Annotated in this window: 41 protein-coding genes, 1 tRNA gene and 4 pseudogenes; 20 read left to right on the top strand and 26 right to left on the bottom strand. The window is 67.2% G+C overall.

Features of this window, described 5'->3' with window-relative positions:
- Nucleotides 1-117: 117 nt before the first annotated feature.
- The 3 genes from FFS25_RS11250 to FFS25_RS11240 form a co-directional block, all read right to left on the bottom strand.
- Nucleotides 118-206 (bottom strand) — tRNA-Ser (locus tag FFS25_RS11250).
- Nucleotides 207-372: 166 nt separating this feature from the next.
- Complete coding sequence (locus tag FFS25_RS11245; protein WP_137802979.1) at nucleotides 373-2,541, bottom strand: RecQ family ATP-dependent DNA helicase; 2,169 nt, start codon at nucleotides 2,539-2,541, stop codon at nucleotides 373-375.
- A gap of 438 nt (nucleotides 2,542-2,979) precedes the next feature.
- Nucleotides 2,980-5,106 carry an acyltransferase family protein gene (locus tag FFS25_RS11240; RefSeq protein WP_259904424.1) on the bottom strand — a complete coding sequence of 709 codons (2,127 nt, stop codon included), beginning with the start codon at nucleotides 5,104-5,106 and terminating at the stop codon, nucleotides 2,980-2,982.
- A 92-nt stretch (nucleotides 5,107-5,198) separates the two neighbouring features.
- Here FFS25_RS11240 and FFS25_RS11235 point away from each other — a divergent pair, with 92 nt between their 5' ends.
- Nucleotides 5,199-6,683 (top strand): peptide MFS transporter, encoded by a 1,485-nt coding sequence (locus tag FFS25_RS11235; protein WP_137802977.1) that lies wholly within the window; start codon nucleotides 5,199-5,201, stop codon nucleotides 6,681-6,683.
- Between the two features lie 68 nt (nucleotides 6,684-6,751).
- Here the strand turns inward: FFS25_RS11235 and FFS25_RS11230 are convergent, their stop codons facing one another.
- Both FFS25_RS11230 and FFS25_RS11225 read right to left on the bottom strand, forming a co-directional pair.
- Nucleotides 6,752-7,177: a VOC family protein gene (locus tag FFS25_RS11230; protein WP_137802976.1), complete on the bottom strand. Its 426-nt coding sequence runs from the start codon at nucleotides 7,175-7,177 to the stop codon at nucleotides 6,752-6,754.
- A 98-nt stretch (nucleotides 7,178-7,275) separates the two neighbouring features.
- Nucleotides 7,276-7,638 (bottom strand): winged helix-turn-helix transcriptional regulator, encoded by a 363-nt coding sequence (locus FFS25_RS11225; protein WP_137802975.1) that lies wholly within the window; start codon nucleotides 7,636-7,638, stop codon nucleotides 7,276-7,278.
- 163 nt (nucleotides 7,639-7,801) lie between these two features.
- Here FFS25_RS11225 and FFS25_RS11220 point away from each other — a divergent pair.
- A pseudogene (locus FFS25_RS11220) lies at nucleotides 7,802-8,101 on the top strand (peptidase dimerization domain-containing protein); the annotation flags it as partial.
- Between the two features lie 247 nt (nucleotides 8,102-8,348).
- On the opposite strand, the gene FFS25_RS11215 reads toward FFS25_RS11220, so the two are convergent.
- Nucleotides 8,349-9,593, bottom strand: a complete 1,245-nt coding sequence (locus tag FFS25_RS11215) for an MFS transporter (RefSeq protein WP_137802974.1) — start codon at nucleotides 9,591-9,593, stop codon at nucleotides 8,349-8,351.
- 168 nt (nucleotides 9,594-9,761) lie between these two features.
- Here FFS25_RS11215 and FFS25_RS11210 point away from each other — a divergent pair, with 168 nt between their 5' ends.
- From FFS25_RS11210 to FFS25_RS11200, 3 genes are read left to right on the top strand one after another with little or no spacing between them, the layout of a single operon-like run.
- Nucleotides 9,762-10,271: a TetR/AcrR family transcriptional regulator gene (locus FFS25_RS11210; protein WP_137802973.1), complete on the top strand. Its 510-nt coding sequence runs from the start codon at nucleotides 9,762-9,764 to the stop codon at nucleotides 10,269-10,271.
- Complete coding sequence (locus FFS25_RS11205; RefSeq protein ID WP_137802972.1) at nucleotides 10,268-10,639, top strand: DMT family transporter; 372 nt, start codon at nucleotides 10,268-10,270, stop codon at nucleotides 10,637-10,639. The genes FFS25_RS11210 and FFS25_RS11205 overlap by 4 nt, the downstream gene beginning before the upstream one ends.
- Nucleotides 10,636-10,965 (top strand): DMT family transporter, encoded by a 330-nt coding sequence (locus FFS25_RS11200; protein ID WP_137802971.1) that lies wholly within the window; start codon nucleotides 10,636-10,638, stop codon nucleotides 10,963-10,965. The genes FFS25_RS11205 and FFS25_RS11200 overlap by 4 nt, the downstream gene beginning before the upstream one ends.
- Before the next feature lie 87 nt (nucleotides 10,966-11,052).
- Here the strand turns inward: FFS25_RS11200 and FFS25_RS11195 are convergent, their stop codons facing one another.
- The 3 genes from FFS25_RS11195 to FFS25_RS11185 form a co-directional block, all read right to left on the bottom strand.
- Nucleotides 11,053-12,528, bottom strand: a complete 1,476-nt coding sequence (locus FFS25_RS11195; RefSeq protein ID WP_137802970.1) for a YfcC family protein — start codon at nucleotides 12,526-12,528, stop codon at nucleotides 11,053-11,055.
- Between the two features lie 731 nt (nucleotides 12,529-13,259).
- On the bottom strand, nucleotides 13,260-14,135 hold the full coding sequence (locus FFS25_RS11190) for a helix-turn-helix transcriptional regulator (protein WP_349654427.1): 876 nt from the start codon (nucleotides 14,133-14,135) through the stop codon (nucleotides 13,260-13,262).
- Between the two features lie 195 nt (nucleotides 14,136-14,330).
- Complete coding sequence (locus tag FFS25_RS11185; RefSeq protein ID WP_137802968.1) at nucleotides 14,331-14,804, bottom strand: MarR family winged helix-turn-helix transcriptional regulator; 474 nt, start codon at nucleotides 14,802-14,804, stop codon at nucleotides 14,331-14,333.
- 60 nt (nucleotides 14,805-14,864) lie between these two features.
- Here FFS25_RS11185 and FFS25_RS11180 point away from each other — a divergent pair, with 60 nt between their 5' ends.
- Both FFS25_RS11180 and FFS25_RS11175 read left to right on the top strand, forming a co-directional pair.
- On the top strand, nucleotides 14,865-16,112 hold the full coding sequence (locus FFS25_RS11180) for a multidrug effflux MFS transporter (protein ID WP_137802967.1): 1,248 nt from the start codon (nucleotides 14,865-14,867) through the stop codon (nucleotides 16,110-16,112).
- Nucleotides 16,113-16,162: 50 nt separating this feature from the next.
- A complete protein-coding gene (locus tag FFS25_RS11175; protein WP_137802966.1) occupies nucleotides 16,163-16,816 on the top strand; it encodes an NAD(P)-dependent oxidoreductase in 654 nt (217 codons plus the stop codon).
- A gap of 758 nt (nucleotides 16,817-17,574) precedes the next feature.
- On the opposite strand, the pseudogene FFS25_RS11170 reads toward FFS25_RS11175, so the two are convergent.
- Both FFS25_RS11170 and FFS25_RS11165 read right to left on the bottom strand, forming a co-directional pair.
- Nucleotides 17,575-17,799 (bottom strand): annotated as a pseudogene (locus tag FFS25_RS11170) (hypothetical protein); the annotation flags it as partial.
- 13 nt (nucleotides 17,800-17,812) lie between these two features.
- A complete protein-coding gene (locus FFS25_RS11165) occupies nucleotides 17,813-18,403 on the bottom strand; it encodes a hypothetical protein (protein WP_137802964.1) in 591 nt (196 codons plus the stop codon).
- Here FFS25_RS11165 and FFS25_RS11160 point away from each other — a divergent pair.
- A protein-coding gene (locus FFS25_RS11160) for an IS3 family transposase (RefSeq protein ID WP_249933879.1) occupies nucleotides 18,402-19,567 on the top strand; the annotation gives its coding sequence in 2 pieces (ribosomal slippage) (nucleotides 18,402-18,686 and nucleotides 18,689-19,567; 1,164 coding nt in all). The two genes, FFS25_RS11165 and FFS25_RS11160, sit on opposite strands and share 2 nt — an antisense overlap.
- 279 nt (nucleotides 19,568-19,846) lie before the next feature.
- Here the strand turns inward: FFS25_RS11160 and FFS25_RS11155 are convergent.
- The 5 genes from FFS25_RS11155 to FFS25_RS11135 all read right to left on the bottom strand — a co-directional run bounded on the left by FFS25_RS11155 (nucleotide 19,847) and on the right by FFS25_RS11135 (nucleotide 24,076).
- Entirely contained in the window at nucleotides 19,847-20,731 is an 885-nt protein-coding gene (locus tag FFS25_RS11155) for an NADP-dependent oxidoreductase (protein ID WP_249933878.1), read from the bottom strand.
- A gap of 271 nt (nucleotides 20,732-21,002) precedes the next feature.
- Nucleotides 21,003-22,178, bottom strand: a complete 1,176-nt coding sequence (locus FFS25_RS11150; RefSeq protein WP_137802962.1) for an alcohol dehydrogenase catalytic domain-containing protein — start codon at nucleotides 22,176-22,178, stop codon at nucleotides 21,003-21,005.
- A 464-nt stretch (nucleotides 22,179-22,642) separates the two neighbouring features.
- Nucleotides 22,643-22,999, bottom strand: a complete 357-nt coding sequence (locus FFS25_RS11145; protein WP_171004187.1) for a DUF2637 domain-containing protein — start codon at nucleotides 22,997-22,999, stop codon at nucleotides 22,643-22,645.
- A gap of 85 nt (nucleotides 23,000-23,084) precedes the next feature.
- The gene (locus FFS25_RS11140; protein WP_137802960.1) at nucleotides 23,085-23,852 is read right to left on the bottom strand and encodes a hypothetical protein; all 768 of its coding nucleotides are present in this window, start codon (nucleotides 23,850-23,852) and stop codon (nucleotides 23,085-23,087) included.
- Nucleotides 23,849-24,076 carry a helix-turn-helix domain-containing protein gene (locus FFS25_RS11135; RefSeq protein WP_053446836.1) on the bottom strand — a complete coding sequence of 76 codons (228 nt, stop codon included), beginning with the start codon at nucleotides 24,074-24,076 and terminating at the stop codon, nucleotides 23,849-23,851. The genes FFS25_RS11140 and FFS25_RS11135 overlap by 4 nt, the downstream gene beginning before the upstream one ends.
- On the opposite strand from FFS25_RS11135, the gene FFS25_RS14175 reads away from it, so the two are divergent.
- From FFS25_RS14175 to FFS25_RS11120, 3 genes are all read left to right on the top strand, one after another.
- Nucleotides 24,070-24,543 carry a helix-turn-helix domain-containing protein gene (locus FFS25_RS14175; protein WP_171004186.1) on the top strand — a complete coding sequence of 158 codons (474 nt, stop codon included), beginning with the start codon at nucleotides 24,070-24,072 and terminating at the stop codon, nucleotides 24,541-24,543. The genes FFS25_RS11135 and FFS25_RS14175 overlap by 7 nt on opposite strands.
- A gap of 206 nt (nucleotides 24,544-24,749) precedes the next feature.
- The gene (locus FFS25_RS11125; protein WP_006214728.1) at nucleotides 24,750-25,529 is read left to right on the top strand and encodes a YoaK family protein; all 780 of its coding nucleotides are present in this window, start codon (nucleotides 24,750-24,752) and stop codon (nucleotides 25,527-25,529) included.
- 69 nt (nucleotides 25,530-25,598) lie between these two features.
- The gene (locus FFS25_RS11120) at nucleotides 25,599-26,168 is read left to right on the top strand and encodes an integrase core domain-containing protein (RefSeq protein ID WP_171004185.1); all 570 of its coding nucleotides are present in this window, start codon (nucleotides 25,599-25,601) and stop codon (nucleotides 26,166-26,168) included.
- A 224-nt stretch (nucleotides 26,169-26,392) separates the two neighbouring features.
- On the opposite strand, the gene FFS25_RS11115 is transcribed toward FFS25_RS11120, so the two are convergent.
- The 5 genes from FFS25_RS11115 to FFS25_RS11090 all read right to left on the bottom strand — a co-directional run bounded on the left by FFS25_RS11115 (nucleotide 26,393) and on the right by FFS25_RS11090 (nucleotide 32,523).
- On the bottom strand, nucleotides 26,393-26,803 hold the full coding sequence (locus FFS25_RS11115) for a four-helix bundle copper-binding protein (protein WP_006214730.1): 411 nt from the start codon (nucleotides 26,801-26,803) through the stop codon (nucleotides 26,393-26,395).
- A gap of 150 nt (nucleotides 26,804-26,953) precedes the next feature.
- A complete protein-coding gene (locus FFS25_RS11110) occupies nucleotides 26,954-27,592 on the bottom strand; it encodes a DUF1541 domain-containing protein (protein WP_137802958.1) in 639 nt (212 codons plus the stop codon).
- A gap of 109 nt (nucleotides 27,593-27,701) precedes the next feature.
- Entirely contained in the window at nucleotides 27,702-29,840 is a 2,139-nt protein-coding gene (locus tag FFS25_RS11105) for a heavy metal translocating P-type ATPase (RefSeq protein ID WP_137802957.1), read from the bottom strand.
- Nucleotides 29,841-30,163: 323 nt separating this feature from the next.
- A complete protein-coding gene (locus FFS25_RS11095) occupies nucleotides 30,164-31,030 on the bottom strand; it encodes a F510_1955 family glycosylhydrolase (protein WP_061712861.1) in 867 nt (288 codons plus the stop codon).
- Nucleotides 31,027-32,523 carry a multicopper oxidase family protein gene (locus tag FFS25_RS11090; protein WP_137802956.1) on the bottom strand — a complete coding sequence of 499 codons (1,497 nt, stop codon included), beginning with the start codon at nucleotides 32,521-32,523 and terminating at the stop codon, nucleotides 31,027-31,029. Before FFS25_RS11090 ends, FFS25_RS11095 begins: the two co-directional genes overlap by 4 nt.
- A gap of 159 nt (nucleotides 32,524-32,682) precedes the next feature.
- Here FFS25_RS11090 and FFS25_RS11085 point away from each other — a divergent pair, with 159 nt between their 5' ends.
- Both FFS25_RS11085 and FFS25_RS11080 read left to right on the top strand, forming a co-directional pair.
- Nucleotides 32,683-33,393 carry a response regulator transcription factor gene (locus tag FFS25_RS11085; protein ID WP_058870846.1) on the top strand — a complete coding sequence of 237 codons (711 nt, stop codon included), beginning with the start codon at nucleotides 32,683-32,685 and terminating at the stop codon, nucleotides 33,391-33,393.
- Nucleotides 33,390-34,538: a sensor histidine kinase gene (locus FFS25_RS11080; protein ID WP_053446840.1), complete on the top strand. Its 1,149-nt coding sequence runs from the start codon at nucleotides 33,390-33,392 to the stop codon at nucleotides 34,536-34,538. The genes FFS25_RS11085 and FFS25_RS11080 overlap by 4 nt, the downstream gene beginning before the upstream one ends.
- 23 nt (nucleotides 34,539-34,561) lie before the next feature.
- Here FFS25_RS11080 and FFS25_RS11075 read toward each other — a convergent pair whose 3' ends face one another.
- From FFS25_RS11075 to FFS25_RS11060, 4 genes and pseudogenes are all read right to left on the bottom strand, one after another.
- On the bottom strand, nucleotides 34,562-34,849 hold the full coding sequence (locus tag FFS25_RS11075; RefSeq protein ID WP_171004184.1) for an integrase core domain-containing protein: 288 nt from the start codon (nucleotides 34,847-34,849) through the stop codon (nucleotides 34,562-34,564).
- 19 nt (nucleotides 34,850-34,868) lie between these two features.
- Nucleotides 34,869-36,266 (bottom strand): IS30 family transposase, encoded by a 1,398-nt coding sequence (locus FFS25_RS11070; RefSeq protein WP_171004183.1) that lies wholly within the window; start codon nucleotides 36,264-36,266, stop codon nucleotides 34,869-34,871.
- Between the two features lie 58 nt (nucleotides 36,267-36,324).
- Nucleotides 36,325-36,681: pseudogene (locus tag FFS25_RS14170) on the bottom strand (DDE-type integrase/transposase/recombinase); the annotation flags it as partial.
- Between the two features lie 227 nt (nucleotides 36,682-36,908).
- Nucleotides 36,909-37,202 carry a transposase gene (locus FFS25_RS11060; protein ID WP_068426869.1) on the bottom strand — a complete coding sequence of 98 codons (294 nt, stop codon included), beginning with the start codon at nucleotides 37,200-37,202 and terminating at the stop codon, nucleotides 36,909-36,911.
- Between the two features lie 96 nt (nucleotides 37,203-37,298).
- On the opposite strand from FFS25_RS11060, the gene FFS25_RS11055 reads away from it, so the two are divergent.
- Nucleotides 37,299-37,643, top strand: a complete 345-nt coding sequence (locus FFS25_RS11055) for a hypothetical protein (RefSeq protein ID WP_068426857.1) — start codon at nucleotides 37,299-37,301, stop codon at nucleotides 37,641-37,643.
- Entirely contained in the window at nucleotides 37,634-38,719 is a 1,086-nt protein-coding gene (locus tag FFS25_RS11050) for an integrase core domain-containing protein (protein WP_212742745.1), read from the top strand. The genes FFS25_RS11055 and FFS25_RS11050 overlap by 10 nt, the downstream gene beginning before the upstream one ends.
- Before the next feature lie 39 nt (nucleotides 38,720-38,758).
- Here FFS25_RS11050 and FFS25_RS11045 read toward each other — a convergent pair.
- Nucleotides 38,759-38,884 (bottom strand): annotated as a pseudogene (locus FFS25_RS11045) (transposase); the annotation flags it as partial.
- Nucleotides 38,885-38,957: 73 nt separating this feature from the next.
- On the opposite strand from FFS25_RS11045, the gene FFS25_RS11040 reads away from it, so the two are divergent.
- The 5 genes from FFS25_RS11040 to FFS25_RS11020 all read left to right on the top strand — a co-directional run bounded on the left by FFS25_RS11040 (nucleotide 38,958) and on the right by FFS25_RS11020 (nucleotide 43,828).
- On the top strand, nucleotides 38,958-39,647 hold the full coding sequence (locus FFS25_RS11040; RefSeq protein ID WP_170307684.1) for a TetR/AcrR family transcriptional regulator: 690 nt from the start codon (nucleotides 38,958-38,960) through the stop codon (nucleotides 39,645-39,647).
- Between the two features lie 351 nt (nucleotides 39,648-39,998).
- A complete protein-coding gene (locus tag FFS25_RS11035; RefSeq protein ID WP_137802953.1) occupies nucleotides 39,999-40,193 on the top strand; it encodes an NAD(P)-binding protein in 195 nt (64 codons plus the stop codon).
- Nucleotides 40,177-41,622 carry a flavin-containing monooxygenase gene (locus tag FFS25_RS11030; RefSeq protein ID WP_170307683.1) on the top strand — a complete coding sequence of 482 codons (1,446 nt, stop codon included), beginning with the start codon at nucleotides 40,177-40,179 and terminating at the stop codon, nucleotides 41,620-41,622. The genes FFS25_RS11035 and FFS25_RS11030 overlap by 17 nt, the downstream gene beginning before the upstream one ends.
- Before the next feature lie 31 nt (nucleotides 41,623-41,653).
- Nucleotides 41,654-43,402 (top strand): CocE/NonD family hydrolase, encoded by a 1,749-nt coding sequence (locus FFS25_RS11025; protein WP_082817307.1) that lies wholly within the window; start codon nucleotides 41,654-41,656, stop codon nucleotides 43,400-43,402.
- A gap of 264 nt (nucleotides 43,403-43,666) precedes the next feature.
- Nucleotides 43,667-43,828, top strand: a complete 162-nt coding sequence (locus tag FFS25_RS11020) for an IS3 family transposase (RefSeq protein ID WP_211596864.1) — start codon at nucleotides 43,667-43,669, stop codon at nucleotides 43,826-43,828.
- Nucleotides 43,829-44,020 lie beyond the last annotated feature (192 nt).

The following is a 44,020-nucleotide window of genomic DNA, read 5'->3' as shown; positions in this document are numbered from 1 at the left end:
CTGAACCCACGCCCCGACCGGAACACCCCCACGGCCTCGACGGAGAAAACGAACCCATACGAAAAAAGCCTGAGCCGCGACATCGTCTGTCAACGATGTCGCGACTCAGGACAGCAGCGGAGACGGGGGGATTTGAACCCCCGATCCAGGTTTCCCCGGATCCTTCATTAGCAGTGAAGTCCATTCGGCCGCTCTGGCACGTCTCCATGCTGTCGTGGCAGAGGGTGCACAGCGGCACTCTCCTGATCAAACAGCGAACGACACTCTAGTGGCCCCTTCGGGCAGGGTCAAAGCGCATCCCCTGAGCCTGTCGACGTGCGGCCGCCGACCAGCGCGGAAGCCCTGCCCCCCCCGATGAGGAACGGCGCCGGCTCAGCCGCGCGAGGCCAGCACGAAAGGCAGGACGGGGCCGGAGCCGGCTCGGCGCAGCGCACGGGCGGCCACGGTCAGGGTCCATCGGCTGTCCACGAGATCGTCGATCAGCAGCACGGGCTGGCCCTGCAGCTGGTCGAGCCCCTGCTGGATCTGCGGCGTGACGATGAAGCGCTCCCACACAGCCGCCAGCCGATACGCCCCGTTGCCCCCTGAGCCCTGCCGCGGGTGCCCCTCCGCCAGTCCGAGCTGCCCGAGCAGCGGCATCCGCCCGGCCTGGGACAGGCCTTGGGCGAGCGAGGAGACCAGCTGCGGCCGCGACAGCGACGGCATGGCCACGATGCCGGCCGGACGGCGCTGCCAGTCCCAGGCGGCCAGGACTTCGATCGCCGCCTTGCCCAGGGCGGGATCGACCTGCTGATCGACGGGGCTGCCTTCGGCGTCGTCGTGGAAGATCTCCCGCAGCCGGTTGCCCCAGCCCAGATCGGTCAGGCGCGCGACCGCACGGCCGTTCTCCGCCCGTTCCTCCTCCGGGATCCGGCCCTTGACCTGCACGCCGAGCCGGTCCATGCCGGTGGGCCACTGCGCCCGCGGCTCGATCAGCACCCCGACCTTCTGCAGCGAGGACGTGGCCGCCTGAGAGGCCTCTCCGCTGACGTGATCCGAGTACCAGGGCCCCGCGCAGTTGTCGCACCGTCCGCAGGGCTTCGCGTGGGGGTCGTCGAGCTGCTCGATCAGCATCTGCATGCGGCACCTGGAGCTGTTCTGGTAGTCGAGCATGGCGTTCTGCTCGTCCACCCTGGCTCGGCGGATGCGGTCGTAGCGCTCGGAGTCGTAGTGCCAGGGCTGACCGGTGACCTGCCAGCCGCCCTGCACCTGCTCGACCGCCCCGTCCACGGCCAGGACCTTCAGCAGCAGGGTCAGCGGGGTGCGCTTGATGTCCACGCGCGCCTCCAGCGCCCCCGGGCCCAGCGGCCCGCCGTGCTGCTCGAGCGCGGTGAGCACAGCAGTGGCCTTGGCCTCGGTGGGCATGGAGGCCGTGGCGAAGTACTCCCAGATCTCCCGGTCCTCGCTGCCGGGCAGCAGCAGGACATCCGCGCTGTCCGTGGCACGACCGGCACGACCGACCTGCTGGTAGTACGCGACCGGGGACGACGGCGCCCCCAGGTGGATCACGAAGCCCAGATCCGGCTTGTCGAAGCCCATTCCCAGCGCCGAGGTGGCCACGAGCGCCTTGACCCGGTTGTCCTTGAGCTCCTGTTCGAGCTGCTCGCGCTCCGAGGGGTCCGTTCGCCCGGTGTAGGAACGGACGTCGTGCCCGGCGTCCCGCAGCGCCTGGGTGGTGTCCTCCGCCGCCCCGATGGTCAGGGCGTAGATGATCCCAGAGCCCTGCATCTGACCCAGGTGCTCGATCAGCCAGGCCAGGCGCACGGTGTTCGACGGCATCCGCAGCACCCCCAAGCGCAGGGAATCGCGGGCCAGCGGGCCCCGCAGCGTCAGCACGGGCTCGCGCTGCGCGTCCACGATCCCCACGCCGAGCTGCTCCTCGACATCGTGCACGACGCGCTCATTGGCCGTGGCGGTGGTGGCCAGCACGGGCACGGTGCTGGGCAGCTGGGCGATCAGGTCGCGGATCCGCCGGTAGTCCGGGCGGAAGTCATGGCCCCAGTCCGAGATGCAGTGGGCCTCATCCACCACGAGCAGCCCCATGCGCCGCACGAGATCCGGCAGCTGCTCCTGCCGGAAGCGCGCGTTGTTGAGCCGCTCCGGTGACACGAGCAGGACGTCGATCTCATCCCGGCCCAGCTGCTCGAGGATCTGTCCCCACTCGGTGGCATTGGCGGAGCTGATGGAGGCGGCGCGCACGCCGGCCCGCTCGGCGGCGGCGACCTGGTCGCGCATGAGCGCCAGCAGCGGCGAGATGATCAGCGTGGGGCCTGCCCCGCGGGCGCGCAGCAGCAGGGACGCGATGAAGTAGACGGCGGACTTGCCCCAGCCCGTGCGCTGCACGACCAGAGCCCGACGGGAATCCGCCACCAGCGCGGAGATGGCCTGGAACTGGCCCGGGTGGAAGACGGCATCCGGGCGGCCGGTCAGCGCGCGCAGCAGCTCGAGGGCCTCCGACTCGAGTCCGGAGACGTCATCAGCTGGGCGGAGTTGCTGGGTCATGCCGGAAGTCTCCCGTGCGGCTCCGACAGCACAAGGAGCACAACGTCGCGCTGCTGGGCAGGAGAGGGCCCGGGCATGAGGGCGGGCCGGGTCCGGCCCCCCGACCGAACCCGGCCCAGAGCCCGACCGCAGAGACCACTCGGGCTGCTGCAGCTGGGCTCATCCGGCGCGCCGCACCCCCCGATGCTGCGCGCCGACGGACCCGATGGCGGGTTCTCGCGGCGGAGCCGGAGATCCTGCGCTCTCGGATCACTCCACATATGGTCCTCTGCGCGGGGCCATCCGTGAAATGAGCAGTGAAGCAACCTGACTTCTCATGAATCTTCAATTCATGACGGCCAGCCTCTGACCTGGGGCGGAACTCGGCGCATGATCAGCACCACTCGATTCAGGTGGGCGCAAGTGCGGACAGCTGCGGCCCAACACGTGCAAGCGCAGTCACCAGCCCAGTGCGTCCACGAGCCTCTGCTCGAGCATCGGCGCCGTGGTCCGTCCGAAGGTGGCCGTGACGTGGTCGAGGTCGCGATAGATCATCACGTTGCCGACCGTGGGGCCGCAGTGCCCGTCGGGGCAGTAGAGATCGGTGAGGTCCACGAGCGGCACCTCGGGATTCTCGTCCGCCCACTGGTCCTGGATCGCCTGGCCGCCCAGCGCCTCGTCCACCGGATCGCCGCACAGGTGGGAGTCCTCGCCGTAGAGATCGACGCACTCGAACATGTCGCGACCCCAGCGCGGGTTGTCGCGCACGCTCACGACCGGGATGCCCGCTTCCTGGAAGCCGGCCACGCCCTCGGCCCAGTGCGGCACCACGATCTCGCGCTCATCCTGATCGGGCATCTGGGAGCGGGTGCCCTGAGCGATCACGGCATCCGGATCGAGCTCCAGGACAGCCGCCTCGGCTGCGCGGTTGAAGCCATTGCACTCGGGCGGCAGGGCGTCGTCGTGCCCGGTGTAGCGGCAGCCCGCGTAGACGAAGGTGACCAGGCGCCAGTCGCGGTTCTCGGCCGCGATCTTCAGGGGCTCGGAGAGCTGCTTGGCGTGCGAGTCGCCCAGCAGCACGACGGTGCGCTGCGCCTCTCGCCCATCCCCGGCAGCCGGGTCGTAGACGTAGCACTCGGCGGAGTCGTCGAAGCCCTCCGGCTTGGACTCGCAGACCTCACCGCCAGGATCGCCCCACTCGTCGTCGACCTCGGACCACAGGGGCACGGGCCTCAGGTCCGGGGCCTCGGGCGCCCCGTCTATGGCAGCGGCCGCACCCGGGTAGTTCTCCGGAGTGACCTCGTCGGAGGCCTGCAGCTCGGACTGCGAGATCGTCCACGCCTGCGCCGCGCTGACCGGCACGGTCACCGCCGCGACGATCGCAGCCAGACGCACGAGCTCCTTGCGTGTGGAGGCTCGGGCGCGGGCCCGCTGCGGGGAGCTGAGCAGGCCGACGGCTCTCTCCGTGCCCAGGGTCAGCACGACCGATGCTGCGAAGATCAGCAGGCCGGCGCCCAGCGAGGCCGTCTGCGCGCCCGAGAGCAGCAGCCAGGTGATCATCATCGGCCAGTGCCAGAGATAGATGCCGTAGGAGCGATCGCCCAGCCAGGTCAGAGCGGACCAGGACAGGGGGACGTGGACTCCACGACGCCCGCCGCCGTCCCGCGAGATCAGCAGCGCGACAGCGCCGAGAGTGGGCATCAGCGCCACCCAGCCGGGGAAGAGGCCGCTGCCGCCGACCACGAAGCCCGTCAGGACCACGGCCGCGAATCCGCCCCAGCCCAGCACCAGCGAGACCCGTCGCGAAAGCCGCGAGGTGAAGATCAGCGCGGCCAGCGAGCCCAGCGCGAACTCCCACAGCCGCAACCCGGTGTGGAAGTACGCAGGGCCGGGCTCCATCGGGGTGACGATCACGGAGGCCGTCAGCGAGGCCGCCAGCACGAGGCCGAAAACCCCGATCGCGACCGGGCGGAAACGACGACCCGCCGCCTTGGACAGCCCCAGCGCCACGGCGATCACCAGCGGCCACAGCACGAAGACCTGCCCCTGCACGGCCAGCGACCACATGTGCTGCACCGGGCTCGAGGCGACCCCGCCGCCGGCGTAGTAATCGACGGAGGCCGCGGCCAGGACCCAGTTCAGCGAGTAGGTGGCCGCGCCGAAGAGCTGCGTCCAGAGGGAATCCCAGCGCGAGGCCGGGTAGAAGGCCAGGATCGCGACCAGCACCGCCAGCAGCGCGATCGCCACGGGGATCAGCAGCCGCACGAACGTGCGCGACCAGTAGCGCACCAGCGCCAGAGGCCTGCCCTCCTCGGCCTTGCGCGCGAAGGACATCGTCAGCAGATACGCCGAGACCACGAAGAAGACGTCGACGCCGCCGGAGACGCTGGAGCCCCACAAGTGGAAGGCCACCACGAGGACGACGGCGAGTCCGCGCAGCCCCTGGATCTCGGGGCGACGAGACGATGAGGAGGCAGCGGGCCCAGCCGAGAAGACCGGGTCGAGGACTGGCGCAGCGATGGGAATCTCCCAGGGCGTTGTCGAGTGCAGTATCGAGATCGAGTTTACACAAGCGAATACATGCACGGAACAGCAGTTCAGTGTGGTGTTCGCGACACGGTACGCGACCGACCCCAGAGATGCTCGATCGGGAATGTCAGGAGGTGCACAGTGCAGGGATGTCTTCTCCTACCAAGCCCTCACCCGACCCCGGCCGCTCGGCCACCGAACCCCAGGCGGACCGCGGATTCTTCGGCCATCCCCGGCTGCTCGCGCCTCTGTTCTCGGTCGAGCTGTGGGAGCGCTTCTCCTTCTACGGCATGCAGGGCATCGTCCTGCTCTACATGTACTGGCAGGTCGCCGACGGCGGGCTGGGCATCGACTCGGCCGTGGCCACCGGAATCGTGGGCGCCTACGGCGGCACCGTCTACCTGTGCGCCATCCTGGGCGGCTGGGTGGCCGATCACCTGACCGGCTCCGAGCGGGCGATGTTCCTCAGCGGCATCCTCATCATGGCCGGGCACATCTCGCTGGCGCTGATCCCTGCCGTCTGGGGCCTCGGCATCGGCCTGGGGCTCATCGCGATCGGCTCGGGCGGGCTCAAGGCGAACATCACCAACCTGGTGGGCTCGCTCTACAGGCGAGAGGACACCCGCCGCGACGGCGGGTTCTCGATCTTCTACATGTCCGTGAACATCGGCGGCCTGCTCGGGCCCCTGCTCACCGGCTGGGCCCAGCGGGAATGGGGCTTCCACCTCGCCTTCGGCCTGGCCGCCGCCGGCATGGCGCTGGGCCTGGGCATCTACGCGTGGAACCGCCGCAGCATGCCGTCGTCGGTCCACGTCGTGCCGGATCCGCTGCCGCGCTCGGCCTACCCCAAGTGGATCGCCATCGCGATCGCAGCCGTCGCGGTGGTCGTGATCGCCGTCGCCAGCGGGCTGCTCACCGCCGCCAATCTGGCCGGAACGATCGTGGCCGTGTGCGTGGTCGCGGCCGTCGCACTGTTCGCGATCATGCTGACCAGCTCCAAGCTCACCGCGGACGAGCACTCCCGGGTGATCGCCTTCATCCCGCTGTTCATCGGCACGGCGGCGTTCTTCGCGCTGTTCCAGCAGCAGTTCACCGTCATCACGGTCTATGCCGACACGCGACTGGATCTCGACGTGTTCGGCTGGCAGGTCCCGATCCCCTGGGTCCAGTCCTTCAACCCGGCGTTCATCATCCTGCTGGCTCCGGTCTTCGCCTACCTGTGGACCACCTTGGGCAAGCGCCAGCCGGTGACCGCCACCAAGTTCGGCGTGGGGCTGATCCTCATGGGCTCGGCGTTCCTGATCTTCCTCACCCAGGTCTCGGTGGCGGCCGTGTCCGTGTGGTGGATCGCACTGATCATGCTGGTGGCCACCATGGGCGAGCTGATGGTCTCGCCGGTGGGGCTGTCGCTGTCGACCAAGCTCTCGCCGGAGGCCATGCCGGTGCTGATGATCTCCCTGTACTACCTGGCCGTCGCCCTAGGCACCGCGCTGTCCGGCTCGCTGGCCGGGTTCTACAGCGCCGATTCCGAAGCCGTGTACTTCGGCACCCTGGGCGCGATCACGATCGGCATCGGCGTGATCACCCTGGCGCTGTCCCGCACGATCACCCGGGGCATGCGCGGCATCCGCTGACGCATCACGCACGACGGCGGCGGGGCCGGTGCGCGATGCACCGGCCCCGCCGCCGTCGTCCGAGGCGCTCAGCCCCCGATGTTGAACTGCCAGAAGATGCCGTAGCGGTCGGTCACCGCGCCGTAGATCCCGCCCCAGACCTGCTTGCCCAGCGGGAAGGTCACGGTGCCGCCGTCGGCGAGGGCGTCGAAGATCGCGGTGAGGCGCTCCTCGTCGGATTCCTCGCCCATCAGCGCGAGGGTGACGTCGTTGCCCTTCACGAACTCGCCCGGGGCCATGCCCTCGACGAAGTCGGAGACGTAGAGGCGGATCAGGTCGTCGATCTCCAGGGCGCCGTGCATGATCTTGTCGGCGTGCTCGCTGTCGGCCGGGACGGCGCCGAAGTCGGCGAACGTCGCCAGCTTGGGCGTGCCGCCCAGGACCTCGCCGTAGAACTCGAAGGCCTCGCGGGCGTTGCCGGGGAAGTTGAGGTAGGGGCGCAGTGCTGCGGTCATGGGAGTCCTCCTGGACGACGGGGGCCGACGACAGCCGTCGGCCCGCTCGCCGGAAGGATGCCACGACATGCATGACCTCGGTGCTCCACGCGCTGAGCTCAGCCCCAGGCCGGCCCCGGCAGCACGACCTGGCGCAGCTGGCGTCGGACCGTGGGCGGATTCAGCCCCGCGGCCGCAACGATCTGAGCGGCGCTGGCCCGGCCGTCGCGGGCGAGCTCGCGCAGGATCGCCGCGAAATGGGAGGGCGTGCGGCCCGTGTAGGGGCTGCGCTGCCCGGCGGCCTCGCGCAGCCGTCGCTGCTGGTGGGCATCGAGCACGCCCAGCCGCCACTCGGCAGCGATGTGGTGCAGCCGGGTGCAGAACGACGACTCGTAGCGCTGCAGCCCGGGCACCTGGTCGAGCTGGGGATAGACGTGCTCGGTCAGCCACATCAGCGACGGCGTGATCACGGTCAGCATCATGTCCCGGCCGCGATGGCAGCGCTCGATGCTGAAGACATCGGGGATGTCCTTCAGCGCCTGGACGGCGGCCGGTCGCAGGGCGGGGTCGCACGCGACATCATGGAAGGACAGGGCATGCCGCCGGAACGTCCCACCGGATGACCGCCGATCCAGGCGAGGCCCTCGCGCTCCCAAGCCCGAGGTGATCTACGGCCAGCACGTGATGCCGGGGATCTCCGGCACGGTCCGCCTGACGACCGGTCCGGTGATGAGCTACGCCGATTCCTGGCGTGTGACGCTGCGCGGACGCCAGTCCCACGGCTCGCAGCCGGAGAACTCGGTGGATCCGATCGCGCTGGGCGCGCACATCGTGACCCGTCTGCAGACGGTGGTCTCCCGCGAGATCTCCGCCCTGCAGTCGGCCGTCGTCACGGTGGGCACTTTCCACGCCGGGCTGAAGGAGAACATCATCCCGGCCACGGCGATGACGGCGATCCTCTCGAAGCTCTCCTGACCCTCCACCCCTCTGCCGAGTGGATACTCAGTTGCGCTATAGGGGCCAATAGCGCAACTGAGTATCCACTCGGCGGGGCGGGGGATCGCCTCCGAGCAGAGCCTCGTCATGGCCGCGCTGCTGGTGGTCGCCGTCCCCACGGGGCTGTTCCACTTCGGGCGCAATCCGGCCTTCGACCTCAAGCCCCCTGGGTTCCGCCGGCTCCTGACGCCCCGGCTCACACGGCCGACCGCCGCAGGACCTGGAGGACGACGACAACCCCCACCGGGATCAGCAGCAGGCCCGCCAGCCCGCTGAAGCCGACCGCGCTCAGGATCAGCCCGGCGCTCGCCCCGCCCAGGGCTCCCGTCAGGTTCATGACCAGGTCCGACGCCCCCTGGATCCGCGAGCGCGTCTCGGGCGTCCCGGCGCGGCTGACCAGCACGGAGCCGGCCACCGTGGAGGCCGACCAGCCCAGGCCCAGCAGGATCAGGCTGGCGGTCACCGCGCCGGAGGCCTCGGAGCCGAGCAGCGACAGGACCAGTGCACCGACCAGCAGGGCCTGGCCCAGCAGCACCGTGACGTGAGCCCCGGCGCGGTCAGCCAGGATTCCGAAGAGCGGCGAGAGACCGTACATCCCGGCGATGTGCAGGCTGATGGTCACCCCGATGAGGCTCAGCGCCGAGCCGTGATCCTGCAGGTGGACCGGCGTCATGGACATCAGCGCGACCATCACGCCTTGGCTCAGCGCCACCGTGAGGATCGCCCGCCAGGGCCTGACCGCGGAAGGGGATGCCGTCGGGTCCGTCGTGATCTCGCTGTGGCTCGCATCGGTCATCGTCCGTGCCGTCAGCAGCGGATCCGGGCGCAGGCCCACCAGATAGACGACGGCGGCCAGCAGCTGCGCCGTCGCCGTGAACACGAAGGCCCCGGTCAGCGGCGGCAGGCCCAGGACGGCGCCCACGGCCTCACCGGGGCTGAGCAGGTTGGGGCCGGCGACCGCACCGATCGCGGTCGACCAGACCACCAGGGAGAGATCGCGGCCCCGGCTGCTCGGGGCGGCAAGATCCGTGGCGGCGAAGCGCGACTGCAGGTTCACGGCCTGGGCCGCGCCGCTCAGGAGGATGCCCGCCAGCAGGAGCACCACAGACCCCAGCGCAGCTGCCGTCACAGCGACGATCGCTCCGGAAGCCGCCGCGAGTGCCCCGCCGCTCAGGGAGATCCGGCGTCCGCGAGCCTGGGCGAGTCCCGCCAGGGGCAGGGCGAAGAGGGCGGCACCCAGGGTGCTCATGGTGGCGGCCATCCCGGACCAGGCGGAGGAGCCGGCGAGCTCGCCGATCAGCAGCGCCCCGAGGCTCAGCGTGGCCCCGGTGCCGAGCCCGCCCAGCACCTGGCCCAGCACGAGCGTCAGCAGGACGCGGCGCTGGGGCCCTGCCGCCAGACCCTGTCCGCGTGCAGAGCCCAGGTCCGGATCCGTCGTCATCCCCCCCCCGACCGCTGGCTGGCGCGCCACCCGAAGCGCAGCAAAGAGCCCATACTGCCACTCCCCCTCCGCCGAGTGGATACCCAGTTGCGGTGAGAGGCCCGATAGCGCAACTGGGTATCCACTCGGCCCAGAAGGTACCTACCATACGTATGGTAAGTTTGAAGCATGACGACGAAACCCCAGATCCTCGACGCCGCTCTCGACGTCCTGCGCGATGGCCGCTCCCTGACGATCGACGCCGTCGCACAGGAGGCGAAGCTGACCAAGCCCGGCGTCGTGCACCACTTCCCCACCAAGGAGGCGCTGGCCTTCGCGGTGCTGGAGCACCTGCTCGCCCGCTGGGAGGCCGAGCTGTCGGAGCGGGCCGGCGCTGGCGCGAGTCCCGAGCAGCGGCTGCGCGCCTACGCGGAGCTCACGCTGCTCGGCGAGATGGACACCGCCGATCTCGCGCTGTTCGCCGATCCCCGGCTGCGCGAGAAGCTCTCCGTGCGCTGGGGCGAGCGGATGGATGCCTGGTTCGGCTCGCTGAGCCACCCGCGCGCAGCCGCCGTGCGCTATCTCGCCGACGGCGCCTGGATCGACCGCTGCCTGGGGATCCTCCCGCAGGACCGCGATCAGCGCGCGGCCGTGCTCGACGTCGCCCTGTCCCTGTTCGAGAAGGAGACTGACGCATGAAGAAGTGGATCTTCCTGACCCTGGCGATCCTGGTGGAGGTGACCGCCACGCTGTCCCTGAAGGCAGCACTGGAGGCCCCGGCGCTCTACGCCGTGGTGGTCGCAGGCTACGCCGCCGCCTTCCTGTGCATGTTCCAGGCCCTGCGCGAGGGCATGAGCCTGGGCGTGGGCTACGGCATCTGGGCCGCCTGCGGCGTGGCGCTGACGGCAGTCCTGTCCGCCGTGATCTTCCACGAGCCCCTGACCCTGCCCATGGGCATCGGCATCGCCGCCGTGATGGGCGGCGTGCTGCTGGTCGAGATCGGCTCCCAACAGGCTCAGAACACGCCGGACACCGCACGCGAGCAGAAGGAGGCGACTGCACGATGACTCCCCTGGCAGTGACATCCCTCGTCCTAGCGATCCTCTTCGAGGTCAGCGCCACCCTCAGCCTGCGCATGGCCGCCGCCGGCTCCAAGCTGTGGTGGCTGGCGATCGGCGGCGGCTACGTCCTGGCCTTCTCGATGCTCACGCTGACCCTCGCCGAGGGCACGCCGCTGGGCGTCGCCTACGGCGTCTGGGCAGCTGCCGGCGTGGCCCTCACCGCGATCCTCAGCCGCGTCCTGTTCAAGGAGCCGCTCACCCGGGTCATGACCCTGGGGATCGCCCTGATCATCGGCGGCGTGCTGCTCATCGAACTCGGCGCCGCGCACTGACCCCTCTCCCCGCCGAGTGGATACCCAGTTGCGCTATTGCGCCCGACAGCGCAACTGGGTATCCACTCGGCAGGGAAGGGATGGGGATCAGCTCCAGCCGGTGACCTGGGCGAAGATCAGGAAGCCGATCGAGACCAGCACCCAGACCCCCAGCAGCGGGGCGTAGAAGCGCACCCACCGATTCCACGGGATGCGCCCGACCACCAGCGCCGCCATGAAGTACCCGGAGGTCGGGTACAGCACGTTCGTCATGCCGTCGCCGGTCTGATACGCCAGCACCGCCGACTGGCGCGAGACGCCCAGGAGGTCCGACAGCGGCGCCAGCACGGGCAGAGTCACGAGCGCCTGCCCGGAGCCGGACGGGACGATCAGATTGAACACCGCCTGCATCAGGAACATCCCCACGACGAACAGCACGGGCGGCAGGAAGCCCACCGACTCCCCCAGCCCGAAGACGATCGTGTCCAGGATGTGCCCGTCCTCGAGGACGATGGCCACGCCGCGGGCCACACCGACGATGAGCGCGCCGGCGAGAACATCGCGCATGCCCTGGTCGAACCCCTCGGCCATCTCGCGGGTCTTCAGCCCCGCGACCAGCCCGACGACGATCGCGGTGAGGATGAACATGCCCGCGAACTCGGGGAAGAACCAGCCCTGGGTGAGGATCCCCCACACCAGCAGCCCGGCCAGCACGAGCAGGGCGACGGCCGCCGCGCGCTGGCGCCCGGTGAAGCGCGGGGTGGACTCCAGGTCCAGGCGATCGCGGTCGCGGATGGTGGTGTCCGCATGACCGTGCAGCACCGAGCGCGTGGGGTCGGCGGCCACGCGGCGGGCGTACCACATCACGTAGGCGATGCCCGTGGCCAGGTAGAAGACGTAGAGCACGATGCGCAGCCCGATGCCCGAGAAGGGCTCCAGCCCGGCGATCTGCTGGCCCAGCCCGGTGTTGATCGGGTTGAGGAAGCCTGCGGCGAAGCCCGCGCCCGTGCCCAGCAGCGCGATGCCGGCGGCCACCACTCGGTCGTAGCCCAGGCTGAGGATCAGCGGCATGATCGCCGGGATGTAGACCAGCGAGAGCTCGGGCACGCCGATGAAGCTGGCGATCAGTGAGAAGACCGTCATCAGCACCGGGATCACCACGATCCCGCGCCCGGAGAAGATCCGCGCCACGGCGGCCAGGGCGACGTCGATCAGTCCCGTGCGGCGGATGACCTCGAACATGCCGCCGATCGTGAAGACGAAGAACACGATGGCCCCGGCATCCACCAGACCCCGCGGGATGGCGGTGAGCAGCTGCAGCGCGGTGACCGGCGACTGCTCGATGAACGAGAAGCTGTCCGGGTCCACGACCTCCTGGCCGCCCGGTCCCGCCATCCGCTCGTACTGCCCGGCCGGAACGATCCAGCTGGCGACGGCGGCCAGCAGCGCGAAGACGATCAGGATGACGTAGACATGCGGGAAGCGGTCCCGCGGTGCGGTGGGATCGGCCACAGGGGGCGTCCGCTCGGCGGAGGACGCGTCGCTCGAGACGGGTGGCTCTGCGGAGGATGCGGACGTGGTCATGGGGCTCCCTCGCGGGTCGGGCAGGTTCGTCGCACGCCAGCGGGCAGCGGAGGCGCGCCTGCTTTCGAACCTATGCACCCCGTCGCGGGCACCCCAAGAACGAAGACTCGGGCCGTAACCGGCCTCGCCGACGTGTGCCCAACCCGCCGCCCCGGACTCCCGGCCACGAGCCTCCAGTCCCTGGGAGCCCTTCCGGCCACGACGAGAAGCGCCCCGAACCGAAGAGGGTTCGGGGTGCTTCAGATGCGCTGAGACATCACAGAGTGGAAGCAATGGAGCGTTGTGGGAACAGGCGACCTCGGGTCGAGAGGCTGGTTTCCGCGTGGAATCAAGGGGTTTGCGCGGATGCAGAGTCCGACGGCGAGGCCGACGACCCGTTGATCGGCGCGTCGGCGGAACCAAAGAAACGACCTCGAACACGCCTGACCGACGAGGAAGTGGACGCTATGCGAACAGCCCGCGCACAGGGCATCAGCGTGAACGCCGTGGCTCGTCAGTTCGGGGTGCACCGGGGCACGGTGTGGGCGAAGACGCGGTGATGAACCCGACGGCGACGCGGGAGTTGAACTGACCTCGACCCCCTCGCGCCTCGAATCTCGGCGGGGCGTTCTGCCGCATAAAATCAACGATCTACGGCGTCTAGATTGTGGATAACTTCACCGTAGTACCCCGACATACACGTTGCTTAGCACTTTCGTTAGCACTTTTCAGCACTGCCGGGGCTCCGTGATTCACCGTTCCGAGGCGGCCGTGGGCGGCCCGTAGCGTCGGTATCGGGCGGGAGTGACGCCGACGTGTCGTTGGAAAATTTCCGCGGCGTGGCCTCGGCTGTTCCACCCGACGCGACCTATCGCCACGGTCACGGGTACTTCGGTCTCGCGCAGCAGCCGGGCCAGCTCTGCGACGCGAAGCATCGTGAGGTATCTGTGCGGGGTGCTGCCGTAGGCGTCCTCGAAGACGCGCACCAATTGCTTATCCGATAGGTGCACGTGCTCACAGAACAGGGCCAGGTTCCACCGCTTCGCTATGTTTCCGCGCAGCAGCGCTTCGACCGCGAGGGCTTCTCTGCGGGCGGGCCGAAACTCTCGCCATCGTGCGGGGCTCTCGACTGATCGCCGTCGCTGATGGACGGGAACGGGCAACGCATCCGGAGCCGCGCGTACGTGCGGAGCGAGCGTGCCCAACAGCATCGAGAGGCGTGCTTGCAGCCAGAAGTACGAGGCCGGGTACTCGCGTCTTTCGTAGAGGGTCGTCATCTCATCGAGCACGAGGATCAGGCGATTGGCGTCCTCACCGTTCACATGGAGCACATGAGCGGCATCCGGAAACAAGGCCCCGGCGTACTGTCTCACGACGTAGCGATCCGCGAACACGTCGGGATGCTGCCAGTAGAGCTGATCGAGCAGGTAGTCCACGTCGACCAAGAGCGTCGTCAGGGTGGCGGCGCCCTCGGGCTCGTAGGTGAAGACAGTACGCGGGGCGATCAGCACGGCGTGACCAAAAGCGATCGGGTGTTGACGCTCCCCGACGGTGAGAACCACCGAGCCATCGCGGACGATGAGGAACGCCACGCAGTCGAAGACGCGCGGGCCGACCTGCTTCCGCAGACTGCCTCGTATCCACCGCGAACGGCTGGAAGAGCGCCGACCCTTTCAGCACTGCCAGTGAAGCCTTGTGTTAGCCGCAGCGTTCCGCTGCCCGCTTCTCGGTGCGGATGAAGACTGGTCATACGACCACGGGTTCACCTCGAAATGAGAGTGCCAGAGGCTCCAACGGTAGTCGCCTGCGCCTTGCTCCATAACTCAGCTCCGTGCGGGGTCGCTCAGGGCGGTGTCGATGGCCTGGAGAGTGCGCACAGTGGTCAGGACATCTTCGGCAGGCAGGTCGAGCGAGCCGAGCAGATCGCGGTACATGCCCCGCACGATCCCCACCGACCGTGCCGCTTCCTCGGTCAGATGCAGGCGTGCCGCGCGGCGGTCCGCCGGGTCGGGGCGGCGCTCGATCTGCCCTTTGGCGATGAGTCCGCGCAGCGCCGTGCTCGCGTTGCTCGATGTCAGCGACAGGCCCGAGGCCAGTCCCGAGGGGGCCACGCCGGGGTTGGCGTCGATGTGCAGCAGCACCAGGCACTCCAACGGTGACAGCGGCGCGACCGCGGGGTCCTGCAACGGGTAGGCGCGCAGCTTCCGCTCGACATGCAGCACCGCGTCCGCGAGCCGCACCAACGGGTCCGCACCGGTTGGTGCCGGCCCGCTCACCGGCTTCTCATCTGGTCGCATATGCTTATGCTATCATAGCGTTGTTTTCATAACTATAGTTTTAGAAGGAGCCGGGCGGGGATGACCGACACGGGAACAGGGCGACAGGCAGCGGGCACGCCCGTCCAGGCGGCGGGCAAGGCGATCGGTGCGGGACTGTTGTCGACGCTGGCGCTGCTGATGGGGCTCGCCTCGTTCGGGATCGACCTGTACCTGCCGGCGTTCCCGGTGATGACGACGGAGCTGTCGACCACGGCGACCGGGGTGCAGCTGTCGCTCACGGCGTTCCTGATCGGCGCTGGGGCCGGGCAGCTGGTGTTCGGGCCGTGGTCGGATCGCGCCGGCCGGGTGGTGCCGCTGGTGTTCGGGGCGGTGCTGTTCGTCGCCGCGAGCGTGACCGCCACGCTCGCAGGCAGTATCGAGCTGCTCGTGGCCGCCCGGCTGGTCCAGGGCCTGGGCGGGGCGGCGGGGATGGTGATCGGCCGGGCGATCATCCTTGACCGTGCTCGCGGCACGGAGGCGGCACGGGCGTTGAGTATCATGATGCTCATCGGCGGGATCGCCCCGATCGTCGCCCCGGTCGCCGGCGGTGCCCTGGTCGGCCCGGTCGGATGGCGGGGCCTGCTCGGGATCGTCACCGGCCTGGGCGTGATCGCCCTGGCATGCGTGCTCGTGTTCGTGCGGGAATCGCTGCCCCGTGAGATCCGCAGAGCCCGTGCGGGCACGGCGCAGCGCGGTGGCTGGCGGGGCCTGGTCTCGCGGGCCTATCTGGGGAACACGGCCGCGTATGCGTTCGGGATGGCGATCATGATGGCCTACATCTCCGCCTCACCGTTCGTCTACCAGGACATGATCGGCCTGAGCGCGGCCGCCTATGGGATCGCGTTCGCGATCAACGCCGTCGGCCTGATGATCGCCACCACTGTCGCGGCCCGTCTTGCCGGTCCCGTCTCGCTGCGCGGGTTGACCCTCACCGGCCTGACGATCAGCCTGGCCGCGGTCGTCGCGATCGTGATCCTCACCCTCACCGACGCACCCGCCGGGTGGTTGATGGTGCCCCTGTTCGTCGCGATCGCCCCGCTCGGGCTGGTGTTCGGCAACGCGACCGCCCTGGCCATGTCCGCCGTGCCCCCGGCCGCGACCGGCGCAGGGTCGGCGCTGCTCGGGGCGGTGCAGTTCGCCCTCGCCGGCCTCGTCGCCGCCCTGGTCGGCATCGCCGGCGAGCACACCGCCATCCCCCTCGGGGTGACCATGCTCGCCGCCGCGATCATCGCGCTCCTCGGCCTGCTCCTGGCCACACCCCGACCACGGCGGGAACCCGCCGCCTGACCCCCGGCGGCCCTCTATCCATCTCGTTCGATCCATAAGGAGAAGAAACCATGACTCGCATCCATGTCCTCGGCGGCACCGGGTACGCCGGCAGCCGTATCGTCCGCGAGGCCGCCAAGCGTGGCCACCAGGTCGTCTCGTACAGCCGCTCCATCCCCGACAAGCAGACCCCGGGCGTCGAGTACCGGGCCGGTGACGTGCAAGACCCCGCGTTCCTGGCCTCAGCATTCGAGCACACGGACGTCGTGATCTCGGCACTGTCCACCCACGGCGGGCTCGCCGGCAAAGGCCGCCTCCGCGCCCTGCTGTCCACGGCGGCCGGGCTCGCCGCGGAACGAGGCGTGCGCTTCGGGGTAATGGGCGGGGCCGGCTCGCTCCTGATCGCACCAGGCGGGCCCCGCCTGGTCGACACCCCCGGCTTCCCCGAGGTCGCCAAGCCCGAATCCCTCGAACTCGCCGGAGCCCTCGACGACCTCCGCGCGAACACCGACGACCGCCTCGACTGGTTCCTCATCAGCCCCGCCGAGAACTTCGGCAAGCACGCCCCCGGCACCGCCCGCGGCCACTACCGCATCGGTGATGACATCCTCCTGCGCGACGAGAACGGCGTCTCGGAAATCTCCGGCGACGACATCGCCCTCGCCATCACCGACGAGATCGAGAAGCCCGCCCACCACCGCACACGCTTCTCCGTCGCCTACTGACCACCGAAGAGCGGACGCTCTCCACCGACCCCAGGCCGCAGGCCGCGTCGGTGAACGAGGCGAACCGAGAACCGAGTTCACCGTACCTGATGCGCCGATAGAAATAAGGCGGTACTGCCTCGAAACAGGAACACTGCCTTCCCTGCGGTCTCCAATCCTCCTCCTGCTCGCCGCGCCGAGCACGTGACTCAGGACTGATATGTGCCCTCCACTTAGCCCCAAGCATCTTCAGCCACTTACTACTCCGCCTGCCTCTTCTCTTCTGAATGGACGTATCGCTACCTGGCGGTAGGTCATCCGCCCCACTCCTGGTCTTGTGCTTGCCGACCCGAGGAACTGCCGTGAGCAGCCTGCCTGCCTACCTACCGTGGTCTATAGGCTGCGTGTCGGCCCTTCGCGGTGCGGCCCGCTGCGGTGGGGGTCGTGCGCGAATGGGTCGGGAAGCCGCTGTGCCCGCTCTGCGGCTCGCTGCCGCGCTTGCTCCTGCTCGGCGCGCTTGGCTTCGATGCGTTCGGCGGCTTCGTTCACGGGCAGGCTACGGAGTTCGTCGGCTTCGGCCCGAGTCATGGCGGCCCGGTTTCTGGTGTCGCGAGCCTTACGGTGGGCCCTGTGGGGATCGAACCCACGACCCATGGATTATCAGTTCCAGCGCTGTAGTCACACGCCCCCATCCGAAAACTGTCATTTCGGCCTTGCCGCCGCCGGAGAGCGGTCTTTGCGCCTCATTCCTAGATTGGCGCCCTGCGAGAGTTCGGGTGTCAGATCGCGAGGCCCATGGTCGGGTTCATGACGGTCTCGTACCCGATGGGGGTCAACCGGACCAGGCGGGCCTGTCGGCAGCGTCGGTGGTAGGTGCGCTCGATCCAGGTGTTCATCGCTATGCGCAGTTCCTCTCGGTTCCGCCACCATTTGCGGTCCAGGACCTTCTTCTGCGGCAGAGCTAAAGAAGAATCCATCGCGGCGTTGCCCCCGGCAGCGCCGAGAGAACAGAGGGCATCAGGACGAGACGTCCTGCTTGGAACCAGCCTCGTAGATACGGTCAGTCAGGTAGCTATGCAGGTAGTCATCGGCGAGCAGGCGAGGAATCTGATGCCGGTACTGTGGGGAAGAGTCGAACTTGAGACTCTTTTTCCCACCGACGGACGAGGTGGCGATGTCGTAGTCGGGGTGCTTCTCGGCGAACGCCACCAGCTTCTTCGTGGTCAGGTGCTTGGCGTAGTCGGGATCGCCACTGATCAAGCGCGCGACTTGCGCCATCTTCGCGCGCATGGATGGGTCGTCCATGACGGCAGCTTCAAGTTCGTCGTAGCCGTCAATGCGGATGCTTGTCGTCACCGACTTCAAGGTGGCCTTCGCGAGCTGACGAGCCTTATCCGGCGCGTGCAGCTTGGTCTGCACCAGGGTGACGGTGTTGAAGAACACGAACCCTGGGACCGTGAGCGCATCGAACCGGGGCTCGTAGTAGAGGATGTCGCCGGTCAGTTGTCGGTACACCCCGTCGCGGGAACGAGAGGGAGGGACTGCCGCACGGAGAGGTGACATCTGATCTGGCTTGCCCGGAGGGCGGCCTGGAAGGGTGTGCACCATGCCTGCTCCCTATCCCCAGGAGTTCCGTGACGACGTCGTGCGCGTCGCGAGAAACCGCGAACCTGGCCAGAAGCTGTCGATGATCGCGAAGGACTTCGGGATCTCCGAGTCCTGCCTGACGAACTGGATGCGCGAGGTCGATGTCGAAGACGGTGCCCGGCCCGGAAAGACCAGAGAGGAGTCCTCCGAGCTGCGCGATCTGCGTCGCCGGAATCGGTTGCTCGAGCAGGAGAACGAAGTCCTGCGCCGCGCAGCCGCCTACCTCTCGCAGGCGAACCTGCCGGGAAAATCCTCTACCCGCTCGTGAGCGAGCTCGCCGGCGATGGCGTCCCTGTCGCGGTGTCCCTGCGGGTCCTGAAGCTCTCCCGCCAGCCCTACTACCGCTGGCGGAAACAGCAGGTCACCGAGCCCGAGCTGGTCGAGGCCTATCGGGCGAACGCTCTGTTCGACGCCCACCGCGATGATCCCGAGTTCGGCTACCGGTTCCTCGCCGGCGAAGCGGAATCCGTTGGCCAGCGCATGTGCGAGCGGACCGCGTGGCGGATCTGCCGAGACAACCAGTGGTGGTCCGTCTTCGGGAAGAAGCGCGGCAAGAATGGAAAGCGCCCCGGTCCGCCAGTCCACGACGATCTCGTCCAGCGCGACTTCTCAGCCGACGACGTTAACGAGCTGTGGCTGACCGACATCACTGAGCACTGGACCGATGAGGGAAAGCTCTACCTCTGCGCCATTAAGGACGTGTTCTCCGGTCGGATAGTCGGCTACTCCATGGATTCCCGGATGAAGGCTCGTCTCGCGGTGAACGCCCTGGACAACGCTGCTTCGCGACGCCGAGGCGCCGCCGGATGCATCGTGCATTCGGACCGAGGATCGCAATTCCGGTCACGGAAGTTCGTGCACACTCTGAACCGTCATCACCTCATCGGATCGATGGGACAGGTCGGTGCGGCCGGGGACAACGCCGCGATGGAGTCCTTCTTCGCCCTGCTCCAGAAGAATGTCCTGGACCGCAAACGCTGGCGGACCCGAGACGAACTGCGGATCGCGATCATCACCTGGATCGAGAGGACCTACCACCGCCGCCGCCGACAGGCCCGCCTCGGCCGATTGACCCCCATCGAATACGAGACCATCATGAACCCGACCGTCAGCCTGGCGGCCTAACCCCAGCTGACACCTACTCGTGCATCAGTCCCAACTCACTACGACCCTCAGTCGCACCAACCGCATGAGACCGCCTCAGAAGGTGAGTGCTCCCGGCCCAACACCTCGGGGCAAGTCAGGTAATCCTCGGGTGTCCACAGCGGTTCATGCGCACAGGGTGCTGGTCTACCGTCGATAACGGTCGAGGGCCTGCCGGCACCTCCCCCTCCAATACCGGCATGTCCTCGGCCCTACACGCTTCGTGAGGTAGTAGGTAACGGCGCTCCCGTTGTCGCCACCTCAGAAGACCAGGACGAGCCGCCCACGCACCCCTCCTGCTTCCAGGCGCCGGTGAGCCTGGGGAGCCTGGTCCATCGGGAGCTCCTGGGCTACGCGCAGGCTCAGCAGGCCTTCTTCGGCCTGGCGGCCAAGGGTGTGTAATTTCTCCGAGGCACGGGCGTAGTCGACCACCACGATCGGCTGGAACACGATGCCCCGCTCGCCTGGTTGGTCGTATCCGCGCAGGGTGATCACCGTTCCACGGTCCTTGATCGCGGCCGCGATCTCGTTCCCCTGTACGGCACCGTCGATCAGCGCATCCACCCCGGCGGGGTAGTGCTCGCGCACCGCTTGTGCGAAGCCCTCGCCGCGGGGCAGCACCAGGTCCGCTCCCAGGCTCTTGACGAGTTCCTCGTCCTGCGGTGCGGCGTCGGCCACGACCCTCAGCCCGTCGGCCTTAGCCAGCTGCACCGCGTACCCGCCCATGGCCCCGGCTGCACCGGTCACCGCCACCACATCACCGGCGTCCAGGCCCAGCCTGTCCAGGGCCAGTCGCGCGGTCAGCCCGTTCATCGGCAAGGTGGCGGCCTCGGCGAAGCCGGTGTTCGACGGCATGGGCGCCACGGACTCGGCCGGAACCGCCACGCGTTCGGCATAAGCCCCGTGTGAGCCGCGCGGGACGATGATGGCCATGACGCGATCACCGACCCTCAGATCGGTCTGGGTCTCGGGGCCGATCTGTTCGATGACCCCGGCCGCATCCATGCCCACCACATACGGTCCCCCGGCTGTCCCCGCCCGCCGCTGCCTGGTGCGCCCGGTGAGGTCGGTAGGGTTCACCGCGGCCGCGTGAACACGAATCAAGACCTCGCCCTCGCCGGGAACGGGATCGGGAAGCTCGATCACGTCGAGGACGTCCGGGTCACCGGGGGTATGGAATCCAATTGCCTTCATACCCGTGGCAACACGGCCCCTCAGAGCACTATTCCGGGCACTGACTTCGCCCGATGAATCCCCGCGCCCCTCTGCGCTGCTGTGTGCGATCGACCCCGGTGCTGGCCGTGAACGGTGAACGCACCACGCGGCCACCCGGTGTGGGCGCGGGCCACGGACGGGCCCAAGACACGCCAGTGCCCGGTCTCGAGATGGAGACCGGGCTCCGGCGCGTACTGGGAGGCTAGGGCTTGAGGACGACCTTGATGCAGCCGTCTTCCTTCTTCTGGAACTTCTCGTACATCGCCGGCGCCTGGTCCAGGGGGGCGGTGTGCGTGGTGAGGTCCAGCACGCCCAGCGGGTCGGCGGGGTCATCGACCAGCGGCAGCAGTTCCTCGGTCCACCGCCGCACGTTGCACTGACCCATCCGCAACTGGAGCTGCTTGTCGAACATCGTCATCAACGGCAGCGGGTCCTTCATCCCGCCGTACACCCCGCTGATCGAGATCGTCCCACCGCGCCGCACGGCCTCGATCGCGGTGTACAGGGCACCGAGTCGGTCCACCCCCGCCGTTTCCATCGCCTTGCGACCCAGCGCGGACGGCAATGCTCCCACCGCTTGGTGGGCCATCCCGGCCACCGGGGAGCCGTGGGCCTCCATCCCGACCGCGTCCACCACCGCATGCGGGCCGCGCCCGCCGGTGAGGTCCTTGAGCTGCTCGACCACGCCGTCCGTGGAGTCCAGGGTGGCGATGCCGTGGCGTTCGGCCATGGCCCGGCGCTCCGGGACCGGGTCCACCGCGAACACCTCATAACCCAAGTGCTTGCCAATGCGGGCGGACATCTGACCGACCGGGCCCAGACCGAGCACCGCCAGGGACCCGCCCTGCCCGGGCGCGGCGTACTGCACGGCCTGCCAGGCAGTGGGCACCACGTCGGAGAGGAACAGGTAGCGCTCGTCCTCCCCGGTGTGCGGGACCTTGATGGGCCCGTAGTCCGCGTGCGGCACGCGCAGGTACTCGGCCTGCCCGCCGGGCACCGAACCGTAGAGACGGGAGTAGCCCAGGAACTGGGCGTTGTTGTTGTACTCCCGCACCTGGGTGATTTCGCACTGGGACTGCAGGCCCTGGGTGCACATGAAGCAGTGCCCGCAGGAGACGTTGAACGGGATCACCACCCGGTCCCCGGCCTTGATGTGGGTGACGGCCGAGCCGACCTCCTCCACGATGCCCATCGGCTCGTGGCCGATGATGTCGCCCTTATCCATGAACGGGGTGAGCACCTCGTACAGGTGCAGATCCGAACCGCAGATCGCGGACGAGGTGATCCGCACGATCGCGTCCGTGGGCTCCTGGATAACCGGATCCGGGACCTCCTCCACACTCACCGTCCGCTTCGCCTGCCAAGTCAAAGCCTTCATGCGTCCTCCTCTCCCAGGGCCGCCGCCCCGACCGGAAGGACAGCCTGCTGATCTGATCGGTCCCAACGACCCTACTCACGCCATTTTGGGCGCAGGCGCGTGTTCACCGCCAGGGAACGACGAGACTCACATAAAGTCCCCGCGTAGCAGGGGCCGTGCCTCACATGGTTTTCCCCGCGAAATCTTCCGTGGCTTCGGTGGCACGGCGACGATGGGGTATGGCTGACAGGGACGTGTCGATGATGACCCGCAGGTGCCAGCACCTCAGCAGGAGCCTCCTGCTCCACCTGCCGCGCTGGCCCGGGCGAGACCACTGGGGCCGAGAGCGAGCCCTCGGGCACCTCCACTGGCTCCACCGGGGCCTGACGGTCCTGCGGGCGCAGCACCACCAGGCGAGCCATCTGCTCCGTCGCCGCGAACACCCCCAGCGGGGCCAGCCCGGCCAGGAGCGCCCCGATCACGGTCTACCACCACACCGACGTCGGAGCCGCCACGGCATGCGCCGCATTCGCCGCCACCGACATCGCCGTGAACACCCCCAGCGAGGTCCACGACGGCCACACCGCCTCACCCCGCGACCGATGCGCCAGAACCGCCAAGGCGTAGGTCAAGATGGCGCCGTCGATGAAGACCGGAACTGCCCACTGGAGCCCGGGACCGATGCCCGCCCACGCCGCCACGTCATGCAGCGCGCGGAACGAGACCGCGAACGACGTCAGTCCGAGCAGGCCCACCAGACCGACGACCGTCCACTGGACGCCCCGGGTGTCCGGGTCGATTCGAGACGTGCGGGGTGGGGTGGCTGCTACCGTGTCGCTCACCAGCGTTGATCCTCTTAGATCCTGGGTTTCCTGCTGATGAGATGCGCGTCCGGATGCCCCCGGGCGCGCATCGTTTTCTGTGCGCTCAGGCCTCGTCATCGTCAGCGTCCTCCAGGTCCCCGATCACGCCGCCGGCTGCCAGCACGGTCCGAGCTGCGGCCATCGTCAGCTGAGACGGCCCCGGATCCTGCGGATCCTCAGTCAAGCGCGGCTCCGCCTTGCGCTGCCTCAGCAGTGCTGCGCAACGGGACTCCGCCTCGAGCAGCGCCTGTCGCGGCTCCTCCCACCAGGCGGACTCCGCCCGGACTGGCTCCCGGTTCGATGCAGGCTCCGGATCCAGGACGTCACCGGAGAGCACCTGGTCAGCACCAACCCCAGGCAGGCTCGTCGGATCGACCATCGGGATCCCGAGCCCATCCAGCGACACATCCGCGAACTCAGCAGCGTCCTCCGCCGTCGGAGCGGGCCGCTTGTAGGACTTGCCATCCAGCCCCACCACGTTCGAGTCCCGTTCAGGTGATCCATTTGGATCACCTGAACGAGCCGAGCGATTCACCGTTCCGTAGGACAGGTCCGTCGCCTGCGAGATCGCACGCATGCTCATGCCGGCCTCGCGCATCGACAGCACGACCTCTTCGCGCTGCTCACGCGGTGGACGCAGCTGGAGCCCACGGAAGTTCGCATCGATCCAGGCGTCCCAGGTCTCGAAGCCCAGGGCCTCCCATACGCGGCCTTCCCAGGCCTGCACGATCAGCGAATGGACATCAGCGAGCCCCTCCGCGATCTGATCCGTCAGTTCTCGTGCATCGGCCTCATTCAGCGGGGTCGTGTTCGTCGTCATGGTCGTGCTCATCGCTGCATCTCCTTGTCTTCTGCCGGCAGCAGATCTCGGAGCGAGACCCCGAGCACCTCCGCCGTCTTCATCAGCTCTGTGAACGTGAAGTCCTTGTGCCCGTTCATGCGCGCCGAGAGGGCTGCATGACCGAGCCCGAGCGCCTCACCGAGCTGCTTCTGAGTCATGTCGCGCAGCGCCAGCCGGGATCGGATCTGGAGCGCGAGCTGCTTCTGCTTTGTCATGCGATCATCGTGCTCGATTTGGGAACCAGCGCGACAGCGCCGTCGCCCACCACGTCAGCGATGAAGTCCGCGCATGGCTCGGGCGCAGGCGCCGCACCCAAAGCGACCTCGCTCGTCACATGGGGATCGCCAAGAGCGCGGTCAGCGTCCGGCTGAACGGCAGTAGGGAGTTCTCGATCTCCGAGCTTGTCGAGATCGCGGCCTGGCTCGATATCTCGCTGGCAGACCTACTGGGGCCGGAATTGCTCCAGGCACGGAGAAGCCCCCGCGGCGACATGGTCACCGCAGGGGCTGAGGGGAAGGAGTGGGCCCTGTGGGGATCGAACCCACGACCCATGGATTATCAGTCCCGCCGACACAAGGTGTCGCCGGCTCACGTCCACAGGGCAACCCGCTCGTGCCGTCTGGACGGAGGTCACCGCCGAACGCGAGCCACCACGTGCTCATCTCGCGGCCTGATCGGCTAGGGCGTGTCTCCTACGCGACGAGGCGCCCTTCCTGGAAGCCGGCATCACGCACACCCCCATGATCCTGCGGCGCTGAGCAGCTCTGCGGCCCCACCCTGCACCGGTGCGCGCCCAGATGAGAATCGACTGATGAACTGAGCGGACTCCCGGCGGATCCCTACCTGCGTTGCATCCGCCGTTCACACGCGCCTGCCTATAGTACCGAGATGCTCCCCCGCGCTCCCCGCCAGATCTACCGCTACGCCCAGCTACTCTCCGGCCCCCGCCGAACCCCGCTCTTCGACCGGCACCTGGCCTACCTGCTGGTGGTCATCGCCGGGGCTCTGAACTCCGTCGGCTTCGTGGCCGTGGGTCTCTACACGTCGCACATGACCGGGATGACGGCCTCGGCCGCCGATCACTTCATGACCGGCGACTGGCGCCTGGTGCTGGCGGCGGCCCTGGCCGTGTCCTCATTCATCGTCGGGGCGATCATGTGCACCGTGGTCTTCACCTGGGGCCGACGACGACGGCTCTCGAGCCGCTACGCCAACGTCCTGGCACTGGAGGGCGTACTGATGCTCGTGACCGGTCTGCTGGCCGGGCGATTCGAGGGCCCTGAGACGGAGCTGGTGCTCGTGGCGCCGCTGTGCTTCACCATGGGCCTGCAGAACGCCCTGATCACCAAGATCCGCGACTTCCCGGTGCGAACCACCCACGTCACGGGGATGGTGACCGATATCGCCGTGGAGCTCGGCCGCATCCTCTACCGCAGCCGGGACGCCGCCCCAGTGCGCGGTGACCGGGAGAAGCTGCGGGTGCTCACTGTGCTCGTGGGCCTGTTCTTCCTCGGCGGGATCGTGGGCACGCTGGGTTACTGGGGAATGGGCTTCGGCGCCCTGGTCTTCGGCGCCGCCCTGATCCTGACCGCATCCCTGCCGCCGATCGCGCGCGACTTTGCCGGGCCCGGCACCGGGCCGGCGCGGCGGGGCGGGGTCGCCGCGTGATCGAGTCGAACGGCGGTTGAGTCTGGACAAGCAATGGCGCGGGATCGCCACTAGCGGCCTCTGAGGCGCGTGCGATCGCGGCCAGCATCCACCGCTGGATCACCACCAAGTCCCGCATGTGGGCCGACGGCCCCGCCGTCTACGAAGCCACGTTGTCCACCATCCAAGCGGGACTGCCGCGGAGGCCACCCGCAGACCCAGGGCAAAGTCGAGCGCTTCCAGCAGACCCTGAAGAAGTGGCTGGCAGCCCAGCCCCCACCAGCAGACCTGCCGGGCCTGCAGGCCCTGCTCGATCAGTTCCGCGAGATCTACAACACTCAGCGGATCCACTCAGCGAAGAAGACCACCCCGTACGCCGCCTACATCGCCGCACCGAAGGACACCCCAGGGCCCCTGGCACCGGCCACGACCCGGTTCCGCACCGACAAGATCGACGCCACGTGCAAAGTCACGCTGTGCTACGACGGCCAGCTCTTCCACATCGGCATCGGCCGAGCCCACGCCCGAACCCACGTCGTTCTGATCGTTGAGGACCGCGAGATCACCATCGTGGCCAAGGCCACCGGAGAGATCCTCCGCGAGCTCACCCTGGACCCCACGCGGAAGTACCAGCCACAACGAAAAACACCCCGAACCTGAGGGTTCGGGGTGTTTCCCATGTACTGAGACATCACAATGGTGGGCCCTGTGGGGATCGAACCATGGATTACTGGGTCCGGATGCCACTGTAGACCGCGCAGTCATCCTCACCTGGTTGTGGCTTGGCGCCGTTGGCATCTCCCCCACGGTTGAGGTTCGCCCCCAGCTTGCTGCGGCAAGCCTCAGCCTGCTGGAAGGCGAACAAAGGTCTGAGCAGGCCGGTCTCAATCCAGAGAGGCCAGCAGATCCGCGCAGGCGATCTCGCAGCGCCGGCACGCCTCCGCGCAGACCCGGCAATGCTCATGCATATCCACGTGCTTTTCGCACTCTTCGGCGCAGGACCGGCACGCCGTCCGGCACGTTTCGAGCGCGGCGCGGTTGACGTCGATGTTGTTGCCGGTCTGGCGGGAGAGCACCCTCCCGGTGGTCTCGCAGAGGTCGGCGCAGTCCAGGTTCAGACGGATGCACTGGGTCAGCTCCGCGACCATGTCCTCGGCCAGGCAGGCGTCGGCGCAGGCGGTGCAGGTCTGCGCGCACTCGAAGCAGGCCTCGATGCATTCGGCCAGTTTCTGGGTGTCGATGCCGCCGAGATCCTTCGGGTACGTCTCCAGCATCGAGCTCACGTGATGAGTCATGGTCTCGCTCTTTCTGTCGATCCGAACGGAGCGGGCTGGCAGGCACCAACCCGCTCCGTTGACCATAGACAGCGACCGGCAGGAGGCGGAAGGGCGAAGCCATGAAGAGTTCGTGAAGACGCGCGGGCCGGGACACCGCCCCTTTCACGCTTACTCGGCGGGCTGGAGCTCGCTTTCGACGAACCACTTGTGGTTGGCCATCTCCATGCCATCGATCGTGGTGTCGACCATGTACACGGTCTCCTCGGTCGAGCTCTCGATCGTCGCCTCGGCGCCCTCCATGCCGGGCATGTGATCGGCCTCCAGCACGACCTCGGTACCCGCCGGAAGAGGCGCCTCACCCGGATCTTCCAGCTCCTCGTGCACGACCCACTTGTGGTCGACGACGGGCTCGCCACCATCTGTGGGCGTGTAGCTCACCGAGTAGGCCGTCGTATCGAAGGCACCGGTGATCGTCGCCTCTGCCCCCGCCATGCCGGGCATGTGGTCAGCGGTGAGAACCGCCGTCGAGTCGATCGGATAGGTGGGATCGGCTGCGGCCTCGATGCCCTCGGGCGGGGGCCCGCCCTCGGGATTGTGCCCGGCCATACCCCCGGAACCATGATCCATGCCCATGTCCATATTCGATGACTCGGACGATGTCGACGGCGCAGCCGCCGCCTCGGACGCCGTCTGCGACGGTGCGGGTTGTGCGTCTTCCTCCTCCGCGGTGCCTCCGCAGGCGGTCAGCGCGAGCATGCTCACCGCTGCGGTAGCGGCCATGCTGGTAGTCCAGATGGACTTCTTCATCTCGTCTCCTTCGTTGATGTTCCTTCAGGCGTGGATGGCCTGAAAGTCTCTATGCCAACCCTGCGACAACAGACTGGCGAAGAATTGATGGCCACGCTGACGACCCGGGTCAGGTCTGATTCTTTGCCCATTCGACCGACCCCTCAGCGGTGAGGTCGAGGCCGCGCAGCGTCTGCGCATTGAGCGCGACCACCACCGTAGAGGCGCCCATGAGCAGCGCGCCGATGGCCATGGGCATGACGAACCCGATGGGGGCCAGCACACCGGCTGCCAGCGGCACCGAGATCAGGTTGTAGCCGGCAGCCCACCAGAGGTTCTGCACCATCTTGCGGTAGGAGGCGCGCGAGAGCCGCACGACCGAGACCACCGCGCGCGGATCCTCGGAGGCGAGGATGATCCCGGCCGAGGCGATCGCGACGTCGGTTCCGGCGCCGATCGCGAGCCCGACATCGGCCTGGGCCAGAGCCGGAGCATCGTTCACACCATCGCCGACCATCGCGACCTTCTTGCCCTGTTCCTGCAACTGGCGGACCCGGGCGCTCTTCTCCTCGGGACGGACCTGAGCCTCGATGCGGTCGATGCCCAATTCGCGGCCAACGGCCTCGGCGACGTTGTGGGCATCGCCGGTCAGCATCGCCGTCTCGATCCCCAGGCGGTGCAGGGCCTCGATCGCCTCGCGGGCGGCCGGACGGACCTCGTCGGCCAAGGCTAGGGCCCCGGCAACTCGGCCCTCGACGAGGACGTGCAGAACGATCCGCCCGTCCTGAGCCCATTCGTCGGTGGACAGCGGCTCCGCACCGGCCTGGCTGAGCAGCGCGGGGCCACCGACGCGGATGTCGGTGCCCTCGACGGTGGCCGAGACGCCGACCGCGGTCGCGCTGTCGTGGCCGGTGGCCTGCGGCACGGCAAGGTTACGGTCTTGTGCGGCGGCCACGATCGCCCGCGCCAGAGGGTGCTGGCTCTGCGCTTCGGTCGCGGCCGCGAGGGCCACGAGACGGTCCTCGTTCATGCCCGCCGGGGCGTTTGGTGCCAGCTGCACGCCCAGCAGAGCGGGCTCGCCGAGGGTGAGGGTGCCGGTCTTGTCGAAGACGACGGTGTCGATGCTGCGCACGAGCTCAAGGGCCTTGCGGTCCGAGACGAGGATGCCCTGGCGGGCGGCCCGTCCGGTCGAGATCGAGACGACCAGCGGGATCGCAAGCCCCAGAGCGTGGGGACAGGCGATGACCAGGACGGTGACAACACGGACCAGCGCCATGCTGGGTGTGCCGAGGATCGCCCACACGACGGCGGTGATCGCGGCAGCGAGGAGGGCGAACCAGAACAGCAGGTTCGCCGCCTTGTCGGCGAGGCGCTGGGCGCGGGTCGATGAAGACTGAGCGTCCTGGACCAGACGCTGGATGCCGGCCAGCGCCGTGTTCTCGCCGATCTCGGTGACCTGGAGGGTGAATGGCCGATCGGTCGCCACAGTGCCGGCCACGACCCGGTCGCCCCGCCCGCGCAGGACGGGGACCGACTCACCGGTGACCATGGACTCGTCGATGTCGGCCTCGCCCTCGATCACCTCACCATCGGCGGGGATGCGTCCGCCCGGGCGGACAAGCACGCGGTCGCCGACGGCGAGGTCCGAGGGCGCGACCGTGCGCGTCGAGCCGTCAGGGTCGAGCACCTCAGCCTCGTCGGGCAGCAGGGCCGCGAGCTCATCGAGCGCGTTGGAGGTGCGGGCCAGAGACGCCATCTCGACCCAGTGCCCCAGCAGCATGATCACGACCAGCAGTGCCAGCTCCCACCAGAACTCCAGGTCCGGTGGCAGCAGCCCGAGGTGGCTGCCCCAGGATGCGAAGAACGCCACCGAGATGCCCAGGGTGATTAGGGTCATCATGCCGGGTTTGCGCTGCCGGAGTTCGTCGACCGCACCGGTCAGGAACGGGCGGCCGCCCCAGACGTAGAGCACGGTGCCGAGGATCACGGGGACCCAGGTGATCAGTGCGTTGTCCGGCAACTGGTAGCCCAGCAGGTGCGCGAAGCTGCCGCTGAGAAAGATCGTGGGGATCGAGATGACCAGGGAGATCCAGAACAAGCGGCGGAACATGGCGACGTGGTCATGTCCACCATGGCCTCCATGGTCACCGTTTCCCTCGTGGCCGCCGTCACCCGAGTGCTCGTCCTGGGAATCGTGGGGGTGATCGGGGGTGGGGGCCTCGCGCAAGGGCGAGGTTCCACCATGGTGGTGGGCGTGCGAATCCGTCATAGTTGCCTCCTCATTCTCGACAATACCCCCCGGGGGTATGTTTGGCGAGGAGTTTCCGGGAAGTTGTAATGCTTCCTAAGCCCACCCCGGCCACCAGGGCGGGCAGGTAGTGGATAGCGGTCAACCCGATCAGAGCCAGCCCCCGAGCTGCGTCGATGCCGCTCAGCCGCTTCCGCGACAGAGCCGCGCCTTCGGCGCTCATCGCCGGGACCATCTCCTGGCGCTTAGAGGCCTCGCTCATGGTCGTCTCCCTGAAGTTGTCTTGTTGCGGTAAGTCCCGCCCGGTGGGCATTCTCGGCCCTGGTCAGCTCACAGCCCAGCTGTCACAGCAGCTGCTGTGTTGTCGCTCCCCCGTCGACCGTGCGCAGCACCTGGTTTTTTGCCATCAGCAGCGCTTCTACGTCACCGTCATCGGTGCGGCTGGCCCCCAGGGCGGTGATCTCCCCGAGGGGTTCTTCACTGGAGGTCCAGTTAGCACCGGCATCGGTGCTGGTCAGCAGGCGCCCGTCAATCCCTGTGGCGGCGATGGTGCGGTCGTCGGCCCAGGCCACCAGTGAGGCCAGCTGGGGGGTGTTCAGGGGGGACCAGCTGGCGCCGTCGTCAGTGGAGCGCAGCACGCCGTTTTCTGTGGCAGCCAGCACCGCTCCCGATTTCGGGGACACGGCCAAAGAAACCGGGGCCGAGGGAATGGCGCGCATCTGCCAGGTGCGCCCGTCGGGGCTGAACCGAAGTTGCCCATCGAAGGCGATGATCCCGGCGGGGCCGGCAGCCAGGGCGTGGAAATCCGATTCCCCGCCGCGAGAGAGCACACTCCAGCTCTGCCCGCCGTCGGCGGACTCGGCCAGCCCCAATGGCTCGGGTAGGTCCACGCCCAGGCCGGGGTGGCCTGAGGCCAGGTAGCGGCCGTCGGCGGCGATGGTGAAGCCCATCAGATCCACGATGGGCCCGGCTCTGGTCAGGTCCCCGTCCTCGAGACGGTAGAGGCCCTCGTGGGTGGCCAGCAGCACGGCCCCGTCGGCCGGAGCGCGCGTGATGGCATGGACATGAGTGATCGCCGTGGCCTCGCCGGCGCCCTCACCGGAGGGGGCCGATGTGGAGGTACCCGGCTGCGGGGAGCAAGCTGCGACCGCCAGCCCGGTCCCTGTGACCAGGCCCAAACCGAGGAGAGCCCGTCGGGGCATGAGCGTCATCGGCGGTATCTCATCTCGATCATCATTCCGGCCTCGCCGTGGTACAGGTTGTGGCAGTGGACCATCCAATCCCCGGGATTGTCGGCTTGCAGTTGCAGGGCCAGGGATTGCATCGGGGCGAGCATGACCGTGTCTTTGCGTAATCCGTTGGGCAGGGCGAAGGTGTGGCCGTGGACGTGCAGCGGGTGGGCCATCATGGTCTGGTTGGCCGCGTCCAGCTGGACGCGTTGGCCTTCTCGGATCATCAGCGGGTCATTCTTGCCGTATGGAGCGCCGTTGAACCCCCACTGGTAAGGGTCCATCTGTCCGGTCAGCGCCATAGGCAGGGCCACTTCGACGTCCCGGGTCTCCAACCGGGCGCTGTCGGCCGGCTCCAGTTCGGCGCCGATCAAGGCCGGGCAACGCAGTTCCTTCGGCGTCACCGTCGGGGCCGGTGCGGCGCCGGAGCCGGTGCGGATCAACGCCATGGCCTGGCCGTCCTTGCCCATGGGGGCGGCCACGAACGGGAAGACCCCGTCAGCTATGGTGACGATCGCGTCGTAACGTTCGCCCATGCCGATGGCCAGCGCGTCCGTCTCCTGCGGCTTCACGGGGAACCCATCGGTGTGGGTCACCTCCATGCGGTGCCCGCCGAGAGCGACGGTAAAGATGGTCTCGGCGGCGGCATTGATGATCCGCAGCCGCACCCGGTCCCCCGGCTTGGCGGCCAGCACATCCGGGGCCTCCGGCACCTTGCCGTTGACCAGGTAATGCGGGTAGGTCACGTCCCCGGCGTCCTCGCCGTAGGGCGAGTCTCCACCGCCCTTCATCGGTGCGTGATCCATACCGCCCATAGCCTCCGGGGAGCTCATGTCCATGTCCCCGTGGTCCATTCCGGTCATGCCCCCGTGGCCGGCCCCGTTCCCACTGGAGGAGGTGAGCGCCTGGAGCACGTCCTCGGGCGTGCGTCCCGTGCCGTCGAGCCAGTCATCGAGCACGAGCACCCATTCGTGGTCATAGCGCCCTGGTTCTCTGGGGTCATCGATGATCAGCGGGGCGTACAGAGCCCGGTCCAGTTGAACCCCGACGTGGGGGTGGTAGAAGTAGGTCCCCGGATCCGGTGCGGTGAATTCGTAGGTGTAGGTGCTCCCGGTGGCGATCGGGTCCTGGGTCAACCCTGGCACCCCGTCGGCAGCGGCTTCCAGGGCGATGCCATGCCAATGCACGGTGGTCTCGGCCGGCAACTGGTTGTCGACGGTGATCCGTAGCCGGTCCCCGGCCGTGGCCCGGATCAGCGGTCCAGGGACCGTGTCACCGTAGGCCCACGTATCGACCTGCAAGCCTCCCAAGTCCAGGGTCGCCGGCTGCGCGACAAGCGTCTTCTCCACCAGAGCCCGGCCGGGAAGTGACGGTGCCGCGGAGGAACCCGCAGCAGGTGCACCCCCTGCCAGGACACCAGCACCGAGCAGGCCGAAGCCACCAGTCAACATCCGTCTGCGGGAAACCTGATTCATGATTCCTTTCCGAGGCACAGCAGGGCACGAACGACGACAACCATTCTGGATCCGCGCACAGGCGTAGAGACCGGGATTATTTTGAAGATTCAGCGAAGATCGCAGATGACCTGCGCTCTTGCGGTCACCCGATCACAGCGTGGGGACGACACTGGAGGCATGAACCCAGGCATCGATTCCCCGTCCCATCCGGGACGGGTGCTCGTGGTCGACGACGAGAAGGCCCTAGCGCAGATGATCGCGACGTATCTCTCCCGCGCCGGCTACACCGTGGACCAGGCCCACACCGGCCCCGCGGCCCTTGAAGCAGCCCGAAACCAGCACCCGGATGTGGTGGTCCTGGATCTGGGGCTGCCAGGTCTGGACGGGATCGAGGTGTGCCGTGCCCTTCGGTCTTTCTCCGAGTGCTATGTGCTCATACTCACCGCCCGTGGGGACGAGGACGACAAGCTGACCGGACTGGAGGTGGGCGCCGATGACTACATCACCAAGCCCTTCAGCGTGCGCGAACTCGTCGCACGGGTCCAGGCCGTGCTGCGACGCCCGCGCACCGTCACCGTTCGAGAGGCCCCATGGGTCTTCGGGGACCTGGTCATCGACCTCGCTGCCCACGAGGCCCGGGTGAGCGGGGCCGCGGTCGCACTGACGCGCACCGAGTTCAATCTTTTGGCCACACTCTCGGCCGGCCCCGGACGGGCCTACTCCCGCCGTCAGCTCATCGACATCGTGTGGGATCCGTCCTGGGTGGGCGACGAGCGGATCGTGGACGTGCACATCGGGCATCTGCGCCGCAAACTCATTGAGGCACACCCCGATCTTGACTGCATCAGCACGGTCCGAGGGGTCGGTTACCGCATGGCAAGCCGATGAGCAGGCACCGCCCACGAGGCTTGGCCTCCCGGTTCTTCCTGGCGCAAACCATCGTGGTGATCGCCAGCATCCTCGCCGCGGTCCTCGCCGCCTCCATAGTGGGCCCGGCGATCTTTCACGAGCACCTGCTGCGCGCTGGGGCCGGGCACGACGCCACCCAGCTGATGCATGTGGAACAGGCCTACCGCGACACCAACCTCTGGACCCTGGGGATGGCCCTGGCCACTGCCCTGGTATGCGCCCTGGGCGTCACCTTGGTGTTCACCCGCCGCCTCCAGCGCCCGATCGACGCACTCACCCACGCGGCCCAGGCCATGGCCCGCAGCCGCTACGACACCCGGGTCCCCGCCATGGGCGCCGGCGCTGAGGTGGACGCCCTCGCCGGGGCGTTCAACACCATGGCCGCCCAGCTGGAGCGCACCGAAGACACCCGCCGACGGATGCTCTCCGACCTGGCCCACGAGATGCGCACCCCCATCTCCGTGCTCACGGTCTACCTGGAGGCGCTCCAGGACGAGGTCGCCCACTGGGACGAGACCACCAGCGAGCTCATGGGTGAACAGCTCGCCCGCCTCACCCGTCTGGTGGAAGACATCAACGACGTCTCCCGCGCGGAGGAAGGCCGCATCATCCTGGACCGCACCGAACAACCTGTGGCCGAGCTGGTGCGCGCGGCCGCCGAGGCCTACCGGGAGGCCTACGCCGCCGAAGGTGTGGCCCTGAACATCGACGTCGACGAGACCGCCGGGGACATCGAGGCCGACCGGCAACGCATGGGCCAGGTGCTGGGCAACCTGCTCTCCAACGCCCTGCGCCACACCCCAGCCGGCGGACAGGTCACGCTCAGCGCCAACCGGCAGGGCCCAGGGCGGGTGGCCATCCGTGTCGCCGATACCGGCGACGGCATCAGCCTGGAGCAGATACCTCACCTTTTTGAACGTTTCTACCGCGGTGACACCGCCCGCGACCGCGACCATGGTGGCTCCGGGATCGGCCTGACCATTTCCAAGGCCCTGGCCGAAGCCCACGGCGGACGTCTCACAGCCACCTCCCCTGGTCGCGGGCAGGGCGCGGTCTTCACGGTGGAGCTACCCGCCCACCAGCGGACTGGGTCATCCCCGGCTACGGTGAGCGCACGAAACTGAAGCGTCCTGGGTTTCGTCCGTGGTCAGACGGTCGCGGGTGCGGTCGTCGTGGGGTGAGTGTAGGCGGCCTCGACGTCTGCGGGGGGGCGGTAGTCGAGGGTCTCGTGAAGGCGCTGGGTGTTCCACCAGTTGACCCAGCCCATCGTGGCGAGTTCGACCGTGCTGGCCGTCTCCCAGACGGGCCGGGAGTAGATCAGATCGGTCTTGTAGAGCCCGTTGACGGTCTCTGCGAGAGCGTTGTCGTAGGAGTCTCCGACGGTGCCGACCGACGCGGTCACTCCCGCGGTCACGAGCGCGTCGGTGTAGGCCAACGACACGTACTGACTGGGTTCAACTGGTCGATGCAACACCGGCTTGTTCCAGCAACAGTAGTTCTTCGTTGAAGGCTTCTTCTGGGGTCTTCCAGCCGAGGGCCTTGCGGGGTCGGGTGTTCAGTGCATGCGCGACGGCTTGAAGTTCATCCTGTCCCCAGCGGGCGAGGTCGGTTCCCTTGGGAAAGTATTGGCGGAGCAGCCCGTTGGTGTTCTCGTTCGTACCGCGTTGCCAGGGGCTGTGCGGGTCGGCGAAGAAGACCGGGATGCCGGTTTCGATCTTGAACTGGGCGTGTGCCGACATTTCCTTTCCCCGGTCCCAGGTCACCGACCGGGCGAGCTGGGCGGGCAGCGTCGACATGGTCGTGCTCAGCGCGTTCTTCATCGCGACCGCTCCGTAGCCACCAAGCGCGGGCCCGTTCTTGGGGGTGTTCTTGTGTCGGTACCCCTCTTCGCGGGGCAGATGCACCAGTAGGGTGAACTTGGTCTTGCGTTCGATGACGGTGCCGATCGCTGAGCGCTCCAACCCGATGATCAAGTCACCTTCCCAGTGGCCGGGTACGGCCCGATCCTCGACCTCCGCTGGTCGTTCGCTGATCAGGGTTCCCGGGGTGACGTGAGCCCAGGTCTTGCGCCGTGAACGTTCCCGAGGGACTCGCAGCGCACGTCCTGTCCGCAGACACCACACCAGCTCGCGTTTGAGCGCGCCACGGCCCGCGATGTACAGCGACTGGTAGATCGCCTCGTGACTGATCCGCATGGACTCATCCTCTGGGAAATCGACTTTGAGTCGCTGGCTGATCTGCTCCGGGCTCCACGCCAGAAACCACGGTCGGTCCTTGCGGAACGGCTTGTTGCGGCCGGTGAACCTCGGCGCCGCCGGCCCCGGGATGACTGTCCCGTCCGGCAGCGTGATCTGTCCCGACAGACGGTCCTGTACGTAGGAGCGCAACCGCGGGTTCGTCACCAACTTCGCTGCCTTCGGGCGCCGGGTCGCCAAGTCGGCCTTCCATTGAGCGACCGAGGCCCGGTACTCCAGCTTCCCGCCACGGGTGGCCGCGTTACGCCGGAGCTCTCGAGAGATCGTTCCTGGATCGCGACCGACCTGCCTGGCGATCTCACGCACGCCCTTGTTCTGCGCCCTGAGCAGCGCGATCTCCTCGCGCTCAGCGAAGGAGAGGTAACGGCCGGTGGGCGTGAAGCTCAGATCGAACGGCGGCATACCCCCAGCGTTGTGGAACCAGCGCGCGCCCACGGCCTGAGCCACGCCAGCAGTTTCCGACGCCTGCTCGGGAAGCACACCCTTGGCGATCTGCTCCCAGAACACGACCACGACATGACGCTGGAACTTTGGATGCCCAGGCGACCGCAGCTTCGGACGTACCGCTCGATCTGCTGCCTGCTGACGACGAACCATGAAACACCTCCACGACGGGGTGTTGCGACGACCAGTTGAATCCGCCCTGGGAGCCTCGGTCGCTGTGTACGACGCAACCGGCGACGTCGTGTCCCTCGATACGGCGGCGCGCGACAGCGCTGTCGAGAGCCTTCTTGGCCAGGCGGGACTTCATCCGTGAGTCGATGGCGTAGCCGACGATCCGGTTGGAGTACACGTCCTTGACCGCGCACAAGTAGAGCTTGCCCTCACTGGTGGGGTGCTCGGTGATGTCGGTCAGCCACAGCCGGTTGACGTCGGTCGCGGTGAAGTCGCGCTTCACCTTGTCCTCATGAACAGGCGGGCCGGGCTTCTTGCCGTTCTTGGCGCGCTTCTTGCCGAATGCGCTCCACCACTGGTTGGCCGAGCAGATCGCCCACGCGGTCCGCGCGGTCATCGGCTCACCCACAGCACGCGCTTCGTCGAGCAGGTACCGATACCCGAACTCCGGGTCGTCCCGGTGCGCGTCGAATAAGGCGTTGGCCCGGTAGGCCTCAACCAACTCGGCGGTGGTCATCGGCTGGGTCAGCCACCGGTAGTAGGGCGCACGAGTGATCTTCAGTACCCGGCACGTCACTGTCACGGGGATCCCGTCGACAGCCAACTCACGGACGAGCGGGTACATCATTTTCCCGGCAGGTTTGCCTGCGACAGGTAGGCCGCAGCCCGACGCAAGACCTCGTTTTCCTGCTCCAGTAGCCGGATCCGCTTCTTGGCATCCCGCAGGTCAGCGTTCTGGTCCGCGGTCGTGCCGGGCTTGTGGCCCTCCTCGACGTCAGCTCTCTTGAGCCAGTTGGTCAGGCACGACTCGCTGATCCCGAAGTCAGCAGCGATCTGTTTCAACTGCTGACCCGGCTCACGATTCCTGGCGACGCGCACGACATCGTCGCGGAACTCTTTGGGGTAGGGCTTGGGCACGGTGTACATCCTTCCAGCAGCGCCCCTCGACGCCACAGATCAGATGTCACCTATCCGTGCAGCAGTCCCTTCCGGTTACTACAGGAGGATCAGGTCATGTCCGAGAACACCCCGGGATCGGGCCCGCGCAAGAGGCGTGGGAAGCGGTTCCTCTCGCCCTCGCAGAAGTACGAGATCTGGCTACAGATCGTGCGTCAGGAAGTGACCATCGCGGAGGCAGCGGCGGCCGAGCAGGTCGACCGCTCGACGATCATGCGCATCCGCACGGTCGCCAAGGAAGGCGCGCTGGCAGCGTTGGCGGCGTCCAAGCCCGGCGTGAAGGGTCGCGAACGCGACTTCGAGCTGGAGGCGGCCAAGGCCGAGGTCGCCCGGCTGTCGGAGGCCTGCAAGGAGCTGGCCGTGAAGCTGACTCTCGTGGAGGGAAAAGATCCTTGGGGCTGAGTGGCCGCGTCCCGCGCCGGGTCGATGAGGCCACCAAGACCGCTCTGTTGGACTTGGTCGACCAGGCGGACGAGGCCGGCTGGGACCTGGCCCGCACGTGCCGGGTGCTCGAGCTGCCAGAGCGGCGGGTCTACCGGTGGCAGCGCCGCCGAGCGTCTGGGCAGCTGAGCGACCAGCGTCCCGGGGCCGCGGTCCACGGGCTGCTCGAGCAGGAAGCCGAGGAGATCCTGGCCCTGTTCGAGCAGTGGGGCGAGGTCGACCGCTCCCACCGCAAGCTCGCCCACCGCGGCTCCTACACCGGCCGGTTCTGGGTCTCGCCCTCGAGTGTGCGGCGCGTGCTGACGTTGGCGGACAAGCACTTTCGGCCATTGCCGCGTCCGGGACCCTCGAAGCGTCGCCCGTTCCCGGCCTGGGCGAGCTACACCCCGAACTCGATCTGGATTTTCGACACGACGCACTTCACCCGTGCCGGGATGGCGGTGCTGATCATCCAGGACCTGGTCAGCAGGAAGTGGATCACCGAGATCGTCAGCTCCGAGGAGACCTCCACTCAGGTCGAGGTCGGCTTCACCGCCGCGCTGGAGGCCGAAGGACTCTTGGATGCCGTCGACGCCCGCCATGACGAGGACCGCATCGACGTGCGCACCGATGACCTGCAGCGGCCGATCCTGCTCGCGGTCAGTGACAACGGTCCCCAGATGACCTCCGGCTCGACCCGGGAGTTCATGGCGTTGTGCGCGATCGCTCAGCACTTCGGTCGGCCGGGCACCCCGACCGACCAGGCTTGGATCGAGAGCTTCAACGGTCACCTCAAGGGCGAGAACCCACACTTGGCCGCCATCCAGGATCCCGCCACGCTGCGCGCCGAGCTGGCCGTCGTCCGCGAGCACTACAACACCGTGCGCTTGCACGAGGGCATCGGCTACGTCACCCCCGACGACGAACACGAAGGCCGCGGCGAGACGATCCGCGCCGCCCGCCGCGAGGGCCTCGAACAGGCCCGCCAACGACGTCTTGCCCACCACCGACAAGCCCGCAAGAATGAGAACCCGTCAGGACCCCACGATGTTGGGTAATGAAACGCGAAAGTGCGTCATTAACTCAGACACACCTCAGAGCTTCATCGTCAGCGCATCGGCCGCGACGAACGTGTAGGGGCCGGCGTCCAGCGGGCGGGTGCGGAGGTCGATGACGTGCTCGTCCAGATCCTTGACCATCTCGCTGAACTCCGGACGGCTGATCTCCAGCACGCGTTCGAGAAGACCCACACAAGCGGAAAGGCCGGCAGTCCGACTGCGCGGTAGCATTATGGCGATGACAAGGCGAGAGGCACCGGCCGCACCCGGCGGGAGTATCGAGCGTTCGGGTAGCGATGCATTGCAGGTGGACGGGGTGCAAGCCCTTCTAGTAGCGACTGAACGACTGTTGCAAAGACGCGACCTGCGTTCCATCAAAATCCAGGAGATTGTGTCGGAAGTCGGTATCAACCGCGCGACTTTCTATTTCTACTTCACCTCGAAGTACGCCGTCGTCGCTCAACTTCTTACTCGGTACCGGGATGAAGTCCTCGATGCCGTAGAGCCGTGGACCGGGGTCCGGGTCTCCGCATCCGACGACGACACCATCGTGGACAACGCCGCCTACCGGGACCAGCTGACGACGGCCTTCACCCAACTCGTCGAAGTATGGCAGCGACACAGCGCACTGATGCGAGCGGCATCGGCGAACTGGCGCGTGGTGCCGGAACTCCGTGACGTCTGGCAGGAGAACTTGAAGTGGTTCGTGGACGCCAGTACTGCGCGCATCGAGGCTGACCGACGTCTCGGCATCGCTCCGCCGAGAGGCGATGCTCGGCGACTGGCAACGAGCCTCATGCTCCTCAACGTCGCGATGTTGCAGAACCTGGCGGACGAGGGCCCGATGTCCTTGGGGCCGGAGCACTCGGTAGACCTGATGTGCGAGATCTGGATCCAATCGATCTACGGCACTCCCGACCACTCCTGACGCACAGCGGCGTGTCCGCACACACCTCTAGCCGGGGCGACTCAACACCTGTTGGAATCCGACTCAACACCTGTTGACCGCATCCACACTCGCCGCTATTGTCGTGATCGACGTCGCACGTTCTGCCACCGCAGAACGTCGGCCACATGCCGAACCGCACCCGTGATCGTGACCTAGATCTGAGCGGATCTGGCCAACTCCTTGCTGTCCAATTCTGGCCGTCAAATTCTGGCCGATGGTTCATAAGTCGCAAGACGTCGCGTCCTAGCCGCGATCTGTCCCCTGATCTGTCCCGCGTTTCGCCCACCCCACAGAATCCTTGGACACTGCCGTCCAAATGGAGGTACTCCCATGAAGCACGACATCGACGCTCTTATCGTAGGCGCAGGTTTCTCAGGCTTGTATACGCTTCACCGTCTGCGCGAGAAAGGCGTTTCCGCAAAAATCTATGACCAAGCCTCCGGAGTCGGCGGTACCTGGTATTGGAACCGGTATCCAGGCGCCCGCTGCGACAGTCCGGCCATCGACTATGTACAGTTTCTCTGACGAAATCGCTCACGAGTGGAACTGGACCCGGCGATACCCTGGGCAGCCCGAAATCGAGGGGTACCTCAACTTCGTGGCGGACAAACTGGGCCTACGAGAAGACATCAGGCTCAACGTCCGCATTACATCAGCCCGGTTCGACGAGGTTGATGCCAGATGGACCATCACAACGGACGATGGAGACGTCGTCACGTGCAAGTATTTCATCCCCGCCGTGGGGGCGCTTACCGTAACGAATATGCCGGACATTTCGGGTGTCGACTCCTTCATGGGTCAGCAGTATCACACCGCGCGGTGGCCTCGCGCAGACGTTGATTTCCGTGGGAAGCGCGTGGGCGTGATCGGGACAGGTTCGACAGGGGTGCAGATCATCCCTGAGATCGCCAAGGAAGCCGCTCACCTGACGATCTTCCAACGAACGCCTCAGTACGTCGTTCCGGCAAACGACTACCACTACACCGAAGAGTCGCTCGAAATGGCCAAGATGACTCACAAGAGCCGAAGGCAGTATCTGGAGGGGACGACGGGCGGACTGCCGGTGGTGATGACCGGAAAGTCCGTGCTGCAAGATGACCCCGACGAGCGAAGAGGGGTCCTCGAAGCAGCGTGGCTGTCGGGTGGATTTGCGATGTCGCTGACTTACGCTGACACCGTCCTCAATGAGGAGGCCAACGGGAAGGTAAGCGACTTCGTACGCTCGAAGATCAAAGACCTCGTGAAAAATCCGGAAGATGCCGAAGCGGCGATGCCCGACTATTTTTTTGGAGCGAAGCGCCTCGTCCATTCTGATAGCTACTACCTGACACTCAACCGTTCGAACGTCTCCCTGGTCGACCTCAGGAAGTCGCCGATCCAGGAAGTCACTCCGGAAGGCATCAGGACCCTCAGTGGTCTGCACGACTTGGACATCATCGTCTACGCCACAGGATTCGACGCCATCACCGGCGCCCTGTTGGGTTTTGAGATTACAGGACGCGACGACTTGTCGCTGGAAACGAAATGGAAGAATGGCAGCGACGTCAACTCGTACTTGGGAATAGCGCACGCTGGTTTCCCCAACATGCTGTCGCACATGGGGCCCTTGAACCCTGACTACTTCTCGAACGCTGCAGTTCCGGTCCAACGGCGAGTCGAGTGGATCGCCGAGCTCATTGAGCATGCGGAGAGCAACGGCATCGAAACTATCGATGTGAACGCGGCCATTGAAGAGGAATGGAGTACCGGAGTGAAGGCCTTCGCGAGCGGCCTACTCCTTGCGAAGACCGATTCTTGGTACACGGGCGCAAACATTCCCGGAAAAGTTCGAAACTTCTTGGTGTACTCGGGCGGCGTTAATTCCTACCTTGGGGAGTTGGCGCACGTCGCCAGCCAGGACTATGAAGGCTTCTTGATGACGCCGGCAGTGGAGAACGCGAAGGCCAACTCTTGATGAACCACACATTCTCACGAAGGAGAGGATTATGACGTCCACGGAATCCGTTTCGATGAGCGAACTATCCGGACAGGGTGAGTTCGCTGTCAACGTCGAGTTAAACGTTCCGATGACAGCGCGGGACGGTACGGTCCTGAAATCGAACGTGTATCGCCCGGCAGGCGAGGGGCCATTTCCGGTCTTGCTGACTCGCCAGCCGTACAGCAAGGACCTCATCAGCCACCAATCGGTGCTCGACCCGCTCGCGGCCGCTGCGCGTGGCTATATTGTCGTCGTCCAGGACGTCCGCGGGACTTTCACGTCGGGTGGCGATTTCCGACCCTTCGAAGATGAAGTGTTCGACGGTGTCGACACTGTCGCGTGGGCCGCCTCGCTGCCCGGAGCCTCCGGTCGCGTGGGAATGTACGGCCTCTCATACTTCGGTTTCACTCAACTTGCGGCAGCCGTTGGCGGAGCCTCCGAGCTCGGTGCCGTCGCGCCGATGCAGCGGTGTGCCGATGCGTTGCGGGGCTTCTACTTCCGGCAAGGTGCTTTTGAGCTGAGCATGCAAGGAATCTGGTACCTCGGCGCTGTCGGTGTCGCAGAGGCGATGCGGGTGTCCGATCCAGCAGCCCTCGGGCGCGTGCTGCCCGCGCTGATCAATGAGATCGACTCGCTCGGCTCGGCGGGGTTCGCGTCGCGTCCACTGGCGGAGTTCGCCCCGGTTCGATCTCACCCGGTCAACCAAGGCTTCTTCACACCACTGAATCATCCGATGGATCCCGAGACGTTGAGCTTCATGAACCTCCCCGTCGAGGACAGCGATGTGCCGTCACTCAACATCGGTGGTTGGTACGACATCTTCCTGCAACAGACCATCGACGATTTCAGCGCCGCCAAGGCGCGCAACGTGCCAGCCTCACTGCTTATCGGGCCGTGGGCCCACGCGGCCACCGGTAACCCCGTCGGAGACGTGAACTTCGGCGTCATGTCCTCAGCGGACGTGCTGGACCTGAACGGGGGGCTCTTCGAGACGCAGCTGAGCTGGTTCGACCAGTGGCTCAAGGGCGCTGCCACCAACGAGGAAGCTCCGGTGAAGGTCTTCATCATGGGCTCCAACCGGTGGGCGACGATGGACTCCTGGCCACCGCCGGAGGCCCGGGAGGTGGAGTGGTACCTGGGGTCGGACGGCCGGTTGTCGACCGAGGCGGTACCGAGCACCGGCTCGGACGACTACACCTACGACCCGAGCGATCCGGTTCCGACCCTTGGCGGTGCGCTCATGGCGGACGCTGGTCACCGCCCCGGCCCGATCGACCAACGCCCGATCGAAGCCCGCGCTGATGTCCTGACCTTCACGAGCGAGCCGCTGGAGGAAGACACAGAGGTGATGGGGCGGATCACTGCCTACCTCTGGGCAGCCACTAGCGCCAAGGACACTGATTTCGTCGTCCGGCTGTGTGACGTTCATCCGGACGGCCGATCGATCAATCTCACCGACGGAGTTGTGCGCGCGCGGTATCGCGGGATGGAGGACGGGAAGGGAACGCCCGCTCCCGTCACACCGGGCGAACCGGTCGAATACCGCATCGACCTCTGGTCGACCGCCAACCGGTTCGCCGCCGGCCATCGGATCCGGGTGCAGGTCACCTCGAGCAACTTCCCACGGTGGGACGCCAACCCCAACGTCGAAGGCGATCCGTTCAAGGCCAAGGACTACAACGTCGCAGAGCAGACGATCCTGCACGGTGGAGATACACCGTCGTGCATCGTCCTGCCCACCATGCCAGTGACGTGAGCCGCCGGAGCCGCGCTGCTGACAGCAGATCCACCGGTCAGCAGCGCGGACTTCCATGCCTGGCGGTGACGCGGTGGGATGAACGCAACATGACGGGAGCGTGACGAGGCGAGACCGTCCCTGGTCGGGGAAGGGAACCCCCTTGTCTGTCTTTCAAGGTCGATGGGCGTGGAGGCCTTCTTGGTTCACTTGCCGGGCGATGGTCACCGGTCCGGCGCCGCGACACCATCGACCGGGCGGTGCGGGTGATGTTCAACCAGAAGCGTGAAGCTGCCTGGCTCCCCGCGGCTGGTCCACGATCTGCGCGATGACGGCTGGACGGTCAGCGAGAAGACCGTCGCGGACTCGATGCGCAGCCAAGGCCTGATCGCGCGAAAGGTCAAGCGCCGCAACGGTGGATCGCCCCGGGAGTGGTGGAGGGCGTGATCTTCCCAGGAGGATGGAGTCATGCCGTCATGCCTGCACCGAGGAAGTATCCCGATGAGTTGCGCCATCGAGCTGTGAGGCTGGTGCGCGACCGTATTGCTGATGATCCCGCGCTACCGGCCTCTCGTGCTTGCCGGCCACCGACCGGCCCCGGGCTGGCGGGGGCGGGCCTTCCGGCTGGCTGGCCGGGGG

The organism is Kocuria sp. 2SI (assembly GCF_005502825.1).
Taxonomy (GTDB): Bacteria; Actinomycetota; Actinomycetes; order Actinomycetales; family Micrococcaceae; genus Kocuria; species Kocuria palustris.
This window is presented reverse-complemented; position numbering and strand designations above follow the sequence as displayed.

Coding starts and splice junctions, on each gene's coding strand:
- FFS25_RS11025 (WP_082817307.1), top strand. CDS start 41,654: ATGACGTCCACGGAATCCGTTTCGATGAGCGAACTATCCGGACAGGGT.
- FFS25_RS11235 (WP_137802977.1), top strand. CDS start 5,199: ATGTCTTCTCCTACCAAGCCCTCACCCGACCCCGGCCGCTCGGCCACC.
- FFS25_RS11165 (WP_137802964.1), bottom strand. CDS start 18,403: ATGGTGCACACCCTTCCAGGCCGCCCTCCGGGCAAGCCAGATCAGATG.
- FFS25_RS11105 (WP_137802957.1), bottom strand. CDS start 29,840: ATGACGGATTCGCACGCCCACCACCATGGTGGAACCTCGCCCTTGCGC.
- FFS25_RS11195 (WP_137802970.1), bottom strand. CDS start 12,528: ATGACCACGTCCGCATCCTCCGCAGAGCCACCCGTCTCGAGCGACGCG.
- FFS25_RS11180 (WP_137802967.1), top strand. CDS start 14,865: ATGACCGACACGGGAACAGGGCGACAGGCAGCGGGCACGCCCGTCCAG.
- FFS25_RS11035 (WP_137802953.1), top strand. CDS start 39,999: ATGAAGCACGACATCGACGCTCTTATCGTAGGCGCAGGTTTCTCAGGC.
- FFS25_RS11090 (WP_137802956.1), bottom strand. CDS start 32,523: ATGAATCAGGTTTCCCGCAGACGGATGTTGACTGGTGGCTTCGGCCTG.
- FFS25_RS11185 (WP_137802968.1), bottom strand. CDS start 14,804: ATGCGACCAGATGAGAAGCCGGTGAGCGGGCCGGCACCAACCGGTGCG.
- FFS25_RS11070 (WP_171004183.1), bottom strand. CDS start 36,266: ATGGTTCGTCGTCAGCAGGCAGCAGATCGAGCGGTACGTCCGAAGCTG.
- FFS25_RS11205 (WP_137802972.1), top strand. CDS start 10,268: ATGAAGAAGTGGATCTTCCTGACCCTGGCGATCCTGGTGGAGGTGACC.
- FFS25_RS11150 (WP_137802962.1), bottom strand. CDS start 22,178: ATGAAGGCTTTGACTTGGCAGGCGAAGCGGACGGTGAGTGTGGAGGAG.
- FFS25_RS11125 (WP_006214728.1), top strand. CDS start 24,750: ATGCTCCCCCGCGCTCCCCGCCAGATCTACCGCTACGCCCAGCTACTC.
- FFS25_RS11200 (WP_137802971.1), top strand. CDS start 10,636: ATGACTCCCCTGGCAGTGACATCCCTCGTCCTAGCGATCCTCTTCGAG.
- FFS25_RS11210 (WP_137802973.1), top strand. CDS start 9,762: ATGACGACGAAACCCCAGATCCTCGACGCCGCTCTCGACGTCCTGCGC.
- FFS25_RS11115 (WP_006214730.1), bottom strand. CDS start 26,803: ATGACTCATCACGTGAGCTCGATGCTGGAGACGTACCCGAAGGATCTC.
- FFS25_RS11080 (WP_053446840.1), top strand. CDS start 33,390: ATGAGCAGGCACCGCCCACGAGGCTTGGCCTCCCGGTTCTTCCTGGCG.
- FFS25_RS11095 (WP_061712861.1), bottom strand. CDS start 31,030: ATGACGCTCATGCCCCGACGGGCTCTCCTCGGTTTGGGCCTGGTCACA.
- FFS25_RS11225 (WP_137802975.1), bottom strand. CDS start 7,638: ATGATGCTGACCGTGATCACGCCGTCGCTGATGTGGCTGACCGAGCAC.
- FFS25_RS11215 (WP_137802974.1), bottom strand. CDS start 9,593: ATGACGACGGATCCGGACCTGGGCTCTGCACGCGGACAGGGTCTGGCG.
- FFS25_RS11175 (WP_137802966.1), top strand. CDS start 16,163: ATGACTCGCATCCATGTCCTCGGCGGCACCGGGTACGCCGGCAGCCGT.
- FFS25_RS11085 (WP_058870846.1), top strand. CDS start 32,683: ATGAACCCAGGCATCGATTCCCCGTCCCATCCGGGACGGGTGCTCGTG.
- FFS25_RS11135 (WP_053446836.1), bottom strand. CDS start 24,076: ATGACAAAGCAGAAGCAGCTCGCGCTCCAGATCCGATCCCGGCTGGCG.
- FFS25_RS11140 (WP_137802960.1), bottom strand. CDS start 23,852: ATGAGCACGACCATGACGACGAACACGACCCCGCTGAATGAGGCCGAT.
- FFS25_RS11110 (WP_137802958.1), bottom strand. CDS start 27,592: ATGAAGAAGTCCATCTGGACTACCAGCATGGCCGCTACCGCAGCGGTG.
- FFS25_RS11030 (WP_170307683.1), top strand. CDS start 40,177: ATGTACAGTTTCTCTGACGAAATCGCTCACGAGTGGAACTGGACCCGG.
- FFS25_RS11245 (WP_137802979.1), bottom strand. CDS start 2,541: ATGACCCAGCAACTCCGCCCAGCTGATGACGTCTCCGGACTCGAGTCG.
- FFS25_RS11055 (WP_068426857.1), top strand. CDS start 37,299: ATGTCCGAGAACACCCCGGGATCGGGCCCGCGCAAGAGGCGTGGGAAG.
- FFS25_RS11040 (WP_170307684.1), top strand. CDS start 38,958: ATGACAAGGCGAGAGGCACCGGCCGCACCCGGCGGGAGTATCGAGCGT.
- FFS25_RS11230 (WP_137802976.1), bottom strand. CDS start 7,177: ATGACCGCAGCACTGCGCCCCTACCTCAACTTCCCCGGCAACGCCCGC.